Origin of the sequence: Nocardia uniformis NBRC 13702 (assembly GCF_001613345.1) — a bacterium.
In the GTDB taxonomy this organism is placed as follows: Bacteria; Actinomycetota; Actinomycetes; order Mycobacteriales; family Mycobacteriaceae; genus Nocardia; species Nocardia uniformis.
Genome location: NZ_BDCE01000039.1, coordinates 56,052 through 112,824, shown reverse-complemented (window position 1 = coordinate 112,824; position 56,773 = coordinate 56,052). Strand labels below are relative to the sequence as shown.

The following is a 56,773-nucleotide window of genomic DNA, read 5'->3' as shown; positions in this document are numbered from 1 at the left end:
AGCACGATGCCCGCGCCACCGTGATAGAGGGTCGGATCGCTGTCCGTATCGTCGGCAGCTGATTTCCAGATCAGGCCGTGCTCGCTGGGTCGATCGCTCAGCACCATGCCGCCTGTGGGCGACAGACGGCCCAGCCCGCACCGTCAGGGGAGGTGGTTCGGGTCCAGGTGGCGGTGCCCCCGCTCGTGGATGTACCCGGATGCGCCGCTGGTTCCGATGGTGTGTGATAGTCGCGCAACGCGTCCCGATGTTGGTTCTGCAGTAGGGGATTCGAGTCGCGGTGCTGGTAGCCGAAGGGGTCGATGGCATGTATGCCGGTGGTATCGCCTCGGTAGGAACCGGGCCGCGACGGGGACCTGTCGTCCCGTGTCACTGATTCCGCCATAGCGGGTCCTGCGGCGATCGCCGCGAGGGCGGTTACTCCCAGAACTTGGCCGACCACGGTGACCATTCCGTGAATTGCATTGGTAGAGCGATGTTTCCGCATGTGGCGCCATTGCCTCTCTGCTCATCTTGGGACCTACTGAGTTGCATAGTAGGTCATCTACTGGGCTACATAGTAGATGACCTACTGGGAAGGTCCGTAGATGAAGCCGAGGGCGGTCCGAGATCGCGTCGGCCGCTACCGCCAGCGCGTCCCGCCGTCGTCGCTCCGGCATAAACCTGTGTGAACTCCTAGGAATCTCACAGGCTATGGCCAGAACCGCCCGGCACTCTCGGGGAGAGCGACGGTGAGAGTGAGGGCGAGATGGTTGACTTCGAGGTCGTAGGGACGACGGTGACGGCGCATGTGACCGGGGCGCATCGGGTGCTGGCGCTGCGCGAGAAGGTGACGTTCGATCTTTCCCAGGTCCGGCGGATAGCGCCCGCCGAGGTGGACCTGCGTCCGCCGTGGGTGCGAGCACCGGGGGCGTTCTTCCCCGGGGTCATCGCCGCAGGAACCTTCCGGGGTAAGGGGCGCAAGGAATTCTGGGACACCCTCTTCGATGGGCGCGCCGTGCGAATCGAATTGGAGGGGGCCGATTTCACTCGACTGGTTGTCGATGTGGAAGACCCGGACGTGGTGATCGCGATGTTGGCGCGGGCCGCGGCGGCGTGAAACCCGCTCGCCGGAAGGTTATTCGGTAGTGATCTAGGCGACGGATCGCGCTGAATGGACTTCCAGGGTGTGGACTTAGGGCTAGCTAACGTGCAATATGCTTAGGCTAACCTATCCTCAAGGAGTTACCTCTCATGATTCGCTCGTTCTTCGCCGCCTCGATGGCGACAGCCGCTCTCCTCATGCCGGTTACCGCCGCCGTGGTCGTCGCCGCCCCCGTCGCGATCGCCGCTCCCGCCGCGCCGTCGCCGGGCGAACTCCAGGGCAAGCTGCAGGCCGCGCTCAATGGATCGTCCGCGGAGCTCGAGTCGGGCGATGGCAGCAGCATTGTGGTCGTCGGTCAGCGCATCAGCCAGATCCCGGGCTACAGCTGGGATGTGTCGGGCCCGGTCACCGTGGAGGGCGATGTCCTCTCCGCGACCCTGAACAGCCGCCTCGGTGACTACTCCTTCCCGATCCCGCTGACCTGGAAGAACATCGGCGGCACCTGGAAGCTGTCGCAGGAAAGTCAGGACACCCTGGTCAGTTACGCCACTATGGCGTGGTAGTCGGCGCTCGGGCCCGGCGGACCGCCGGGCCCGATGCCTTCGGGTCAGTGCATGCCTTCGGGTCAGTGTGCGCCCCAACGCTGTTCCATCAGAACGCCCTTGGCGGCCAGCCAGGCCACCGGATCGATTTTGCTACCGTCCGGGTTCCAGATCTCGAGGTGGAGATGCGGACCGGTGGACTGGCCGCGATTACCGACCGTGGCGATCACATCACCAGCATTCACCCGCTGTCCGGCCTGGACGTACATGTCATTGACGTGGCCGTAGACGGCGGTGGTGCCGTCGTCCTGGAGGACACGCACCCACAGCCCGAATCCGGACGCCGGACCGGCCTCGATCACGGTGCCGCCCATGGCGGAGTGGATCGGGGTACCCAGTGTGTCGGCGATATCGACGCCGTAGTGGAACGCGCCCCAGCGGGAGCCGAAACCCGAACTGATCGCACCGGCCACCGGTAGTACGGCGGGTGCCGCGGTGATCCGCGGTGCCTGTGCGGGCGGGGCGACCCGCTGTTGCAGATCCTTGATGGCCTGTTCGGCCTGGGCGAGCGGCCCGGAGATCTCCGGTGGCAGACCCGCCAACCCGAAGGGCGTGGCAGCCGGTGCCACGGCGGCCGGTGCTGCGGCCGCTGGTGCCGGTGCCGCCGGGGCGACTGCGGGTGGGGCAAACTGCTGTTGCAACTCCTTGATGGCCTGTTCGGCTTGCGCGAGCGGCCCGGAGATCTCGACCGGGAGACCCACGAGACCGAACGGTGTGGCGACCGGCGCCGCCGCCGGTGCGACTTCCGCTGTGTCACCCGGAATTTCGGAGGGCACCGCGTAAACGGCTTGCTCCTCCACATCCGCCGCCGGCACGGGCTCGGCGGCCGGCTCGAGCATGCGGTCGGCCTCGTGGTCGGCGGGCGGCAGCGGCGCGGCGGTGGCGACCGCCGATGTCAGCTGTGCGGAGGTGGTGGCGATCAACGCTCCCGCTGCCACCGCCGCTCCCGCCGCGGCTCTGATGCGTCCGGTCAAACCGGTATCGACGCGATGTCTGGTGTTGGGTCCGGGTTCCATCGGACCGAGCAGGTCTTGGACGGATAGGGAACCGGAGGTCACTCTGTGATGCGGCACGGCTCGTCCTCGATAGATTCAGCGATGTCGTCCGGAAACGCCCGCGAACGCGAAGCCGACGATCCGGTAAAGCGACGTTTCAAAAACTGTACCCACGCGTGATCATTCCGTAGCCGTTTCGAGCGCTTTTAGGGAAATGTCCCAGTTGCGACGACACCGTCCGGACCAGCTGGTCGCCGGTCCGGACGGTGTGCGCGATGAGGGTGGGAGCGTCAGGCTTTCCCTTGCGCGGATGTCCGCGCCGGATTCGCCTGCTGTCCCGCCTTCGGATCCTTCTCGTTCTGTTGGGCCTGTACGCCCGCCTCGATCCGGTCGCCCAGATCCTTGTCGACATTGCGCCAGTACTCGAAAGCGCGCAACAGCACCGGTTCGGTGACGCCGTTGAGCAGATGCCCGACAATATTCGTGACCAGCCGCTCCCGGGCCGCGTCGTCGAGCACATCGCGCACCATGGTTCCGGCCTGGCCCCAATCGTCGTCGTCGCGCCGACTGGCATAGGCGCTGCGAACCATCCCGCCATCGGTATGCCAGACCGCCTGCGGTCCGGCCACGAGCGGATCGGAGTGCGGACCACCCTTCGAATTAGGCACGTATACCGGGTCACCCGGATTGTGGTGCCGTAGCTGGCCGTCCTTGCTGTAGGAGCGGACCGTGGTCGCATGCGCCGAATTGACCGGCAGTTCCTTGTAGTTCGCGCCGATCCGGTGCCGGTGCGCGTCCGGATAGGAGAACCAGCGGCCCAGCAGCATCTTGTCCGGACTCGGACCGGTGCCCGGGACGGCATTGCTCGGTTCGAAGGCGGCCTGCTCGATTTCGGTGTGATAGTCGGCCGGATTCCGGTTCAGGGTCATCCGACCCACCGGAATGAGCGGGTAGTCCCCGTGTGGCCAGACCTTCGTCAGGTCGAAGGGGTTGAACCGATAGGTTTTGGCCTCCTCGAACGGCATGATCTGCATGTGTAGCGTCCAGCTCGGGAATTCACCGGCATCGATGTGCTCCCACAGGTCACGTGTGTGATAGTCGGTATCCATCGAGGCCATCTGATCGCCCTCGTCCTGAGTGAAGAACTCGACGCCCTGATCGGTCTTGAAGTGGTATTTCACCCAGAACTTATCGCCGTCACGATTGACCCACATATAGGTATGGCTCGAATAACCGTTCATATGCCGCCACGACCGCGGGATGCCGCGGTCACCCATCAGCCACGTCACCTGATGAGCCGATTCCGGTGACAGCGTCCAGAAATCCCACTGCATGTCGTGATCGCGCAAATTGTTGTCGGCGCGGCGTTTCTGCGACCGGATGAAGTCCTGGAACTTCATCGGATCACGGACGAAGAAGATCGGCGTGTTGTTGCCGACCATATCGAAGTTGCCCTGCTCGGTGTAGAACTTCAACGCGAATCCGCGCGGGTCACGCCAGGTATCGGGGCTGCCGCGTTCACCGGCGACGGTGGAGAAGCGGGCCAGCGTCTCGGTCTTGCGTCCCGGCTGGAAGACATCGGCGTAGGTGTAGGCGCTGACATCCTCGGTGACCTCGAAGACGCCGAACGCCCCACCTCCCTTGGCGTGCGGCTGGCGTTCGGGCACGCGCTCACGATTGAACGCGGCCATTTTCTCGATCAGATAAGCGTCATGGAGCAGGATGGGGCCGTCCGCCCCGACGGTGAGCGAATGCTCATCGCTGGGAACTGGGATGCCGGCGTCGTCGGTGGTGTAGTTGTCGGACATCGTTCTCCTTTCCTACCGATATCTCCCGGCCTACCCGGCTCTCGCGACCGCAAGCGGTTTCGGAAGGGGTGGTGCGGATATCTCTCGATCAAGGAGGTGCGTAATGCCGAAGGAATGGACAGATAAACAAGAACGACAATACGAGCACATCAAGGACTCCGCCAACGATCGCGGTGCGAGCGGCAAGCGCGCCGAGGAGATCGCGGCGCGGACCGTGAACAAGGAGCGCGCCCAGCGAGGGCAGACCAAGGGTTCGAAGGGCTCCACGAGCTCGTAGGGCTCCAAGAGTGGCGGCCCGCAATCCGGACAGCGTGGCTCCTCGGGCCCGCCGCGCGAGCAGCTGTACAACGAGGCCAAGAAGCGCAGTATCTCGGGCCGCTCGACGATGACCAAAGCCCAACTCGCCAAGGCGCTCGGCCGCAGCTGAGGACGACCGCCCGGCACCCTCGCACGGCCGCGACGCGGTCGGGGTGCGCGCGCCGACACCCGCGCCACTCCTCGAAATCCAGTGCCCGTTCGGGGAAATTAGCGACTCTTGTCGCACCGGGTGCGGCAGCATCGACCGATACCTGGAATAGTTGGGGCGAGCACGCATAAGACCGAGGCGAAAGCGGGGATGTTGGTGACTTCGACTGAAGGTGTGAGCGGGGTAAGCACGGTGAAAGAGACGGACTCACCGGCACCGAACACCCTCGAGCGCGATGTCCAGACCCTGGAAAAGGCGATCTACGAAGTCAAACGGGTGATCGTCGGACAGGACCGACTGGTCGAGCGTTTGCTCGTAGGCGTGTTGGCGCGTGGACACGTACTGCTCGAAGGCGTTCCGGGTATCGCCAAGACGCTCGCGGTGGAGACCTTCGCGAAAGTGGTCGGCGGCAGCTTCTCCCGCGTGCAGTTCACGCCCGACCTGGTGCCCACCGATCTGATCGGTACGCGCATCTATCGCCAGGGTAAGGAAGAGTTCGACACCGAATTGGGTCCGGTCGTCGCGAATTTCGTCCTCGCCGACGAAATCAACCGCGCGCCCGCCAAGGTGCAGTCGGCTCTGCTCGAGGTAATGGCCGAACGGCATGTCTCCATCGGCGGCAAGACCTACCCGATGCCGAATCCGTTCCTGGTGATGGCGACCCAGAACCCCATCGAGAGCGAAGGCGTGTACCCGCTGCCCGAGGCGCAGCGCGACCGTTTCCTCTTCAAGGTGGTCGTGGACTACCCGTCGGTGGAGGAAGAGCGCGAGATCATCTACCGGATGGGTATCACCCCGCCGGAGGCCAAGGCGATTCTCGACCCCGCCGAGGTGGTGCGGCTGCAGCAGTTGGCGGCCAATACCTTCGTGCACCACGCCCTGGTCGACTATGTGGTCCGCGTGATCGCCGCGACCCGTAAGCCCGCCGAGTTCGGCATGAACGATGTGGCCGGCTGGATCGCCTACGGCGCTTCGCCGCGTGCCAGCCTCGGCATCATCGCCGCCGCCCGCGCGGTGGCCCTCATTCGCGGCCGCGATTACGTGGTGCCGCAGGATGTGGTCGAGGTGATTCCGGATGTGTTGCGCCACCGCCTGGTGCTGTCCTACGACGCGCTCGCCGATGAGATCAGTCCCGACGATGTGATCCGTCGCGTCCTGCAGACCGTGGGTCTGCCGCAGGTGGCCCCGCAGGCCGTCGCACCCGGCAGCCCGCAGACGCCGATGCCCGCGCCCGCCGCGCCGCCCGCCATGGGTCCGCACGGGTCCGCGCCGCAGGGTGTGCCGCAGCAGAGCATTCCGCAGCCTCCCAACGGCCAGTCCGCGGTGCCCGGGCAGTCGCAGCACAAGTGAGGCGAGGCCCGGATTCGGTTGCGCCCGTGACGATGTCAAACCCCAATGGGTCCACCCACGCCCCGCCCTCCTTCCGGTCGGGGGAGCTGTCCGACCCGAAATTGTCGGCGGCGCTGAAAACTCTCGAATTGACCGTGCGACGTCGTCTCGACGGCGTACTGCACGGAGACCACCAGGGCCTGATTCCCGGCCCGGGCTCCGATCCCGGTGATGCGCGGATGTATCAGCCGGGTGACGATGTGCGGCAGATGGATTGGTCGGTGACCGCCCGCACCACCCATCCGCATGTGCGGCAGACGATCGCCGACCGCGAGTTGGAGACCTGGCTCGTGGTCGACCTGTCGGCCAGCCTCGACTTCGGTACCGCCGCCTGCCAGAAACGCGATCTGGTGGTGGCGGCCGCCGCGGCGGTCACCCATCTGACCAGTGGCGGTGGCAATCGGATCGGCGCGGTCGTCGCCAATGGTGAGCAGTTGTTCCGAATCCCGGCGCGCTCCGGGCGAATTCACGCGCAGACCATGCTGCGGCGGATCGCCACCACACCGCACGCTCGTGACGGAGTGCGCGGTGATCTGGCCGGGGCCATCGAGTCGCTGCGCCGACCGCAGCGCAAACGCGGTCTGGCCGTAGTGATTTCGGACTTCCTCGGTGATATCGACTGGGAGCGGTCACTGCGCGCCATCTCCGGCCGCCACGATCTGCTCGGCGTGGAAGTGCTCGATCCCCGGGATCTGGCGCTGCCCGATATGGGTGATGTGGTGTTGCATGATCCGGAGACCGGACGCACCCGCGAATTCAGCGTGACACCCACGCTGCGCGCCGACTACGCGCGTGCCGCGCAACGCCATCGCGAACAGGTCGAGGCCGCGCTGCGCGGGTGCGGCGCGCCGGTGATGGAATTGCGTACCGATCGGGACTGGATCGCTGATGTGGTCCGGTTCGTGTCCACCCGGCGCCATACCTTCGGCGCCCCGAATTCCGGGCGGGTGCCGCGGCAGTGAGCATTTCGAACTTCGAACATATCGGCTGGCTGGGATTCCTGGCCGTGATCATGATGGTGGCGCTGGGCTATCTGCTCGCACAGCAGCGCCGGCAGCGGCATCTGATCAATTTCTCCAATATGGAGCAGCTGGAGAAGGTCGCGCCCAAGCGGCCGGGTCCGGTCCGGCATGTGCCGATCGCACTGATGCTGGTCGGCCTGATCTTCCTGACCATCGCGGCGGCCGGTCCGACCTCGGCCCAGAAGGTGCCGCGCAACCGTGCCACCGTGGTGCTGGTCATGGACGTATCGCTGTCCATGGAGGCCACCGACGTGCCGCCGAGCCGCCTGGAGGTGGCACAGCAGGCGGCCAAGAATTTCGCCGACGGCCTCACGCCCGGAGTCAATCTGGGGCTGGTGACCTTCGCCGGTACCGCATCGGTGCAGATGCAGCCGACCACCAAGCGGGAAGCGGTGAAAGCGGCCATCGACAACATCAAGTTGGCCGAGCGCACCGCCACCGGCGAAGGCATCCTCACCGGCCTGCAATCCATCGAGACACTGGCCGCGGTGCTGGGTGGTGCGGAGACGCCGCCGCCGGCGCGCATCGTGCTCATGACCGACGGCAAGCAGACCGTGCCCGATGACAAGGACGTCGACAATCCCCGCCACGCGTTCACCGCGGCGCGTCTGGCCAAGGAGAAAGACATTCCGGTGTCGACGATTTCGTTCGGCACCACCTGGGGCACGGTCGAGATTCCGGATCAGGACGGTAAGGGCGCGCAGCGCGTGCGGGTACCCGTCGACGACGATTCGCTGCAGGAGATCGCGAAACTGTCGGGTGGCGAGTTCTATTCGGCCTCCAGCCTCGAAGAGCTCTCCGAGGTGTACAACACCCTGGAACAGCAGATCGGTTACGAGATGACCATGGGCGATGCCAGTCGTCCGTGGTTGATCCTCGGCATGCTGGTGACCGCCGCCGGTGTGGTGACAGCGTTGGTCTATCGTCAGCGCCTGCCGTAAATCGCGCCGTAGGGGCGTGTGTCGATCGGTTGATCGGTACCGCGCGCCGAGCCATGACTACGAACAGATAGGTTGAGCCTTATGTCGAACATCACATCCCGGTCGGTACTGGTGACCGGCGGCAACCGCGGCATCGGTCTCGCGGTAGCCCAGCGTCTGCTCGCCGACGGACACAAGGTCGCCGTCACCCATCGCGGGTCGGGGGTGCCGGAGGGTCTCTTCGGTGTGAAATGCGATGTGACGGATAGTGAGTCGGTTGATCAGGCGTTCACCGAGGTCGAGGCCCATCAGGGACCGGTCGAGGTCGTTGTCGCCAATGCGGGCATTGTCGACAACACGCTGCTGATGCGGATGAGCGAGGAAACGTTCACCCGCGTCATCGACGCCAACCTGACCGGCGCGTGGCGCGTCGCTCAGCGTGCCAATCGCGCAATGTTGAAGGGCCGCTTCGGTCGCATCATCTTCCTCGGCTCGGTCGTCGGGCAGATCGGTGCGCCCGGTCAGGTCAACTACGCGGCGGCCAAGGCTGGTCTGGTCGGTATGGCGCGCGCCATCACCCGTGAGGTCGGCAAGCGCAATATCACCGCCAATGTGGTGGCGCCAGGCCTGATCGACACCGATATGACCCGCGAGGACATGACCGAGGAAATGCGCAAGACGGCACTCGAGTTCATCCCCGCCGGGCGGATCGGCGAGGCCGAGGATGTCGCCGCCGCGATCAGCTTCCTGGCCTCCGATGACGCCTCCTACATCTCGGGCGCTGTCATCCCCGTCGACGGCGGCATGGGCATGGGCCACTAAGCACTTTCGCGCGCGGCACAAGTGAACGGCAGCCGTGTCCGCACCGGGCACGACCGAAGACCGACCAGGTCGGCGCGGGCGCTGCATCCCTAGGCACCGTCGAGTTCGGACCCGCTGTTCGGGGGTTCGGGGGCGAAGCCCCTGAGAGCCCCCGAGAGTTGGGTAAACCCAATACTTTCAACGAGGAGAACCAGCCAACCCATGAGTGGATTGCTCGCAGGCAAAACCGTACTCATTACCGGAATCATTACCGATTCCTCCATCGCCTTCCACGCGGCCGCGGTCGCGCAGGAGCAGGGCGCGAAGGTGATCATCACCGGTATTCCCGAGCGACTGCGGCTGATCGACCGGATCGCCAAGCGCCTGCCGCAGGAGGTGCCCCCGGCCATCGGCCTCGACATCACCAATGAGGACAACCTCGGTGAGCTCGCGGACAAGGTGCGCGAGCTCGCGCCCGAGGGCGTCGACGGTGTGCTGCACTCCATCGCGTTCGCGCCGCGCACCCTGATGGGTCCGGATGCCAAGCCGTTCCTCGACGGCCCGGGCCCGGACGCCGCCAAGGCGTTCGAGATCTCCGCGTGGAGCTACGCCTCCCTCGCGCGCGCCGTACTCCCCGTCATGAACGAGGGCGGCTCCCTCGTGGGTATGGATTTCGATCCGCGCACCGCCATGCCGTACTACAACTGGATGGGCGTCGCCAAGGCCGCGCTCGAGTCGGTGAACCGCTACGTCGCGCGAGAGGTGGGCGAGGCCAAGCGGATTCGCTCCAACCTGATCGCCGCCGGTCCGATCAAGACCCTGGCCGCCAAGGCCATCGCGGGATCGGCCACCGATGACGCCAAGCAGCTGAATATGCTCAATACCTATTGGGACGGCGCGTCGCCGATCGGCTGGGATGTCGACGACCCGACCGTGGTCGCCAAGTCCATTGTGACGCTGCTGTCGGATTGGCTGCCCGCCACCACCGGTTCCATCATCTATGTCGACGGCGGAGCCAGCCACAACACCTGGTTGCCCACGGACGGCTTCGGACAGAACTGAGCTGAGGGAGACGCCGTGGCTGCCGACGCACTGCTACTGCTGTCCTTCGGTGGCCCGGAACGCCCCGAGGACGTGATGCCGTTCCTGGAGAACGTCACTCGGGGCCGTGGGGTCCCGCCGGAACGTCTCGCCGAGGTCGCGGAGCACTATCTGCACTTCGGCGGGGTGTCGCCGATCAACGCCCTCAACCGCGACATCATCAAGGCCATCGAGGCCGAATTCGCTGCGCGCGGTATCGATCTACCTGTCTACTTCGGCAATCGGAACTGGTATCCGATGGTCGAGGAGACTGTGGAGCGGATGCGCGCGGACGGAATCCGGTCCGCCCTGGTCTTTCCCACCTCCGCGTGGGGTGGCTACTCCGGCTGCCGCCAGTATCACGAGGATATCGAGCGGGCCCGTGCGACGGTGGGATCGGAAGCGCCGCAATTGGAGAAGCTGCGGCAGTACTTCGACCACCCGCTGCTGATCGAATCGTTCGCCGACGCCATTCATGTTGCGGTGGACGAACTTCCGGCAGATCGACGCGGCGCCGCACGGTTGGTGTTCACCGCGCACTCGATTCCACTGCGCGCCGATGCCACCGACGGCCCACCGGCCGAAGGCGGCGGTCTCTACCGGCGACAGGTTCTCGACGCGGCCCGCTTGTGTGCCGCCGCGACGGGTTTCGATGACTACGACGTAGTCTGGCAGTCCCGGTCCGGACCACCTCGGGTGCCGTGGCTGGAGCCCGATATTGTCGATCACCTGGATGCTCTCGCCGCGGCGGGGGAGCGGGCCGTGGTCGTCTGCCCCATCGGCTTCGTCTCCGACCACCTCGAAGTGATCTGGGACCTCGACAACGAGGCGAAAACCCGTGCGGCCGAACTCGATATGGCCTTCGCGCGGGTGGCCACCCCCGGCACCGATCCGCGCTTCGCCCGTATGGTCGCCGACCTCGTGGACGAACACCGCATAGCCGCCCCGCCCCGGCGCTCGGGCGCGGTGTCCGGATTCGGCTGTACCCGCAACGGCCTACCCTGTGTACCCGGCTGCTGCGGCGCGCCCGTTTCCGATGGGCACTGACGGTACATCTCGAGGGCGGACATCGGTCTGTCCCGTGCTGATCCCCGAACCACGGTCCACTTGTTGGTCTTGATAGGTTCGAAACGTACTGAGTAAGAGGAGTTTTGGACTCCATCCTCATTGGGTAGTCGATGGAAACGACCGGTTGGTCGTTAGCGGTGGTTGGGATCATGACACCAAGCGGCTGAAGGGTTGAACGCGATGGAAAAACGAGCTCTCGGAACGCCGGACCTGTTCGTATGGCTTCCGGTACTGGGATTGTTGGAGGGCGCGTTCGTCTGCACAACCATCCTGCAATCGACACCCGTCGCCCTGGGGCTGATCGGCGTGGCGGTGCTACTGGTGCTCGCCGACTCCTGGCTCAACCGCTGACCGACGGCTAACGGGCCCCTTCTCGCCAACTGGTTGCTCGCTTGCGGCGGCTATGATTTCGCGACGATCAACCAGAGGGGGAGTCCTATGTCAGTGCCCGACAAGGAAACACGGAATCCGCAACCACCGCCGCAGACCTGGCAGCCGGACCCACCGCGGCCAGCGGTGCAGTGGCCGCAGCCCACTCCACCTTCGCAGCCGACGCCGCGCAGGCCCCTCGCGGTCATCGTGACAGCGGTCGTCTGTGCGGTGCTCGCCGCAGCGGGCGCGGCAACGTCGATTACTCTCTTCGTGCAGTACACCAACGAACGCAGCGCCGCGGAAATCCAGCGCGAGACAATCCGCGGTCTGGATCAGAAGCTGTCGGACGTCGGGATGGCCTCCGCCCGCGAGCAGGGCGCTTTGCGAGCCGCATGCGACTTCCTTGTCACTGTCAGCACCTACGACTTCAACGACCTCGACAGCTACTTCGACAAGGTGCTCGCCGCGTCGTCGGGCGAGTGGCATCAGAACTTCTCGAGCAGCGCCGATAGCCTGAAAATGGCGATGCTCAGTGTGCAGAGTCGCAGTCACCCCGAGGAAACTCACTGCGGCCTGTCATCGGTCGATGGCACGACCGCCAAAGCCGTAGGCATCGTCAAGCAGTCGAGGTCGAACAACTCCGCCCCCACGGATTCACTCACCAATTCAATGGTGATGACCCTCGAGGAACAATCCGACGGCCGGTGGTTGATCAGCCAGATGGACTCTCCAGCGCTCTAACCCGCTGGCCATACCCGTACCGGACGATAACGCACCCACAGCAATCCGCCCTCGAGGTCTTCGGCGGCAACGAGGCTCAGAGCGCTGCTGACCGCGATGTCGTCGAACCACGTAGGGGCCGACGAGCCGGCGAGGCACGGGTGGATGAGCAAACTGATCTCGTCGACCAGTTGCGTGCGGAGTAGCAGACCATTGAGCACACTCCCGCTGTCGACCCGTACCGTGCGCGCGCCTTCTGCCGCGAGGGCCGCCAGCGCGGCCGCGAGGTCGACCTGGTCGGTACCGGTGACGATTTCCCTGGGTCCGTCGGACGGCCGCGGTGGCGTGCTGTGGCTATAGAGCGCCAGCACATCCGACCAATGTCCGGCCGCGCGCAACTCCCGCCACCGGCTGATCCGGCGGCCACCGTCGACGACGGCGAGTAGCGGCCCGTCCCGGAGCGGTCCCGGAAGCGACTCAGCGGCAGCCAAGGCTGGTTCCTGCGCGGCGATTGTTCGCGACCCGGCCAGGGTGACATCTTCGTGCCATGTCGCCGCCAGCTCATAGAACCGCGCCACATCGGCGGTGAAGCCGCTCGATTTCCCGTCCGCCGAAACCGCGACATGGATGAGTACATGCGGTTTGTCCATGTAGAGGGCTTACCCCGCGCCATGCGGCGAACTACCGTTGGTGGAATGACCTATTGGAAGGAATTCGATACTGCCGCGCCGCGGATCTCGACCATCTTCCGCCGCCGTCACGCCGCCGCCGGCAATTTGTGCATGCTCGCCACCCTGCGTTCGGACGGGTTTCCACGCATCAGTCCCATGGAGCCGCGGTTCTTCGAGGATCGGCTGTGGCTGGTGGGTATGCCGAACACTACGAAATTCGCCGACCTCGCTCGCGATCCACGGTTGTGTCTGCACACCGCGACCGTGGATACGCAGGTGAGTGATGGTGACGCGAAGTTGTGGGGAACCGTGCACGACGTGCAGGACGAGGGGCTGCAGCAGCGGTTCGCGGAGAATCTGTACGAGGAGACCGGCTTCGACCTGCGTGGTAAGAAATTCGAGCCGTTCTACGCGCTGGAGATCACGGGGGCGTCGGCGGTGGAGGTCGGGGAGGGGGACATGGTGGTGCTGATCTGGAAGCCTGGGCAGCCGGAGCACGAGGTCCACAAGCGGCCCGATTGATGGAAAGGCATGTCCCGCATAAGTGCAGCGAATGCAATCCGGCAGGGCGCGCGGGAATGCGCTGCGCGCCAGAACAACTGGGTCCCGGCGCGCGGGCATCGCCGCGAATATCACTCTGCCGCAGGTCAGATGGCGGGTGCCGGGGCGGGAGGCTGCAGTAGTCCACCGTGCCGCACCCCGGCGAGGGTTCGGGCGGCAACAACCGCCCAGGCGCTCACCAGCAGGATGTAGAGCCCCACGGCGGTCACGGCGAACAGGTCCGCGCCGGTGTGGGTGAACAGCACACTGCTGCCGGTGACGCAGGTGCCGACGGGGAAGGTGAACCCCCACCAGGTCAGGTTGAAGGGCATGGCCTTGCGGTTGCGCACGGTGATGGCCACCGACAGGCCCAGCCACAGCATCATGAATCCCCAAGCGGCTACCCCGAAGACGACCGAGAACACCATCAGCCCCTTGGCGTAGATCTCGGGCAGCGCGCTGGGCGCGGCATTGGCGAGCAGTCCGGCGGCGGTGACCGATTGGCCGAGCGGGCCGAGCACGATCCACACGGTGGCGACGGCTTCCTTGGCGGGCGGGCCGAAATGCAGCAGTCGCGACCAGATGATGGTGATGGTGATGAGTGCGGCGATCAGGCTCAGTCCGAACATGGCCAGGCAGCCGAGCATCATGGTCAGCCGAGCCTGTCCGGCGGGCAGGTGCGGGACGAGCAACGCGCCGGTGGCGGCGGAGACCATGGGGGATACCACGGGCATGACCCAGCCGCCGAAAGCGGCCTCGGGCCTGGCGGATTCCCCGGTCATCATGCGGTAGGGGATGGCCAAGGCGATGAGCAGGCCGAGCGCGGTACCCGCCGACCACAGCACCCAATCGATGGCGAGCGCGGCGCGCAGGCCGATCACATCGGAGCCCAGCAGCAGAGCGCCCGCACCGACGGTCATCAGAGCCATCGGGGGAGCACCGTAGAAATGCGACATGACCGGATGACGGCCGTGCGCCCGCGCGGCGTGGGGATGGCGCAGCCAGTGCGCGGCGAATGCGCCGGTGATCACGACCAATAGCAGTGCGGCCAATGCCCACACGACGGTCGCGGCCGCACGCAGCCCGAGCGGCTGCGCGGGCAGGGTCGCGACGGCGGTGGCGACAATGCCGGTGCCCATGACGACGGCGAACCAATTGGGGCCGATATGCCGGAAGGCGTCGGTGGGCTCCAGTCGCGGCGCGCGCACCGACCGGGTCACGGTTCGGGGCGAGCGCGCTGCGGGGCGATGGAGGATTGCGGTCATGGCTTCAGCCTGCGCCCGCCACACCGCGCCCGGTAGCACCCGCATATCGATGCATCCATAGAATCGTTCTATGTCCCTGTCGCCGCGCGTGCCCGATCTCGCCGCTCTCGATCTGCTGCTGTCGGTAATCGAACTCGGCAGTCTGGGACGCGCGGCGCGGGCGCACGGTATCAGTCAGCCGTCGGCGAGTTCGCGCATGCACTACCTCGAGCAGCTGGTGGGAGTGCCCGTCCTGGAACGCACCTCGCTCGGGTCGAAGCCGACGGCGGCGGGCGCGCTCATCGCCGAATGGGCGCGCGATGTCGTCGATGCCGCCGCGCGCCTGGACGCGGGCATCGACACCCTGCGCACCCAACGTGATTCGCGGCTACAGGTCGCGGCCAGCCAGACTGTCGCGGAGTACCTGTTCCCCAAATGGCTGATGGCCTTGCGCTCGCGTACCCCGGATACCAGCATCGCCCTGGAATCGGGCAATTCCGCCGACGTCACCCGCCTGGTGCTGGAGGGTCGCGCCGATATCGGCTTCGTGGAGAGCCCGTCTGTGCCACCGGACCTGGAAAGCCATGTGGTGGCCCGTGATCGCCTGATCGTGGTGATCCCGCCCGGTCACCGCTGGGCCCGCCGCACCGCGCTCACCGTGGACGATCTGGTCGATACGCCCCTCATCTACCGGGAGTCCGGTTCCGGTACCCGTATCTCCTTCGAGCGCGCCATGCGCCGCGTCATCCCCGACTGGGAGCCGAAGGTCATGCTGGAACTGTCGTCCACCACCGCCATCAAAACCGCGGTCGCCGGGGGGCTCGCCCCCGCGGTACTCAGTTCGCTGGCCGTGGCGAGCGAACTGGCCGACGGAGTCCTGTTGTCGCTCACCGTGACCGGCCTCGACCTGGACCGTCCGCTGCGCGCCATCTGGCCCCGCGGCCAGCGCCCGACCGGTCCGGCTCGTGACCTGTACGCCATCGCGCGCGGCTGATCGGCCTCAGCGGGCGAGATGCTCGTCGAAGAATCCGAAGATCCGCTCCCACGCGTCCTCGCACGCCGCCGGATTGTGCCGCAGCCCTGCCACCCGGAACAACCTGCCGGTCATTCCGCCATTGTCCTGGAAGAACGAGTGCGTGGTCTCGGGATACACCGTGATGTCGTGCGGCACGTCGAGTTCGGTGAGCCGCTTCTCCAGTGCCTGTACCTGGTGCTCGGGAATGGAGAAATCGGCATCCCCGTAGCTGCCCACCAGGGGAGCGCACCCCTGCCGTACGAAATCGTCGACCTCGAGCCACGGCGGGGGCATGCCGTAATTCGGTGCGACGGCATCGAATCCGTATCCCGTCGACACCATGATGGCGAACATGCCGCCCATACAGAATCCGATGACGGCGGTCTTGCCGGTGCAATCCGGCCGGGCGATCAGGTGCTCGCGGGCGGCGGTGATATGGGCGAGCGCGGGCCCCTTCCCGCGCGCCATGGTCCGCACCGTCGCGGCGATACACCCGACCTTGTTGCCGCCCGAGTAGAGATCGGGCGCGAGCACCAGATAGCCCCGTGCGGCCATGTGGTCGGCCTGCCTGCGCAGGTCGGCATTGAGTCCGAGCCCGTCGTGGATCATGACGATCCCGGGCCACGGCCCGTCACCCTCGGGGACCGCGAGGTACGCCGACAGTGCCTGCGTGCCCGAGGGAAAAATGGTGTTGGGCATGGTGACTCCCTCCCATGTCGGGGGCGGCATTGCCCCCGCAGCCATTCTGGGCCAAGCGCGGGCGACAGCGGGAGGACATCAGTCGCCAACCATCGACAAACGTGTAACCCATCGGTTACGGTTCTCGCGTGGACGAGGTGGCAGCAGCGATATCGGACCCGGTACGCCGGGAGATTCTGACGATGCTGCGCACGGACCGACTCACCGCCGGTGATATCGCGGGGCGATTCCCTATCAGTCGCCCCGCGATCAGTCGTCACCTGCGGGTGCTGCGCGAAAGTGGTCTGGTGTGCGACGAACTGGTCGGCCGCCAGCGCTTCTACAGCCTCGATTCCGCGCCGCTGCGCGAGATCGCGGACTGGATCGCGCGCTTGGAGCGGTCCGAGCAGTGGGAAACGCGCCTCGACGCACTGGAAACCGAGGTCTACCGGACCAGGCGCGAACGGCGCGCACGCCCGGCCGACCGCGTCGACACAAGGGAGAACACGGCATGACCCCAACACCCGCCGGACGCCTGCTTCGCACCGAAGCCGGCCGCGATCTGGTCCTGACCCGGCACTTCCGCGCCCCCACCGCCGACGTGTGGGCGAGCGTCACCGAATCCGACCGCACCGCCCGCTGGTTCGGCCCCTGGGAGGGTGAGGCGGGCCCGGGGCGAACCATCAAGGTGCAGATGAGTTTCGAAGAGGAAAAGCCCTGGTTCGAAATGCGCGTCGACGCCTGCGAACCGCCTCGTCGCCTCGCGGTATCGACCATCGATGAGGCGGGAAGTTGGTTCCTGGACGTGGTGCTCACCGAACGGTCCGATGGTACCGAACTCGTCTTCACTCAGCATCTCGACCCCGAAGCCGATGTCAGTGGCGTCGGCCCCGGCTGGGAGTACTACCTCGACAACCTGGTCGCGGCCGAACTCGGCGCGCCACTGCCGAGCTTCGACGACTACTACCCGTCCATGAAGTCCTACTACGAGGAGCTCGCCGAAAACCTCTGACCCGGGTCCGTGGTCACGGTGTGGCGTGCACCGCGGCGAGCCGGGCGGAGCGGATGGCGTTCCACAGCGGACGCAGCAGCGTTTCCTGCGCGGCCGCCGCACTGGCCGAGGTCGGGGCGGCGGCCGGTTCGCGTTCCGCGACCGTGAGTATGGCGGCCACCTGGTCGGCGGTATCGAGAATGCGACGAGCGCGCAGCGGTAGGTAATCCGGGTAGGTGTGCTTGGAATGGCTGGCGAGTTCGGCCTCGATGAGTTCGCGCGGCCCGGCGGGGCCACCCTCCATGCGGGTGGTCTGGAGCAGCTGCAAAGCATCCGCGGCATCTCGAACCGCCTGGCGCATGGTGTATTCGGCCTCGCCGAGCGGCATATCGGGTTCGGCGACCGGTATCGGTGTGGAGAACACTGTCCATTGCAGGGTGTCGTCATCGGGCCACAGCGGCACCAGCCCGGTGCCGATGGTCCCGGGTGTACCCAATAGCAGTCCCTCGCCGGTTTCCATTGCGGCGGCGGCGAATTCGGTGCCGCCGGGCAGACCGCGCACATCGCCCGGCACCGGCAGTACCAGTCGCAACCGAGCGCCCGGCGCACTGACCGACTCGCGAATCAGTTTGAGCAGCGCCATGATTCCGGCGCCCCGTGCGGCGTCGACACCATCGTCGGCGGCCCACGGCAGCCCCGTGTGACCGCCGGTGACGGGATCCCCGGCGGCCACGGTCTGCCGGGGTGCCCAGGCGCGCAGCGCGTCCAGTACATCGTCGGGGGCGCTGCCACCGGCCAGCCAGGAGCCGGCCCACACGGTCAGCGTGGCGCTCGGGGTACTCATGTCTACGAGGATAACTGCAGGGCTACTGCGGTTCGGTCACGAAGTCGATCAATCGTTCGACGGCCCCGATCAGCGGACTTTCCAAATCCCGGAAACTGGACACCGAGTTGTAGACCCGCCGCCAGCCGTCTTGCGGTGTGCCCCAACCGAGTCGGTCGCAGATGCCGGTTTTCCAGTCCTCGCCGCGCGGAACCTTCGGCCATTCTCGAATGCCGACGGCGGCGGGCCGCACCGCCTCCCACACGTCGATATACGGATGCCCGGTGACGAGCACGTGCGGACCCAGTCCGGTGGTGAGGCCGGTCTCCTTGGATCCGGTCACCAGATGGTCCACCAGCACCCCGACGCGCTGTCCGGGGCCGGGCCCGAATTCGGTGAGCCGCTGCGCCAGATTGTCGAGCCCCTCGAGGTGTTCGACCACCACGCCCTCGACCCGCAGATCGTGCCCCCACACCCGTTCCACGAGCGCGGCATCGTGCACGCCCTCCACCCAGATCCGACTGGCCTGCGCCACCCGGGCTCGCAATCCCGCCACCCGCGTCGAACCCGAGGCCGACCTCGTCGGCTGCTTCGGCGCGGTCGCGGTGGGCCGCACCAGCGTCACCGGATGTCCATCGATGAGGAACGCGGCCTCACGCATGGCGAACAACCGCACCCGGCCCTTGCCATCCTCGAGTTTCACGAACTCGCCGTCATAGCTGCGGTCGAAACCGACTACGGCACCGCAGAATCCGGTGGCGGCGTCCTCGGCCACCAGATCGCGTTCGGCGACCACCCTCGGTATCTCGCGCTTCCGTGTCCTGGAATGTCCGGAATAGATGTCACCGCCATAGATGTCACGCCCGCTCACCCGAACGACCGTACCGGGACCGTCCGCGATCGCGGGTGCGCGGCGCGGCGGGTCACCGAAATCGCGGCTGCGCGCCGCCGTGCCCGAATACGGGTGACGGCAGTGACGGTTACCCGGCCCCGACGCACCGAAACGACTACTGTGGAGTTCGTGGCCGCAATCATTTGGCTGATCGCGGGGATTGTGCTCGCGGCGGCAGAGATGCTCATTGGTGATTTCACGCTGCTCATGTTGGGCAGCGCGGCGCTCGCCACCGCGGGCGTGAGCGCGTTCACCGGCTCCTCGCTCATTATCGATGCGGTGGTTTTCGCGATCAGCTCCATCGCGCTCATGTTGGTGGTCCGGCCTATTCTGTTGCGGCGCTACGCGATTGTGCCCCACACCCCGATGGGTATGGAGGCGCTCCAGGGTAAGTCGGCCACGGTATTGCGGGCGGTCGACGAGAACGGCGGGCTGGTGAAATTGGACGGGCAGGAGTGGACCGCGCGTCCGCTGGACGCCACCGAGAGCTATCCGGCGGGCGCGACCGTCTATGTCATGGAGATCGACGGCGCGACCGCCGTCGTATGGAAGGGGCCGTAGTCATGCTGTTGGGCATTGTCGCGGGGGTTTTGATCCTGCTGGCCGTGGTCGCCGTCTTCAAGTCGGTGGCATTGGTGCCACAGGCGGAGGCGGCGGTTATCGAACGGCTGGGCCGCTATTCGCGCACGGTTTCCGGGCAGTTGACCTTCCTGGTGCCGTTCGCCGACCGCATTCGCGCCAAGGTGGATCTGCGCGAGCGGGTGGTGTCGTTCCCACCTCAGCCGGTGATCACGCAGGACAACCTGACCGTGCAGATCGACTCGGTGGTCTACTTCCAGGTCACCACGCCGCAGGCCGCGGTGTACGAGATCTCGAACTACATTGCCGCGGTCGAGCAGTTGACCGTCACCACCCTGCGCAATGTGGTGGGCGGTATGACATTGGAGGAGACGCTCACCTCCCGCGACTTCATCAATAGCCAATTGCGTGGGGTGCTCGACGAGGCCACCGGCCGCTGGGGTCTGCGGGTCTCGCGCGTGGAGCTCAAGGCCATCGATCCGCCGCCGTCGATTCAGGAATCGATGGAGAAGCAGATGAAGGCCGACCGGGAGAAGCGCGCCATCATCCTCACCGCCGAAGGTCAGCGTGAGGCGGCCATCAAAACCGCCGAGGGGCAGAAGCAGGCGCAGATCCTCTCCGCCGAGGGCGCGAAGCAGTCCACGATCCTCTCCGCCGAGGGTGAGCGCCAGGGCCGCATCCTGCGTGCCCAGGGTGAGCGCGCTGCCGCCTATCTGCAGGCCCAAGGCGAGGCGAAGGCTATCGAGAAGGTGTTCGCCGCCATCAAATCCGGCAAACCGACTCCCGAACTGCTGGCCTACCAGTACATGCAAACCCTGCCCCAGGTGGCGAAGGGTGACGCCAACAAGGTGTGGCTGGTGCCCAGCGATTTCGGCAAGGCCCTGGAGGGTTTCGCGCGCAACTTCGCCGAGAAGGGCGAAGACGGCACCTTCCGCTACGAGCCCGCGCCGGACGGAGATTCCGCCGAACGTCCCCAGGACGATTCCGACGAGGTCGCCGACTGGTTCGATACCGCGACCGACCCGGCCACCGAACGCGCCGTCCGCGCCGCCGAAGCCGACGCCCGCACCCCGGTCGACACCCCACTCGATATGGGCAACCGACTGCCGGAACCGCCCCGTCAGCTGTCGGTGGACCAAAGCAGGCAGACCCACCGGCTCCGCGACCCGCAGGCGGGCGGGCACCGACCGGACCAACCGGGCGGCCAGTACTGACACGCCGTTCGACCACCCGGATCGTCCGCGCCCAGCGGCTCGGCCGGGTGGTGGCGCGGGCTCGATGACGCGGGCAACCGACCCGGTACCGGCGGTATCGCATATTATGACGATATGTCGGCTGCCGATAAGAAGGTCTCCCGCGCCGCGAAGCGGAACTCGGGAGCCGGATCTCGGCCCGATGCCCGCACCGAACGGTGGCGTGCGCATCGCGAGCAGGTTCGGGCGGATTTCGTCGATGCCGCTCTCCGCGCGCTGGCCGAGCACGGTCCCGATGTGAGCATGGACGATATCGCCCGCGCCGCCGGCTGTGCGAAACCCAAGCTGTACCGGCACTTCGACGATAAGACGGACCTGTACCTCGCCATCCTCGAACGCGTACAGACCAGGCTGTTCGATCGCGTGCTGGATCGGGTGAATCTCCTGGATGACTCGGTCGCCGACCTGCTGTGCGTGGGTATTGCCGAATACGTGGCCGAGGTCGAGGAGCGCCCCGAGGTCTTCCGTTTCCTGGTGCACGGTCGCATGGCGCAGCAGACCGACCAACCCGAACGCGCCCTCGAGGTGTCACAGCGATCCGCGCTGCTGGTGGCGCGCATTGTCGAGGAGCAGCTCGAGGGGCAACTGGTCGACACCGGCAGCCTGGAGTTGACGACGTATGCGATCTTCGGCGCGGTCGGATCCGCCACCGAGTGGTACCTGGGCGCGAACCGCTCCCGCGACGAGCACATGACCGCCGAACGCTTCGCCGAACATGTCACGACCATCGCGACCGCGGTGCTGGATTCCGTCGCCCAGCTCAACAAGGTGGCCGTGGATGTGCGCAAGCCCGCACACCTGGCTTTTGCCATGGTGTGAGAGCTCCACCACCGCACCGCTATTGTTCGAAGGTGATCCGCACGTCGTCGGACTCCGGCAGAGTCTGGCAGGCAAGTGTCAGCCCTTGCTCGAGTTCGGCATCGATGAGCGCCTCATTGCGAACCATTCGGGTGCGCCCGCGCTTCACCGCACAGACGCAGGTACCGCACGCCGATTCCCGGCATACGTACGGTGCGTTGATCCCGTTGTTCAGCAGGACATCCAGCAGCCGTTCGGTGCGCGGCCACCGGAAGTGATGTGTCCGCCCGTCGATGTCGACTTCGAGGGCCGCGCTGCGGCCGGGAGCGGCGGTGGTCAGCGGTGCGCGCGTGGCGGATTCCCGTGGGGGAGTGGGTTCTTCGAAGGGATTACTCGCCAGCGAGCGAAACTCCTCCAGGTGGATCTGATGGGTGGGCACTCGCAGCGACGCGGCCGCCGAGCGCAGCACCGTCGTGAATCCCAGTGGCCCACAGATATACCACTCGCGTTTGCGGTGCCGTCGCAGCGCTTCGGCGACCCGGCGCGACGTGGGCAGACCCCGGTCGGATTCCCACCAGTGCAGTACACGTAGACGTTTCGGGTGGCGACGCTCCAGCTCCGCCAGCTCCCGCCCGAAGATCACCGACCGCCGATCGCGGTTCGCGTACAGCAGCACCACGCTCCCGCGCCCCACGACCAAGACCGATTTGATAATCGACATGATCGGCGTGATCCCGCTACCGCCCGCCGCCAGCAGCAGATCACCGTCGAGACCGCGTGGACCGAAGGTCCCCAGCGGCTCCAATACCGTCACCGGATCACCGGCAATGGTGATATCGCACAGCAGATTCGACGCGTACCCGCCCGCGGTGCGCTTCACCGTCACCGCCAGCCGGTCATCACAGTGCGGACTGCTGCACAGCGAATAGCACCGCGCCACCGACCCGGTGCGCTCACTGGGCACCCGCAGCGTCAGGAACTGTCCGGGCCGATACGAGAACCGCGCGGTCAGGTCGTCCGGTATATCGAAGACGAGGGTGCGCGCGTCGGCGGTCTCACGCACCACCTCCGCGATTTTGATGGTATGGGCGCGTGCGGTCATCGCCGCACCGCCGCGGGTGTCGGTGCTCTGTCGGCCGGAGCCGCCTGCCCCTCGAGCTGCTGTAGTGCCCACCCGGCCAGCTGCGTCAGCCGTTCGGTCGAGAACGGTTGGGTAAGACGGCGATTGAGGCCCGGCGCGATCCGCATCAGGGCATACCCCAACCAGGCTTCGGGCCGCACCGGCACAACGGCCAGGTCGTAGCGCACCGCGCGGACGACGGCGCGCGCCACCAGATCCGGGCTCATCGGTGCGAACGGCAGCCGCTCCGCCACCTCCTGGAGCTTGTGCGCGAACTCCTTACCCCGCAAGATCATGGCCTCGTCGACACCGACCGTGACGGCGTGCTCACCGATACCGGTATTGATGAAGCCGGGGCAGATCGCGCTCACCCCGATCCCCTTGGGCCCCAGCTCGAGCCGCAGGCATTCGGTGAGCATCTTCACCCCGGCCTTGGATACCGAGTACGCCGACATGACCGGCGTCGGTGTGAAGGCCGCAGCCGACGCGATATTCACGATATGCCCGCGCTGCCCGTTGTCGACCATCTGCCGCCCGAATGCGCGGCAGCCGTGCACCACCCCGAGCAGGTTCACCCCGAGTTGGCGATCCCAGTCGGCGGGCCGCATATCCAAAAACGACCCGCCGACCACGATTCCGGCATTGTTGACGAGCACATCCGCGACGCCGTGGTCGGCGAGGACACTGCGGGCGAACAGTTCCCACGCCTGCGGATCGGTGACGTCCAGACGTGCCGCCGAAGCCCGACCACCCCGTGCGTGGATCATCGCCTCGGTAGCGAGTGCGGCATCGAGATCGATATCGGAGACCACCACATGCGTTTCGCCGCGCGCGAACCGGAGCGCGACCGAACGTCCGATTCCGCTGCCCGCTCCGGTCACCACTACCAGCCGGGGCCGAATGTCATTGAGTTTCATATCGACTCCTCGAGAACGGTGGTGGTGTGCGGCGCGCGCGCCGGCGTGCCGTACCGGTAGTCGTCGAGGTTGTAGTGACGGTTCTGCCAATACATCTCACCGTGTGTCGACGGCCGGAACGGTGAATCACCGTGACTATTGATGTAGTACGTATTCGATCCATCGCAGGCGGAGGTGAAGAGGAAATTCTTCTCCTGCCGTCGCAGGCATTTCGCGAAATACTCGTCATGTGCGGATCGACTGATCTCGCAGACGGTTTCACCGCGCCGCTTGGTTTCGGCAATAGCGCGACTCAGATGTGCGGCGGTCGCCTCGATCATCCAAATATAGGAGCCGAGTACGAACCCGTAGGGCCCGGTAATGGTGAACATATTCGGGAACCCCGGGACCGACACCCCGTGGTAGGCCTGGAACCGTTGCGTATCCCAGAAATCGGCGAGGCTGGTCCGCTCACGTCCGATCACCGGGAAAGGCGGAATCGAGTCCTTTTCCCACAGTTTGAATCCCGTCGCGCAGATGAGGACATCGACATCGTGCCGCACCCCGTCGACCGTGATCACCCCGCGCTGATCCACCCGCACGATCGAGTCGGTGACGAGATCGACGTCGTCGCGATTGAAGGTGGACAGGTACTCGTTCGACATGGACGGCCGCTTACAGCCGAGGCCGTAGCGGGGAATCAGCTTCTCGCGCAGCACCGGATCGTGCACCTGCGACCGCATCCACCGCCGCGCCGGAATCTCCGCCAGTCGTCGTCCGGTATCGGTGAGCCAGCCCGGCCCCACCACCATCCCGCCCATACCGATCTCGGTCGCGACCGTGCCGACCAGGCGGATACCGGATCGCAGCCACGGCGTTTCGAGTACCGTCCGGCCCCAACCTCGCACCGCCGCATCGCGTTTCGGGAAGACCCAGATCGGTGTGCGTTGGAAGACGGTCAAATGCTCGACCTCGTCGACAATGGCGGGCACCAATTGCAGCGCGGTCGCACCGGTCCCGATCACCGCCACCCGCTTACCCGTCAGCGCCACGTCGTGATTCCACAGCGCGGTATGGATCAGCGACCCACCGAAGTCCTGCAATCCGGGAATCTCAGGCATTTTCGGCCGTTCCAGCCCGCCGATCGCCATCACCACGAACCGGGCGGTCAGCGTTCGTCCGCTATCGGTACGCAGCCGCCACAGCCCGCCGTCCTCGTCGTACTCGGCTCCGGTAATCGTGGTGTTGAGCACCAACTTCCGCCGCAACCCGTACTTGTCGACCATGCTGTCGGCGTAGTCGCGCAATTCGTCGCCGGGCGCGAAGACCCGCGACCAGTCGCCGCGCTGTTCATAGGAGAAGCTGTAGATGAACGACGGAATATCCACGGCCACACCGGGATAGGTGTTGGCATGCCAGGTGCCGCCGACCCGGTCCCATTTGTCCACGATCACGAAGTCGTGGATGCCCTTGCGCTGTAGGGCGATACCGGCGCCGATACCGCCGAATCCGGCGCCGACCACCACGACCTCGTGATCGGCGCGCTGCTGCTGGGTAGTCATGGTGGCTCCAGTCAGCGGACGCGGTCGAGGAGTTCGCCGTCGGACCCGAACAGCTCGCGCTGCCAGTGCCGAACCAGCGCTTCGGTGTCGAGATCGTCGGGATGGAAGCCCGGCCGCAGGTACTCGCGCACCTCGGCCTGCAAGCCTTTGACGAGCGGTCCCCGCAGGACATCGATGGCCTGCCTGGCCACTGTGATCGGCCGCCAGGCGCGGGGATCGGTGAGAATCGACAGCGCGACCGCGCCCGCGACGAACGGGATGACCCCGACGTACGGGATGGTCATGACGCCGATGCGCACGGCCTCCCCACCGCCGCTGGCACGGTAGACATCGAAGGCCACCGACTTGTGCTCGAGCTCTTCGAGAGCGTGCCAGTTCAGCAGATTGCGTACCTCGGGATTGGCGGAGGCGATCTGCTGTAGTTCGGGGCTGGTCAGCACGCGTCGTGCCAGGACGCTCGTGAAGTGCTCCGCCGCCGCGGTCGCCGCCAGATGTACCCGCGCCGGAATCAGATTCTCCGCGCGAATGAACGCCTTCTCACGCCGACTGCCCGGTGCGAAGTGCGGCACCCGCACCAGCAGATAACCCATCTTGACCAGCTCATCGTTGAGCACCCGGTGCTGCTGCCCGTGCATGGCCTCCTGGCCGATGAATCCGGCCGCGCGCTTCTTCAGGACCGGATCGTCGATCTGCCCCGATACCCGGCGGACCGAGCGGACGAACGAGTCCTCACCGGGCGGGAACGCCGCCGACAGTAAGGCGGAGAGATGGCTCAGGACAATGTCGCCGTCGGCGAAGTGGCGTGTCATCGGTTCGGGTTCGCCGAACCGGAAGCGCATGCGCCGCACCTGCGGATAGCCATTGGTCCGATTGATGGTCGCGTTCTTGCTCATGCTGAATCTCCATTGATTCGTGGCGGCTGTGCCGTCCGCCGCGGCTTACTGCAGGTGGTCGGTGAGAACGCCGTCCTCGCCGAAAAGCTCGACGCGCCATTGGTCCAGCAGCGCGGCGGTGTCGATATCGTCGGGGTGGAATCCGGGACGCAGATACTGCGCCAGCTCCCTGCCCAGGCCCTTGAACAGCGGACCGCGGAACAGCGTGTACGCCTCGCGCGCCAATCGCAGCGGATGCCGGCGGGCGTAGGGATCGCGGCGCAGCGACAGCGTCAAGACCCACCATGGTGAGCGGGAGCGTGAGGCCGAGCAGCACCGCCATGATGGCGATGCGCACCTCCTCGCTGCCGCCGGCGGTGCGGTAGACGTCGAAGGCGACCGACTTGTGCTCGATCTCCTCGAAGGCGTGCCAGTTCAACAGGTTTCGCACTTCGGGATCGCCCGCGAGGGCCTGTACCTCCGGCCGGGTGAGCACCCGGGTGGCCAGGACGGTCGTATAGTGCTCGGCCGCGGCGGTACCGGCCAGATGCACCAGGGAGGGTAGGCGCTCCTCGAGTCCGCGCATCCGTTCGACCGCGGCGGGGGAGTCGTACCACTCGACGGGATAACCCATCTCGGCCAGTTGGTCGTTGAGTCGCCGGTGTTCCTGGCCGTGCATCGCCTCCTGACCGATGAAGCCGGCGACCCGCTTCTTCAGCTGCGGATCGGTGATGTGGTCGGCGAACTTGCGGACCGACCGGATGAAGGACTCCTCACCGGGCGGGAACCCGGCGGACAGTCCCGCGATGAAGTGACTGAAGACGATGTCGCCGCCCGCGTAGTACTTCGACATCGGTTCGGGATCGCCGAAGCGGAACCTGATCCGCCTGGCCTTGGGATATGTGGTGGTCATAGCGCACCTCGTTGAGCTGGTACCAGCAGTATGCGGTACTGCAAGTACGATACCGTCTCAGACGGCTAGAGGGAAGGTGTCGTAGGTGAATCGAGACGGTCTCTTCGTTGGTTCGCCGCTCCCGTGGGCATGAACGCGAGTGGCCCGTGTGGTTTATGTGGCGACTCGAATCACCCCATTACAGTGACCTCGCGCACATTTCCGTTTAATAACAACGCGAATGTCATTCACGGCGACTCGCCTAATGGTCAGCGAAAACGGCGACCCGATTACTATTCAATGCTCGTCAAATCGGACGTTACCCGTCCGTGATTCGACGTGATTGTTCCGTTATGGTCGTTCACGGCTCGGAGACATCCGATCTCGCCTCGAACCGCCGAACACCGGTAAACCCCGTCCCACGGTTCGAGGACTACCCGACACACCTGGGGACGGGAACCCGGCTCGAGTAATCGCCGGGTGGGCTGGGCGCAGGCAGGGAATTCATATGCACTTCAACCGTAAGTTCAGCACCCGTACCCTCGCGACCTTCGCCGCTGTCGGCGCGCTGGCCGCCGTTCCGTTCGTGGCCTCCACCGCGACCGCCTCGGCCGCCGGTAACTGGGACGCAGTCGCACAGTGCGAGAGCGGCGGTGACTGGTCCATCAATACCGGTAACGGCTACTACGGCGGCCTGCAGTTCTCGCCGAGCACCTGGGCGGCCAATGGCGGTACCGGTATGGCCCACAACGCCAGCCGCGAGGAGCAGATCCGCGTGGCCGAGAACGTGCTCGCCACCCAGGGCCCCGGCGCGTGGCCGACCTGCGGCGCCTACCTCTGACGATCGCCGCTGCGAGGTAGTACACGCTCTGCCGTAAGACTGGAAGGCCCCGTCGCCCAATGGTGCGCGACGGGGCCTTCGTCGTTGCCTGACGTCGCGGCTGGATCGGCGCCGCGGCAGGCGCCGCGATCAGGCCGCCATCGGCGAACACATCGTGCTCATCGCGGTGGGTGCCGCCTGGGCGCAACAGCGCCGAGCGTGCTCATCCGAGCAGTACGTGCCGTCGTATCGCGATGGGATACGCGGCTCCCGCGAGCAGCGGTAGTGGGTCGAGACGGCCGGGACCGGGTGGGACCCACACCGAGCGATGCCATTCCAGATGCAGATGTGGATCGACATTGCCATTGGTGGCGCGGTTCGGGTTGACGGTGGCGATGCGCTCACCCGCCTCGACGCGGCGGCCGACCGGAACTTCCGGGCTGACGTGTCCGTAGACCGTGGTGCCCGCACCGTCGGCGGCGGGGTGGTCGACCACAACCCAGAGGCCGAATCCCGTTGCGGGGCCGGAGTGTGTGACGTAACCGCCCTGGGTGGCGAAGACAGGTCGGTTTGCCGAGCCACCCGGCCAGCCGAAGTCCGTACCCCAGTGGAAGCCTCCGGAGCGGGGACCGAAGGGAGAGGTGACGACATGGCCCCGTTCGAGCGGCCAGACCCTGGGTGGCATAGGGGTGTCCTCCTCGCTGTAGTTCCATTCTGTCCGGAATATGCTGTCGGGCAAGCGGAATAGCCCAAGGCGGTGATGATCGGCGACCTAAGATCGGGTGTTATGCGCCGATACGCCTTCTTCATCGACTGCTCAGCCGACGGTGACTTCGACGAGGGCGTCCGATTCTGGTCGGCCGCACTGGAATCGGATACCGAAGCACCCGACGATCCCACCGACCCATACGTCAGCCTGCCCGCCGCCCGCGGCACCGCGCAGCTGGAAATGCAACGCATCGGCGGCCCCAGCCGCTACCACCTGGATCTCTATGCCGCCGACGTGAATGCCGAGGCCGACCGCCTCGAAGCTCTCGGAGCCGAGCGAATCGAGTTCGTCGACCGCTGGTGGGTGATGCGCGCACCCACCGGCCATATCTTCTGCGTGGTTCCGGACTGAGCAGCCAGCCGGTGATCACACGCAGAGCGGTACTACGGGTGGGGCTGACCGTGCCGCTGCTGGGTGCCTGTGCGCCGGATGCGCTGCTGGGAGATCGGGACAAGGTTCGGATCGCGGTGCCGTGGAGTGGATTCGAGCGGCAGGCCTTCGACACGGTCGTGGCGGGGGTCCGGTCCGGCCGCCCGGAACTGCGGGCCGTCGAGGTGATCCCGCTCGGCGACGATATCGATACGGCGTTCGCGGCGCGGGGGCCGTCGGCTCCGGAGATCGTGATGCTCCCGCAGGTCGGGCGGATTCGCGAACTACTCGACGACGGGTACCGGCTGCAACAGATCGACGCGACGCTCTGGACGGACCACGACGGACCGCGCTATTCGCCGCAGTGGCAGGACCTGCTGGTGCGGGGGAACGCCGTCTACGGGCTGCCGTTCAAGTACAGCTTGAAATCGCTGGTCTGGTATGACCGGAATACTTTCGCCGAGCGGGGACTCGGTGATCCACACTCGTGGACGGTGTCGGCGTGGATCGGTCAGATGGAAACCCTGGCCGCCACTCCGGTGCGACTACTGGCGCTCGGGGCCGCGGACGGTTGGGTGGTCACCGACTTCTTCGAGAATCTATTGGCCGCGCAATCCGCTCGCGCCTACGCGGATCTGGAAAGTGCGACCGGCGTTCGGCGATGGGACCGCCCGGAAACACAGGCGGCACTGTTCCGGCTCGGTGAGTTGTGGGGACATCCCACAGCTTTCTCAGGAGGCGCGCCGGTAGCACTGACACGACAGTTCACGGATGCGATCCGCGAGGTATTCGAACATCGGCGCGCGGCCATGGTGGTGGCACCGGATTTCGCGGAACCGATTGTGCGCCGGAGCCTGTCGAGCGCCCGGCGCAGCACGGACGTGGTCGGTATCGCCCCGTTCCCCGCGGCCACGACGGGCGGTCTACGCCCGAAGATCGGTGCCGGTGATGTCATGGTGCTGACCGAGCGGGCCGGGGACGCGGCCCGCGACTGGCTCGCCGCGCTGGCCGCCCCGGATGTTTCCCAGCCGTGGATCACCCGATACGGGGGTTTCCTCTCGCCGAACCTGCGTACCGCGAACCGATATCCGCCGCTGCTGGCATCGATTGCCCCGGAATTGGATTCGTGGTCGCGCTTCGATCTGTCCGATCGCATCAGCTGGGGCATCGGCCGCCTGGGACTGCAGCGCACCCTCACCGACTTCCTGGTCGATGTGGCCGAAGGCGCCGACCGGGTCGGCGCCGCGGTGGGCCGAGCACTCGACCGGCTCACCACGCTCGAGGAAAGGCGGCCCGGGTGACCGGATTCGAACCGCACACCCTCGAAACCAATGGTCTGCGAATCCAATTGACCACGCGCCGTCTGGCCGGACCGCTGGTGCCCGGCCGTCCGCCACAGCGCTGGTTCTGGTTCGCCATGCGAATTCCCGCCCTGGTGCTCATCGGCGTCGTATTGATCGCGCCCACCGCATGGACGCTCGGTCGAGCCGCTGCGGCGCAACCGCGGATGGTGGTCGGCTGTACCCTCGCCGCCGTTTCGGTGGTTGTCGGCACACTGCTCGTGCGCCATCGCGCATCCACGACCGGACCATGGGGGACCCGGTACCGCCGATGGACGCCGGTGTCGACTACGGCGGCATTGCTGATCGCCCTGTCTCTGATCGGCGTGGAACTCGGCTGGGACGGTGCGTGGGCATACCTGCGCACGGTGGGCTGGATAGCGTTCGGTGAGGCGCTGGTCGGTGTCGCCCTGGGAATCGCGTGGTGGGGCAAGAACTCTCGATGGCTGTGGGGGCCGCTCATCATCCCGTTCGGTATCTCGGCATTCGTCTCCGGTATCGCCTTCCGTCTGATTTTCGAATGGCTCGCGGACCGTTTCGCGCTGGACAGCGTTCTCCAGTACCGGATCTGGTTCGGGGTCATGCTGCTGTCGGCGTTCCTGTGGACCTGGCTGGGCGTTCTGATCTGTCTGTGTCGTGCCGCCATTCTCGGCCTCGATGCTGATCCGGTCCGTAGCGCCGGGCTGTACAGCGGCGAGGACCGGGAACCGAACTTCTCGTTCGCGACACTGAGGACACTGGTCCGCCTGCTGCGCCCGCCGCTGTTGTTGTTCGGGCTCGTGGTGGGTATCGCGGCCGCTCGTGTCTTCGATGTGGTCCTCATCGCGGTACCCGGCACCATGCAGGTCGCGGTGGACAGTGCCACCGTGCACTGGTGGAATCTCGCTGCCACCAGCGGGTTCGACAGTGGTGAGGCATCGGCGTACGCCCTCCCGCTGGCCGTGCTCATCGGTCTGGTGGCGTGGGCGCTGCAACCGGATATGCGCCGCTACCGCCGCCATTGGGTGGAAGAACGACCATCGCGAATGGCATCGGGGCGCAATCGAATCGGACCGCGGATGTTGCTCGCGATGGTCACGCTGCTCACTGTCGTTCCCATAGCCGTGCTGGCGTTCGGGGCGGTCCGGCAGGGCAGCGGCTTCGGCTGGGACGCCTGGCGATGGGCGAGCGGTGACGACGCGCTCTGGCGCTCGCTGGAGACGACGGCGTGGGTGGCGGTCCTGGCCACCGTCGTGGTCGCGGGTGCGGCGGTGCCGATCGCTTACCGGCTGGCCGCCTTGGCCACCGACGGCCTGAAAACCGGTGTCGTGGTTCCAATTCTGGTGGTGCTGACGGTCATGCCCGCACAGCTCTACGCCGGTCCGATCCGCACCCTGATGGATAGCGCCGGACTCTCCGGAACCCGCATTCCGCTGATCCTCGTCCATGCGTCGGCGGGTTTGCCGATGGCGATCCTGATCCTGCGTGGGGCACTGCTCGCCCCGCCCGACAGTCCCGCCGCCGACGCCCTGCACGGATTGACCAGTCCCGAAACGGCATTGCGCCGATTCGGGACTGTCGCGGGTCCGGCCTTGGGTGCGGTGGTGGTGCTCGAGTTCATCCAGGTGTGGAACGATTTCTTCATCGGGCTACTGGTCAGCGGTGCGGGCGGTAGCCCGTGGTCGTTGCTGCTCTGGGGTGAGGCGCGGCAATTCCATGAGAACGCCGCCCATCTCGCCGTGGGCGCGCTGATATCGGCCGTCGTGCCGGTGCTGCTGTTGCTGGCGACCTGGCGGCGGTGGCTGGTGCCCGGCCTCACCGGCGGGTTCCCGCGATGACCGAACCTCGACACGAGGACACCTCGCTCATCTCCACCCCCAAATCGTCGTCGTGGCGTGCGTTCCTGGTGGGCATGTCGGCGGTGGCCACCGCGCTGATCTACGAGCTGGCCAGGAATCTGGTGGTGGATTCAGTCGGGGACAACCCCGGGGTGAAAGCGATTGTCGAAACGGTGCTGTGGTTGCCGGTGATTATCGCGGTGTCCGCCGGAGCCGTGTATGTGCTGTACCGGCTCAGACGTGAATTTCGGGAACGGCATGCCGCGGCAAGGGAATCCGACCTCATCGCGGATCTGGTGGTGCCGGGGCGCGTGGTAGGCACCGGGTTACGCCTCGATATGGAGCACCCGACGGGGCAGCACGGTGCCGCCGAGACGACCGTGGTCCAGGCGTCCATCGTGATCGACGCTCTCCCGATCGACAAGTACCGCACCGCCGCGCTGCTGTCCATGTTGGCTGCCATGCTCGACGCCCCGGCCCGGCGGCCGGATGTCCTGGAACTCCCGGGGGACAAGGCCATTCAGCTGCTGAATGCGCTGTTGCAGACTCGGCTGGAGCTGACCGACGCACAGCACTGCCGCCGCCGACCGCGGTCGCCGCAGGATCCGGCACCGAGACTCGTTCCCACCGACCCGATGTGGCGGGCGGCGCTGCCCACGCTACTGCGCTACCACGCCGACCTGGCCCATCGGTGGTCCATAGCGCTAGACCGCACTGCGACGGCCGCCGGTGCCCGCCGCTGGTTCGTCGCCGAGGCTCCGTATCTGCACGAACTCGTGATCGTTTGTGCGACCAGTCGTCTCACACCGGGGGTGCGGGAGCTGCGACTTGCCATCATGGCGGATTTGATTCGTATTGCCGACGCGCTCGACAGCTGGTACGCCGTGTGTGGGTACGGCGAAAACGTGCGGATGGCCGGTGAGAGGATCGGTATCGCCACAGCGATGCGCATGGTGACCCAGGACGATATGAATCGGACCGATCCGCTGGATCCCACACCCGCACCGAACGCTCGATCGGGATTTCGCCTGTTTTGGGAACTCGCCCGTATCCGCGCCGGCGAAGTCGATGAACCCGATGACCCGGGCGACAATTCGGGTCGCTGGCGATGGTTCCGGATTCGTGGGCTGCGCGATCGATATCACCGGCTGCGTGACTGGTGTCGCCTGCACGGCACCGGCTATCGGCCACGGCAGACCGTCACCAGCCTGGGCGCTCGCGCCAAGCACGCCGCGGCACTGCGACGATTGGCCCAACTGTCGGCGCACCCCGAATCCGCCACGTCCGATCGGTATCCCGCGGTCGAATTGCTGAAGATCGAACGGGATCTGGAGCGGGCCTGGCGGCGGCTACCGCGCGCCGATATCGCGGGCGAGGTGGCTGCCCTGGTGAATCTCGCGGTGGTGCACCAGCATCAGGGGCGGCTCGAAGCCGCCACGGACCGGCTGGAATTGGCCGAATCGCTGACCCGGGACGGACGTAACCCGCACGGCAGCGCGCATATCCGCGAAACCATGGGCGGGGTCTGGTGGGCGCGCGGCGAACCGGACCGCGCCCTTCGGTGCTGGCAGTCGGCGCTGCGCGACTACCTGACTCTCGCCGACGAACTCGGCATCGCCCGCAACCTCCAGCATCTGGGCTCGGCCGCGATCGTGGCCCCCGAACACGGCGGCCTACTCCTCGGTGACGACGGGGAGCTGACCACCACCGAGGTGCTTCGTCAGGCGACGCTCTGGCTCAACGAGGCCATTCGCCGCGGTGGCGACATCACCGCGCGCAATCACGGCGGCGAACTCGCGCCTGTCGTCCGCCACGCCGAGTATTACCGGGGGCGGGCCGTAACCGCGTTGAACGGCGCGGGGATTCGCGTCGATCCCTCGGCGGAGATCGACCGCTGGCCGCTCGCGGTGAATGGGGGCTGAGCGGGTGCGCGTGGTCAGGGCGCGACCGGCTCCGGCTCCGGTGCGGGCGCTGCCGCACGGGCTCCACCGGGCGTGGCGAGCCGGGTATCGATGACCAGGCCGAGGATGCCGACCGCGATACACGCGCCCGAGACCAGAATCTGAGTGGGGGAGGCACTGGTGGTGAGGGCGTCGGCGAGCAGGACGGTGCCGATTGTTCCGGGGAGGATGCCCAGCACGGTGGCCACGACGTACGGGGTTGTGCGGACCGATGACAGCCCGGCGCAGTAGTTCACCACCGCGAAGGGTGCGAAGGCGATCAGGCGCAGTGAGCCGACCGCGAGCCAGCCGCGGCGGGCGAGGCGCTCATCGATCGACCGGACGGTCGGATGGGTCAGGCGGGCGCGCATTCGGTCCTTGTCGAGAGCACGGACGAGCAGCAGAGCCAATACCGCGCTAACCGTGCTCGCGGAGATCGTGAGGCTCAGGCCGAGGACGGGTCCGAAGAGCATTCCGGCGCTGAGGGTGAATACGGTGCGTGGAAAAGGCGTGACACAGACCAGCGCGTGCAGGGTGAAGAACACCAGCGGCAGGAGCGGCCCGCAGGAGTCGGCCCAGGTCCGGACCTGCGTGGCGGTCGGTAGCGGTACGAGTGCGGCAATGCCGAAGAGTGCGGCGACAGCGAAGATCAGCGCGAGGGTGCGGTATCCGCCGAGTCGGCTGAATCGGCTGCGCGGCGTTGTTGGCACCGCGCCAGGTTACCGGCTGGTAGTGAACACCCGGCGACGGGAATCACAACCCTGCCACTAGCATCAGAGTAAAGACGAGGAATGCTCGTTAACCGAAGTGCCGTCTGAGCAGGGCGAACAAGACGTTCGGCGCTACAGGGGCGGTCTCCTTCGGGGGTTCGAGTGGGAGAAGGAAACAGCAGCTATGCCGATTGCTTCAGACTCGAGCACCGAGCCGGTGCCCGAGTATGCCGCCTGGCGCAAGGGTGTCGCCGGGGTGCTGGCCAAGGCCCGCAGGGTGGACATCGCGGAATTGCCGGATGAGCCGGAAAAGCTGCTCGCGGTCTCGACGTACGACGGTCTGACCGTCAATCCGCTCTACACACGCCGCGATGAGCTGCCCGAGCAGCCACTGCCGGGTGCCTTCCCGTTCGTGCGCGGCAGCGATGCCACCCGCGATGTGCACCGCGGCTGGTTCGTCAGCGTGCGTTTCGAGGGCTCGGACGCCGAGAAGGTGAATCAGGACATTCTGTTCGCGCTGGAGAACGGCGTCAGCTCGGTATGGCTGGGTGTCGGCGACCGCGGCGTCCCGGTGACCGAGATTCCGGCCGCGCTCAATGGTCTGCTGTTCGAGCTCGCCCCGCTGACCATCGACGCGGGCAGTGCATCCGCCGAAGCCGCCGCCGAGGTCTTCCGGGTGCTCGACGGCTACACCGTGGACAATCGTGCAGAGGTACTGGTGCAGCTTGGTGCGACGCCGCTCACCAGCCTGTTCTCCGGTACCTCCGCAATCGACATGGACGGCGCCGTCGAGCTGGCCCAGCGGGCCATTGCCCGCCCGGAGACCGTTCGCGCGATCACCGTGTGCGGCAACGCGTTCCATAACGCCGGTGCCTCCGACGCCCAGGAGCTCGGCGCGGCCGTGGCCGCGGGCCTGGAGTACCTGCGGGCCCTCACCGCGGCCGGTATCGATATCGCCGAGGCGCTGGGCCAGCTGGAATTCCGCTTCGCGGCCACCGACGACCAGTTCGAGGCCATTGCCAAATTCCGTGCCGCCCGCCGCCTGTGGGCTCGCGTGGCGCAGGTCTGCGGCGCACCGGACCACGGCAATGCGCCACAGCACGCTGTCACCTCGGCCGCCATGATGGCCCAGCGTGATCCGTGGGTGAATATGCTGCGCACCACCCTCGCCGCCTTCGGTGCGGGTGTCGGCGGCGCCGATACCGTCACGGTGCTGCCGTTCGACTCGGCGCTGCCCGCCGGGGAACTCGAGGTGTCCCAGGCGTTCTCGGAGCGGATGGCCCGCAATACCCAGCTGCTGCTCCTCGAGGAGTCGCACCTGGGCTTCGTGCGGGATCCGGGTGCGGGCTCCTGGTTCGTCGAATCGCTGACCGACGAACTCGCCGCCAAGGCATGGGAATTCATGCAGCAGCTGGAGGCGGCGGGCGGCTACCTGGCCGCGTTGCAATCCGGACTGCTCGCCGAATCCATAGCCGCCACCAAGGTGAAGCGCGATTCCGATGTGGCGCACCGCAAGACCGCGGTCACCGGCGTCAACGAATTCCCGAACCTGAGCGAGCCGCCGCTGTCGGAGGCGGCGCGTGCGGAGAGCCCGATCGCCCGCTACGGCGCGGCCTTCGAGACCCTGCGTAACCGCTCCGACGCCTACCTGGTCGCCAACGGTGTCCGCCCCAAGGCGCTGCTGGTACCGCTCGGCCCGGTGGCGGAGCACAATGTACGTGTCACCTTCGCCGCCAACCTGCTGGCCTCCGGCGGTATCGAGACGGTCAACCCCGGCGCCCTCGACCTCGCCGGAATCGGTAGGGCGGTCGAGGAGTCCGGAGCCGGCGTCGCGGTGCTCTGTGGTTCCGACAACCGCTACGGCGCGGAAGCCGGAGCCACCGTCGAGGCATTGCGCGCGGCCGGTATTACCACCGTGCTGCTCGCCGGATCGGAGAAGGCGGTCGCCGACACCACCGGCGTACAGCGTCCGGACGGATTCGTCGCGGCACGGATCGACGCGGTTGCCGCACTGTCCGGCCTGCTCGACAAGCTGGGAGCGCCGGCATGAGCGGATCAGGCCCGGAGGCGGCAGCTTGCGTAACCACGCAGGGCCTCCGCACATGCCGAAAGGACGCAGTATGAGTGAGATCAAGCATCTGATCGGCAATTTCGCCGAGGTCCCCCTCGAGGGCACCGCCGACGCCGCCGTCACCGGCGAGCAGGTCGCGGAGTTCGTGAAGGAGGCTGCCACCGCCAATCACTATGTCCCCGAACAGCTGAACTGGGCGACACCCGAAGGTATCGACGTAGGCCCGGTTTTCACCAAGGAACACCGCGACGCCATTGTCGCCGAGGGCTATCCGCTCGACAGCGTGCCCGGTGTGGCCCCGTTCGTGCGCGGCCCGTACCCGACCATGTACGTCAACCAGCCGTGGACCATCCGCCAGTACGCGGGCTTCTCGACCGCCGCGGACTCCAATGCCTTCTACCGCCGCAATCTGCAGGCGGGTCAAAAGGGCTTGTCGGTCGCCTTCGACCTCGCCACGCACCGTGGCTACGACTCCGATCACCCGCGCGTCTCCGGCGACGTCGGCATGGCCGGGGTCGCCATCGACTCCATCCTGGATATGCGGGAACTGTTCGATCAGATTCCCCTCGACCAGGTTTCGGTCTCGATGACCATGAACGGCGCGGTGCTGCCCATTCTCGCACTGTACGTCGTCGCCGCGGAGGAGCAGGGCGTCAAGCCCGAACAGCTGGCCGGAACCATTCAGAACGACATTCTGAAAGAGTTCATGGTCCGCAATACCTACATCTATCCGCCCAAGCCCTCCATGCGGATCATCTCCGATATCTTCGCCTACACCTCCGCGAAGATGCCGAAGTTCAACTCCATCTCCATCTCCGGCTACCACATCCAAGAGGCCGGGGCCACCGCCGATCTGGAATTGGCGTACACCCTCGCCGACGGTGTCGAGTATCTGCGCGCCGGGCTGGACGCCGGTATGGAGATCGACCAGTTCGCGCCGCGGCTGTCGTTCTTCTGGGCCATCGGCATGAACTTCTTCATGGAGGTCGCCAAGCTGCGCGCGGGCCGACTGCTGTGGAGTGAGCTCGTCGCGAAATTCGAGCCCAAGAGCGCGAAATCCCTCGCCCTGCGCACACATTCGCAAACCTCCGGATGGTCGCTCACCGCGCAGGACGTGTTCAACAATGTCCCGCGCACCTGTGTGGAGGCCATGGCCGCCACCCAGGGCCACACCCAGTCGCTGCACACCAACGCCCTCGACGAGGCCCTCGCCCTGCCGACGGACTTCTCCGCCCGCATTGCCCGCAATACCCAGCTGCTGATTCAGCAGGAGTCCAATACGACGCGGCCCGCCGACCCGTGGGGCGGCTCCTACTACGTCGAATGGCTCACCCACCAGCTCGCCGAGCGGGCCCGCGCCCATATCGCCGAGGTGGAGGCGCACGGCGGTATGGCGCAGGCGATTTCGGAGGGTATTCCGAAGCTGCGGATCGAAGAGGCCGCCGCCCGCACCCAGGCGCGCATCGACACCGGCCAGCAGGCGGTGATCGGCGTCAATAAGTATGTGGTCGAGCAGGATCAGGAGATCGAGGTCCTCAAGGTCGAGAACTCCCGGGTGCGCGCCGAGCAGAACGAGAAACTCGTTCGCCTGCGCGCCGAACGCGATTCGACCGAGGTGGAGCGCGCGCTCGCCGAATTGACCCGTGCCGCGGCCTCTTCGGAGGGCGGGATGGCCAACAACCTGTTCGCGCTGGCCATCAATGCCGCCCGCGCCAAGGCCACCGTCGGTGAGATCTCCGACGCCCTGGAGAAGGTCTACGGCCGCCATCAGGCCGAAATCCGCACCCTGTCGGGCGTCTACCGGGAAGAGGCGGGCAAGGTGACCAATATCAGTCAGGCCATCGAACTGGTCGAGGAATTCGCCGAGCACGAGGGCCGTCGCCCCCGCATCCTGGTCTGCAAGATGGGCCAGGACGGCCACGACCGCGGCCAGAAGGTGATTGCCACCGCCTTCGCCGACCTCGGTATGGATGTCGATGTGGGCCCGCTGTTCCAGACCCCCGAAGAGGTGGCGCAGCAGGCGGCCGATAACGACGTGCACGTCGTCGGCGTCTCCTCCCTCGCCGCGGGCCACCTCACGCTGGTGCCCGCCCTGCGGCAGGCCCTCGCGGATGTCGGTCGTCCCGACATCATGGTCGTCGTCGGCGGTGTGATCCCGCCCGGCGACTTCGACGAGCTGTACCAGGCTGGTGCCGCGGCGATCTTCGCGCCCGGCACCGTCATCGCCGATGCCGCCATCGACCTGATCAAGAAGCTGGGGTCCGAACTCGGACACGAGATCGGCACCGGCGCGAGCGAGGCCGAAAGCACCGAATGACCAAGCGCGTCATCGATGTCGACGCTCTCGCGACGGCGGTCCGGGGTGGTGAGCGGGCCGCCCTCGCGCGTGCGATCACCCTCGTCGAATCCACCCGCGCCGACCATCGGGAACTGGCACAGCAACTGCTGCTGCGGGTTACCCCCGGCGCGGATGCGGTGGTGTCCAATCGCGTAGGTATCACCGGTGTTCCGGGCGTCGGCAAGTCGACCTTCATCGACTCGCTCGGTATGCGGCTCATCGCGGACGGCCACAAGGTCGCGGTGCTGGCGGTCGACCCGTCCTCGACGCGCACCGGCGGCTCCATCCTCGGCGATAAGACCCGGATGGCACGACTGTCGGTGGAACGCGACGCCTTCATTCGCCCATCGCCCACCGCGGGCACCCTCGGCGGCGTCGCCAAGGCGACCCGCGAAACCATTGTCCTGCTGGAAGCGGCGGGCTACGACGTCATCCTGGTGGAGACGGTCGGCGTCGGCCAATCCGAGGTCACCGTCGCCAATATGGTCGACGTGTTCACCTTCCTGACGCTGGCTCGCACCGGCGACCAATTGCAGGGCATCAAGAAGGGCGTTCTCGAACTCGCCGACCTGGTGGCGGTCAATAAGGCCGACGGCAAACACGAGATGGAGGCCACGGCGGCGGCGCGCGAGCTGAGCGGGGCCATGCGACTGATCCATCCGCGCGAATCGCTGTGGCACCCACCGGTAATCACCATGAGCGGCCTCGAGGGCGTCGGTCTGGACAAGTTCTGGGATACCGTCCTCGAACACCGCCGCGTACTCACCGAAGCGGGGGAGTTCGCCGAGAAGCGCCGCCGTCAGCAGGTCGACTGGACCTGGAATATGGTGCACGACCAGCTTTTACGCCGCCTCACCGACAATCCGAATGTGAAATCCCTGCGCACACAGGTGGAGAAGCAGGTGCGCGACGGCTCGCTCACCCCGGCGCTGGCGGCCGAGGAAATCCTGAACGCGTTCGACGGGAACCCGAGCTGACCGCCGGATCGCAATGTAGTGCGAATTCGGTGCGCCCGAAATCAATTGTCGTCGGCGGGAACATATTCCACGCCGGTAATGAAATCGGGGCGGATCCGCACTATTCGGTGCCGGGGTCCGGGCAGGGTGGTGGGGAGCAGTCGGCGATAGTGCGCGAGTTCGCTCGGGTCGGTCACCTCCTCCGCGGTTCCGGTGACGATAACGCACCATCCATGCTGCGTATCGTGGTCGATGGTGTCGGCCTCGTAGGCCACCACCTGCCGGTCCGACGACAGGGTGATGCCCGGATTGGCGTGGATGACGATCAGCCCGCCCTCCACCAGATGGTTCACCGGCCGGATGGTGGGTAGGGCGTACCGCGAGAATGCCACTCGCCCGAACCGCACACTGCCCAGCAGTCGCAGCGAATCCGATGTCGACAGTTCCCGCGGCTGAAGTTCCTCATGCACGGCAACACCCCACAAACTCTCTCCACCATCGGTATGCGACCGCATTCCCGCTGGGACACGAAGTATTCCATGTTTTCCGGACTCGTGACGGACCCGTTCTCGAAAAAGTGCGGACGCATGATTTGTGGTGCGGGGGAGCGAAATTGCGCCCGGCGGAGTCCATCTGTCCCGGACGGTTGGAGCGTACGATATGCGTGACACATTCCCGGGTCCCGACGTGCGGCTCAGGAGCGCAGCGTGCCTGGAGGAGGCGAGCTTGACCGATGCCTCGCCGCCGATCCCGCCACCCCGGTCCGGAGACTTCGACCCGACGCGACTGGCGGACAGCCAGGCGGCCTATATGGATTCGAACGACCGTCTCATCCGGCGACTGTTCGACATCGGCCTCCGGTTGCATACCCTGCGGGCCGAGATCGACCATCCCGATCCCGCGCCGGAGCGGATGCGAGCGGCCGGTACCGCGGTCGGCGAAATCCTGGACGGGCTCGATATCGTGATCAGGGATGCCGGGTTGGCCATGCTCTCGCTGGCCCGCGAGCACACCGCGCCCGGCAACGGGGACGGCGGCACAGTCCGGTAGGTGTGCGGTGCTCCCGGGCGGCGGGCGCGTCGCGCGGTACTGTCTGGATCTGATGATCACTGGTCCGGCGCGTTTTCTTCCGGGACTCGAACAGTTCCGGGGCTATCAGCGGGCGTGGCTGCGGCCCGATGTGCTGGCCGGGGTCACAGTCGCCGCGTATTTGGTCCCACAGGTCATGGCGTATGCGGCCGTGGCGGGACTCCCGCCGGTGACGGGACTGTGGGCCGCACTGGGCCCGCTGGCCGTGTACGTATTCCTCGGGTCGTCGCGGCGGCTGTCCGTCGGCCCGGAGTCGACGACGGCGCTGCTCACCGCGGTCACCCTGGCCCCGCTCGCGGCGGGCGATCCGAGCCGATACGCCGCACTGGCGGCAATGCTCGCGCTGCTGGTGGGAGCGATCTGTGTCGTCGGATCCATCGCGCGCCTCGGTGTCCTCGCCGAACTCCTCTCCAAACCGGTGCTGGTGGGGTACTTGGCGGGGACCGCGGGTGTCATGATCGCCAGTCAGTTGGGCACGGTGACCGGGGTGCGCGTGGACGGTGGCACGATTCCGCGTCAGGTGCGCTCATTCCTGTCGAATATCAACCAAGTGCACTGGCCCACAACGATACTGGCTCTTGTTGTGCTGGCCGGACTGCTGGCGCTGAGGCGGTGGGTGCCGCGTGCGCCCGGGCCATTGCTCTCGGTGCTGGGTGCTTCGCTGGTGGTCGGGGTCTTCTCGCTGAGCGAGCGCGGTATTCGCGTGGTGGGGGCGGTCCCGGCCGGTATACCGGTGCCGGGAGTCGCGGGAGTCGCCGTCTCCGATCTCTCCCTGTTGTTCTTGCCCGCCATCGGGATTGCGCTGGTCGGGTTCTCCGATAACGCACTCACCGCCCGCGCTTTCGCGGCTCGTCACGGTGAACGCACCAATGCCAACGTGGAACTCGGCGCACTCGGCGCGACCAACCTGGCATCCGGTGTGCTGCACGGCTTTCCGGTCAGTTGCAGCGCCAGCCGCACCACCATCGCCGATGCCGCCGGTGCTCGCACACAAGCCTATTCGGTGGTGGCGCTCGGCACGGTCCTCATCGTTCTGTTCGGCGCGCGCGGTATTCTCGCCGAATTCCCGACGGCGGCGCTGGGTGCGCTGGTGGTGTACGCGGCCCTGCGCCTGATCGACCTTCCCGAGTTCCGCCGCATCGCGCACTTCCGCCGCAGTGAACTCGTGCTCGCCCTGAGCACCACCCTGGCCGTGCTGGTGTTCGGCGTCCTCTACGGGGTGGGCATCGCCGTCGCCCTGTCCATCCTGGATCTGCTCCGCCGGGTGGCCCGCGGTCATGACGCTATCCAGGCGTTCGTTCCGGGGATGGCGGGTATGCACGATATCGACGACTACCCGGAGGCGAAACCCGTTCCCGGCCTGGTGGTCTACCGCTATGACACGCCGCTGTGCTTCGCCAATGCCGAGGACTTCCGGCACCGTGCGTTGGCGGCGGTGACCCTGTCCGAACAGTTGCTACCGCGCGACCTCCGGGTTCCGGTCCGCTGGTTCGTGCTCAATGCCGAGGCCAATGTGGAAGTAGACCTCACCGCACTCGACGCACTCGAACAACTACGGGCCGAATTGGCGTCCCGGGACATCGTTTTCGCGATGGCCCGGGTCAAACAGGACCTGCGTGTCGCTCTCGAGGCGGCGGGCCTGGTGGACCGTATCGGGGCGGAGCATCTCTATCCGACCCTGCCGACGGCCGTCGCGGCTTTCCGGCGCGCGACCGGGGCATAGCGTCACCGCGATCTGGACCGTAATCTCGAAGCCAGTACCGCCGCCTGCGTCCGCCGCTCCATCCCGAGCTTGTTCAACAATCGCGACACATAGTTCTTGACGGTCTTCTCCGCCAGGAACATTCGCTCGGCGATCTGTCGATTGGTCAGCCCGTCCCCGAGCAGATCCAGCAGCTTGCGCTCCTGCTCGGTGAGTCCCATCCACGGCCCGTCCGGCGGATGTGTACTGCGACGCATTCGCTCCATCAATGCCGCCGCCGCCCGGTTGTCGAGCAGGGACCGCCCGGCACCGACCTCCTTGATGGCCTTGGCCAATTCCATCCCCTTGATGTCCTTGACCACATATCCACTGGCCCCGGCCAGAATGGCATCCATCATGGCCTGCTCATCGGTGTATGAGGTGAGGATCAGACAGCGCAGGTCATCCAGCCGGGACAATAACTCTCGGCAGAGCTCGATTCCGTTCCCATCGGGCAGGCGTACATCCAATACCGCCACATCGGGCCGCAGTGCCGGGATTCGAGCCAATGCCTGCGCCACATCCCCGGCCTCCCCGACGACCGTGAGATCGGGGTCCTCCTCGAGCAGGTCGATCAACCCGCGCCGAACGATCTCGTGATCGTCGACTAGAAACACCCTGATCATGACCGCGTCCGATCTGTCGGTAGCGAGACGACCAACCTATCCTGACCGCGTGGTCCAGCGGCATGGTCCAAAGACTCTATTTCCCCGCGGAATCAGCGTGGAGAATTGCTGTTCGCCCCTTCCGCTGAGATCGGGCCCAATCATGAAGAATGGCTTCCCATGGCACTGAGTTGGAAGCTGATCATCGACAGCGGAAACGCCCCCACCCTCGCCGATTTCTGGGCCGCCGCCCTCGAATACGAGGTCGAGGACCCCACGGCGCTGATCGAACAGCTACTCGCCGCCGGGCATCTGCCCGAGCGGGCGGTAGCCGAGCACAACGGCCGCAAGATCTTCCGCGGCTACGCCGGAATCCGCCACCCCGACGACCCGTTCGACCAGACCAGTGGCGTCGGCCAGGGCCGTCGCCTGCTCTTCCAGGATGTCCCCGAGAAGAAGACCGTCAAGAACCGCCTGCATATCGATATCCACAGCGGGCCCGTCGATCTCGCCACCCTGGTAGACCGATTGGAGGCCCTGGGAGCGACCCGTGTCCGCGAGGTCGACCAGGGCCCCGCCGGTCACTGGTGGGTTATGCGAGACCCGGAGGGCAATGAATTCTGCGCCGCATAGCCGCCGTCCATGCCATTCGGGAGGCTCTGTCCGGCGAATAGCTGTCGCGCGCGTCCAGCACCCACTTCAGTTGTTCTAGTGGGGGATTGATGGGAGGGCTTCGGACACCGGCGGGCCGCGCTGTCGGGATCAGTGAATGGGGGAGTGCTGCTGATCAACGTGGCTACTGCGGTGAGTGCCGGATCCGTTCTCCTGCCCCTTCCAACATATAGCGCACCAGGGGGATTGCGGCAAGGCCCGGGGGATGCCGCAGAATCGCTGGGCTGGATCAGAACCTGCGGAAATGGGAGTACCTGAATGCGTGTTGGTGTCGACGACCGGAACGAGCGGGGACGCGTCGAGGGACTCGGAGGGGAGCAGGATGTGCTGGATACCGATGTGATCATTGTGGGGGCGGGCCCGGCGGGCCTGATGCTGGCTGGTGAGTTGAGTCTGGCGGGTGTGCGGTCGCTGGTATTGGAGCGGCATGCGCAGCCGCCTACCGGTACCGCGCTCAATGTCGGCATGCTCGATTCGGTCAATCTCGCGTGGAAGTTGGGTGCGGATATCCACGGTTGGGCGCCGACCGGGCTGGTGGAGACCTACCACGACGAACGCCACTACGCGGGCACCCGCGCACAGCTGCAGTCCCGTGCCCAGGCGGCCCTGCGGCGTGGACACGACGCGGCCGACGACGCGTTGCGGCAGGTCTTCCAGGAACTGTTGGCCGATGAGCCCGCACTGCGACGGATGGGAGACCTGGTCGGCCACAACGATATCCGCTATCCGATGCCGGGCTCCGACCACGTCTTGGTGGGCACCTTCGCACCCGACCTCACGCTGCACACCGATCAGGGCGTCATCAGTGTCGCCGAACTCATGCACTCCGCACGGCCGGTCCTGCTAGTCCTCGCCGACCGTCCGGACCTGCGGGAGGTCGCGGCAGGCTGGCAGGATCGCGTCGATATCCGGACGGCCAAGACCGATGACCGGCCGGCCGACGCCCTACTGATCCGCCCGGACGCCCACATCGCCTGGGCCGCAACCATCGACGAAGCGGTCGATACCGCCGAGCCCGCGCTGCGCGAAGCCCTCACCAGCTGGTTCGGCACGCCGTCGGACCAGGCGGAGCCGGACGGTGATCAGCCCGCCTGATCTCCCCGAACGTCGGATGACGCGGGCACCGAGCTGTTCCGGTGGGATACGTCCTGCGGCACTGCCGGCCAGGACGGCTACCAGGGAAATGGCGGCGAGGACCAGATACGCGCGAGCGTAACTGCCGGTCGCCGCCGACAGCGCGGTGCCCGCCCAGGGGCCGAGCGCCATCACGACCACCACGGGCGCCCACAGCAGACCGTTGAGCCGCCCGTAATGCGTCGCGCCCCAGCGATCGGTGACCGCGGTGGCCTTGACCAGGGTGAAAATTCCGCGGACCAGTCCCGCGCCGACCGATACCGCGATCAATGCCAGCACGCCGGTGGCGAGGCCGAGCAGCGCGGTGGCCGCCACGGTCGCGACGAGGACGGCGACCGTGCGGAAGGTGACGGTGCTGCGCGCGGAGAGCGGGAGGTAGCCGATGCGGCCCAGTACCTGTCCGGTACCGCCCAGTCCGAGCGCGACCGCCGCCAGGGTGGGGGAGAAGCCCCGTTCCTGCAACAGCGGAACGAGATTGAACACTCCGGCCGCCGTGGTGAACGCGCCCAGGCACAGCGCGATAGCCAGCACGATGAAGGCGGGGCTGCGCGCGATGGCGGCGTGGTCGTCGAAGCCGTCATGGAGCGGGGCCGGCGGGTGCGGCCACGGGCCACCCAAACCGAACCAGTGCCCGGGGATCGTCACGATCGCGAGAACCGCGGCGAGTACCAAATAGACGGTGCGCCAATCGGTGCGCTCGTCGAGCACAGCGGTCAGCGGCGCGAACACCGTACTGGCCAACCCACCGGCGAGGGTGAGGACCATCAGGGCTTTCACCCGATCCTCACCCCACCAGCGCGTCAGCGCCGCGAACGCGGGCGGATACAGCACCGCGCCCATGGACACCCCCGCGGCGAACCAACCCGCGTAGAACACACCGAGATTCGGTGCCAGCGCTATCACCAGCAGTGCGGCGACGGCGAGCACCGAACCGGAGGTCATCACGGCACGAGGTCCGATGCGGTCCAGCGTGCGGCCGACCGGTATCCCCGTGAACGCGGCGGCGAGCTGGCCGAGCGAGAACGCCGCAGTGATCATCGGCATGGACCAGCCGGTATCGCGGGTGATCGACACCGCCAGCACGGGGAACGCGTAGAAGAGAATGCCCCAGCTGGTGATCTCGGTCAGGCACAGCACCGCCAATACCCGCCGCAGACCGGCACGGGGGAGAGTGCCGGTCCGCGAATCGATGTCGAGGTCGGACATCGAAGGATCAGTTGTCCCGCGCCGCACCGACCGTGATCAGTGCCGGGGCGGCGCAACACCCGCCATCGCCCGCCGCGGCCTCGGGATCATCGAAGTTCCCGGCACCACCGCACACCCCGGTCTCGGGCAAGGTCAGCTCGACCCGGGCCGCGGACTCATGATCACCGGCCAATTCGGCCGCGATACTGCGCACCTGCTCATACCCGGTCAGCGCCAGAAATGTCGGCGCGCGGCCGTAACTCTTCATTCCGGCGAGATAGAACCCCGGCTCCGGATGCGTAAGCTCTTTCACCCCATGCGGATACACCGTCCCACAGGAGTGCACATTCGGATCGATCAAAGGTGCCAACCCGATCGGGGCCTGCAGGACCGGATCGAGGCCGAGCCGGATCTCCGACAGCCACGCCAATTCCGGACGGAATCCGGTCAGCGCCACCACGTGATCGACTCCCGCCAGCCGCTCACCTGCCTCGGAAACCAGCACCACCTGTCCATTGTCGCCGGGTTCGACCGCGGCGGTGCGGAATCCGGTGACCACCGTGAGCAATCCGGCATCGACGGCCTGCTTGGCGCGCAGCCCCAGGGCGCCACGTGCGGGCAGTTCGTCGGAGGCGCCGCCACCGAAGGTATTACCGACCTCGCCGCGGCGCAGTACCCAGGAAATGCGGGTGCCGGGGGCCTGCTCGGCCAGCTCGGCCAGCACGATGAGCGCGGTCAACGCCGAGTGCCCGCTGCCCGCGATGACCGTGTGCGCACCGGCATAGCGGGCCCGCACCCGCTCGTCCTCGAGATCCGGCACGCGGTATGAGATCACCTGGGCCGCGGGAATTTCCCCGAGTGCGGGCAGCCCTTCGCCGCCGAGCGGGTTCGGGCCGCCCCAGGTCCCGGAAGCATCGACCACGGCGCGCGCCAGGACGCGTTCCTCGCGACCGTCGGTGTGCCGCAGGTGGACCGACAGCGGCTCGCTGTCGCGTCCGGCGTCGACGACTCGATCGCGGCCCCGTCGCGCTATCCCGACGACCTCGACACCGACGCGAACGACGTCCTCGCCGAGGGACTTCGCCAGCGGTACCAGATACTCGTCGGCCCACTCGCGTCCGGTCGGATACGAATCCGCGGGCGGCGCGGACCATCCGGTGCCGTCCAGCAGGCGACGGGCGGCCGGTGCGACCAGCTCACCCCATCGGGAGAACAACCGCACATGATTCCATTCGGCCACCGCCGCACCGGCGGTCTGGCCGCGTTCGAATACCAACGGTGCCAACCCGCGCTCACGCAGTTCGGCTGCCGCCGCCAGTCCGATCGGCCCGGCACCCACCACGACCACAGGCAGTTCGTTCATCAGAGAATCCTTTCATCGATGCTCATCGATTAATTGCCATGAACTGTATCGACGAGCGTCGATGAACGCAACCATCGATGTGAATCGATATAGTGGGGTCATGACATCGCTGGACATGCCGGTCGTACGCACCGACCCCCGCGTCGACGCGCTGCCCGTCGCCGATGCCACCACCTACGCGGGCTGGTTCGCCTGCCTGGCCGACCCGACCCGGGTCCGCCTGCTGCACCACGTCGCCACCCGCCCCACCGGTATCACCGTCGGCGAACTCGCCGAAGCACTCGGTATCGGACAGCCCACGGTCTCCCATCACGTTCGTAAACTGGCCGAGGTCGGTTTCGTCAATGTCCACAAGGACCGCACCAGCACCGTTGTCGCGGTCAATCCCGCCTGTTGCACCGGCCTGCCGCATGCCGCGGACGCGGTGATGGGTGTGCTGCCGCCACAGCCGTGCTGCCCCGACGACGTTCCGGCCGACGTATCCGTCCGCGCTCCGACCGCTGCGGACTGGGAGGCGGTCCGCCGCATCTACGGCGAGGGAATCGCCACGCGCAACGCCACTTTCGCCACCGAGGTCCCCACCCGCGAGGAACTCGATGCCCAGTGGCTACCCGACCATCGGTGGGTCGCCGAAATCGATGGCGAAGTCGTCGGTTGGGCAGCCCTCTCCGCGGCCTCGACCCGTGACTGCTATCGCGGTGTCGCCGAAACCTCGGTCTATGTCGCCGACGGGATGCGCGGCCGCGGCGTCGGCAAAGCCCTGCTCCGCACCACGGTCATCGCGGCCGATCAGGCCGGGCTGTGGACCCTGCAAACCTCGATCTTCCCGGAGAACCGCGTCAGTATCGCCCTGCACCACCAGGCCGGATTCCGCACCCTGGGGGTCCGCGAACGCATCGCCCAGCTCGACGGCGTCTGGCGTGACACGGTCATCCTCGAACGCCGCAGCGCGGTCGCCGACTAGCTCAGATCGAACAATCGGGCCGCGTTGTCGTGGCACACCTTGCGCAGCCAATCGTCACCGAGTTCGAGACGCTCCAGCGCGGACAGCGCGTGACTGTAGGTGTACGGGATATTCGGGAAGTCGCTGCCGAACATGATCCGGTCGGAGAAGTCCCGCAACCGCGCGCGTTCACCGGGTGGGAAGGGGTCCGCGGCTTCGAAGAAGTCGGTGAAGTTCATGGTGGTGTCGAAGTGGACACTCTCGAATCGCTGGGCGATATCGAGGAATTCGGTGTATTCCGGAGCGCCCATGTGGGCGATGATCAGCCGCAGGCGTGGAAACCGGCGCAGCAGATCGACAATCGGCTCGGGACCGGTGTACTCACCGGCGGCGGGACCGGATCCGCAGTGGATGAGGATCGGAATCCCGGTTTCCTGCAACAGATCCCAGACGCCGTTCAGCAGGGGATCGCCGGGATCGAAATGGCCGACCTGCACGTGCACCTTGAAGATGCGCGCCCCGGCCTCGATGGCCGCCTCGACGTAACCGGCGGCATGGCGCTCGGGGTAGAAGGTCGCCGTGTGCAGGCAGTCGGGCGTGCGGGAGGCGAAGTCCGCGGTCCACTCGTTGAGCCAGGCCGCCATCTCCGGCTTGTGCGGATAGACGAGCGAGGTGAAGGCACGAACGCCGAACCCGCGCAATGTCTTCAGGCGCACCTGTTCCTCGTCGCGGTAGGTGATGGGCCAGGTGCGGCCCGCGGTGAGCGGCCCGGCCGAGTCGAAGTACGCCCACACCTTGCGCATGACCTGCTCGGGCATGAAATGAGTATGGATATCGATAATGGCGGGCAGCCCGAGCCGAGCCCGGAACTCGGCGATGTAGTCGTTCTCGGTTCCGCCGGTCACCGGGGCTCCTTATTCGTGCTGAGGCGGGTAGACCGCGCGGGCATAGTCGCCGACTCGCGTAATGAGGCGATCGAAGAACTGGTCCGGATCCGTGCCGATCACAATGTCGGCGTTGGGATCGCGGCCCCACATTCCGGTCCAGTCGGCGACGGTGGTTGCCCGAGTGATGCTACCGACCAGTTCAACATCGACTGTGGCGGGTCGGGTGACGGCCAGTCGCGGATCCAGAGCGACCGCCGCGGCGAACGGATCGTGCATATGCGCCAGATACCCCTGGTCGTACAGGCGGTGGAAGTCGAAGTAGAACCGCACCGCATCGGTGAAGTAGCGAATGATCGGATTGCTCGCCGCCGATCGCGCCTGCGGCGGATCGCTCTCGGTCACGGTCTCCACCGGCGTACTGCCTGCCCGCTCGCCCAGCAGTACCAGGTGTTTCGGCCGCATCTCGATCGTCTCGGTAATGTCCAACGCGCAGACGATGGGCCGCCGCCGCGGGGGTGCGGCGGAAAAGGCGTCGAACACCTCCTTGGCGGCCTCCGGATCGACGTGCACGTTCCACTCATTGGTGGGTGTCGTATTCCCCGGGTGATTGAACGCCCCGCCCATGATCACCAGCCGCTGGAGCAGTTGTGGCAGCGCGGGTTCCAGTCGCAGCGCCAGCGCCAGATTGGTGAGCGGCCCGGTGCACAGACCGATTATCTCGCCGGGATGGGCCCGTGCCAGATCAACCCACAGCTGTGCTGCTGACCGCGAGGAAACGGATCGCTCCGACAAGGGCAGTTCCGCGTACCCCACACCCTGCGGCCCATGGGTGTCCTCGGTGGTGCGCAGCGGAATCGCCAAGGGTTCCGCCGCACCCAGTGCCACTTCGATATCCCCGACCCGGCACACATCCAGCCAGGCCAGGGTGTTGGCCGCCACCTGTGCCGCGGGCACATTGCCCGCGGTGGCGGCGATGCCGATGATCTCGGCCTCGGGGGAGGCGAGGAGATAGAGCAGGGCCAGCGAGTCATCGATACCGGTATCGACGTCCATGATGATCTTCTGCCGCACGGTCCGAGCCTAGTCCGGCTCAGTAGGACGGCACCTCGTAGTCATCGGTCTTACTCACCATCTTCATCACGACCGGGCGGAAGAGCCGCGTTGTCATGAGCTTGCCCACGGTCTGGGCCGCCCGCAGGCCGAACTCGCTCTTCGGCAGCATCATCGAGAGTCCGCCGCCCGGCAGCTCCTTGGCCGAATCGAGGAACGGCGTCACCGCCGCCTCGTATCGCGCCAGCGCTCCGGCGAGATCGCCGGGGGTGGCGGCGATTTCACCGGCGAGGATATACGCGCCGACAATCGCCATGGCGGTACCCATACCGGTCATCGGCGATCCGCAGAAACCGGCGTCGCCCAGCAGCGTGACCCGACCGGCCGACAGGCTCGGCATATCCACGCGATCGAGCTCGTCGAAGTAGAAGTCGGTCGAATCGGGCATGGCCGCCAGCACGGTCGGAGCCAGCCAGCCCGCATCGGCCAGCATGGCGCGAATGAGCCGCTGCTGCGCCGCCACATCGCGACGCAGTGCCGGGTTCACCTCGGTCCGCAGCGTAATGATGGCCTTGCAGGTGGACGGGTCGGCGTCCGGACGAATGCCGACCGAGGCATTCGGGATGGCATGCGTGGTCATCCAGTTCGGTTCCACTCCCGCCGGTGTCGGCAGGGTGAAGAAGGACATGTACCCGCCCAGATAGGTGGTGAATTCCTCCTCCGGGCCGAAGGCGAGCCTGCGGGTGGCCGAGTGCACGCCGTCCGCACCGACCACCAGGTCGAAACGTTCGGTCACACCGGAGGCGAAGGTGACCTCGACCCCGCTGTCGTCCTGCGTGAGCGCCGATACCCACTCGCCGTAGCGGTAGTCGAGTTCGCCTCCGACATTGGCGATCTCGGTCAGCAGCACCTGGTTCAGATCACCGCGCGATATCTCGATCTCGGCCACGGGGCCCTTACCGTCGAACATATCGGCGGGCATCCGGTAGAGGGTGTCACCCTTGCGGTTGACGAGAGCCATACCTTCCTCATGCAGCTGGTATTTGCGGATGCCGGCCATCAGTCCCATGCGCTCGGCGATTTCGCGGCTGGGTCCGCGCAGGTCCACCGCCTGTCCGCCGGGGCGCGGTGCGGGGGAGCGCTCCACCACGGTGGTGCTGACTCCGGCGCGAAGCAGTTGCAGGGCAACGGCATTACCGGCGATGCCGCCGCCGCTGATCAGGATCCGGAGATTCGGCGTCGTGGTGCTCATCAGGTGACTCCCTCGGTGAAGAACGTTTGTCTAAGACATATGTCTAACAGACTTTGATACGTATGTCTAGAACAAATGTCTAAGACGCTGGTAGATTGGCGGTATGGGAAACCGAGAAGATCTGATGGCAGGTGCGCGGAAGGCGATTCTGGAGCGCGGATTGGCCAAGGTCACCGCCCGCGATATCGCCTCGGCCGCGGGGGTGAGCCTCGCGGCCATCGGCTATCACTTCGGCTCCAAGGACCGCCTGATCACCGAGGCGCTCACCGAAACCATGGGCACCAGCGTCGGTGACGCCTTCGAAGCCGCGATCAGGACCGCGGGGGAGGGGCGGTCGCTCGCGGAATCGGCACCTTTCAGCTGGGACGGCATGGTCGATGCCGTGCTGCGGCACCGCGACGAAATACTGCTGAGCTTCGAAAACGCCGTGCGCATCGCGCGTTCGGAGGAATCGCAACAGTTCATGGCCGAGACCGTGGACCGGGCGCACGTCGATCTCGCCACCACCGTGAGTGAGGTGTATCCGGAGCTGTCGGAGGCCGAGGCGAAGGCGGTGGCGAAATTGTATTTCGGGGTGTTCCAAGGGATCGCGGTGCTGTCGCTGATCGCCCCCACCGGTGACCTGATGGACGGTAACGATTTCGCGCTTGCCGTGAAAGCGCTCGCCGGGAGGTAATCGCTAGCCGGGCGGAATATTCCGCAGCCGCGAAACCGCGAGCACGGCCAGCACCAGCGCGGCCCCCGCGGCAATGGCGGCCGTGACATGCATGCCGGTCAGGAAGGCGTGTTTGGCGGCATGGGCGACCGCCGTTCCCAGATCTCCGGGTAGCCCGTGGGCGACATCGATTGCCGCACCGAGGGTGTCGCGGGCGGTATCGGCATCGGCGTCACGCAGCCCGTAGGGCAGTTTGTCGGCCAGCTGGGTCCGGTAGATGGCGATACTGATACTGCCCAGTATCGAGATACCGAGCGCCCCACCGAATTCGGCCCCGGTCTCCGACAGTCCGGATGCGGCCCCGGCCTGCTCCGGCGGCGCCGACCCGACAATGAGTTCGGTGGTAATGCCGAAAACCGGTGCCAGGCCGAATGACACCAGCAGTGATGCCGCGATGGTGAGGGGCACACCGTCGGTAATGTCGAGCTGGGTCAGCAGGAGCAACCCCACCGCCGCCATCGCCATCCCGCCGCCGATGATGTACGCCGGGCGCACATGGCGCCCGATCCGCGGTCCCAGCTGGGAGCCGATCATGAACCCCAACCCGGCGGGGATGGTCGCCAGCCCGGCCCGCAGCGGCGACATATCCAGCACCAGTTGGAAATACTGCGCCACGAACAGGAAGTAGCCGAACGCCACGAAGATAGCGAGCATATTGATGGCCAGTGCGGTCCGGAAGGTGCCGAACCGGAATAGTCGCAGATTCAGCATGGGGTCGGGCGAGGACAATTGCCGCCGTACGAAGACCATGCCGACCAACAGACCGGCCAGCAGGGCCGGTACTGCGGACCCGCCCACCCCGTCCTGGGCGGCTGTTTTCATTCCCAGGACGACCAAAAGCATGGCGCCCGTGCACAGTACGGCGCTGAGTGGGTCCAGGCGATGCGCGTCCGGATCCCGGTACTCCGGCAGCACCCGGGGCGCCAGCACGATGAGCAGCACCATAACCGGCACCGCCAATAGGAAAACCGAACCCCACCAGAAGTGTTCGAGCATGAGTCCACCGGCCAGGGGGCCGATGGCCCCGCCGACCGAGTAGGACCCCACCCAGACGCCGATGGCCACCTGTCGTTGCACGGCATCGGGAAACATGGTGAAGATCAACGACAGTGTCGAGGGCGCGAGCGTCGCCCCCGCGACGCCGAGTAGCGCGCGGCAGCCGATCAGCACCGGAGCCGAGGTCGCGAACGCGGCGATAATCGACACCACGGCGAAGGCCGCCGCCCCCACCATGAGTAGTCGTCGGCGTCCGATCCGATCGCCGACCCCGCCCATGGTGAGCAGCAAACCCGCCACCAGGAACCCATAGACGTCGATGATCCAGAGCAATTGCGAACTGGTGGGCCGCAATTGGGCGCTGATCTGTGGTACAGCGAGATGGAGAACCGTGAGGTCCATGGAGTACACGAGGCACGCCAGGGCCAGCACCGCCAATCCTGCCCATTCCCGCTTCCCCACCTTGGCAGTGCCGCCATCCGTGGCGGTGAGCAAGGGCCCAGGCGTGTCCACGATGACGTCCTCCATCTGCCGCGCCGGCAAGGCTGTCGGTACTGACGATGTCGGTTTCAGGATCCCATCTATTAACGCTACAAACGCCTGGTGGACACTGGAAATTCAGGAATCTCGAGATGTATGAACAGGTGCACGTTCACGATCTTGATCACCCTGTGATCCGGTTGCGGTCCGGCGTTGGCACCCGGGTGACGGCCCGGTTGGGAGCCGACGTCCAGTCTGGTCAACGGGGTCTCGCGGTCGCATGGCCCGCCCTCGGAACATGCGGGCAGGGGTCATGGATCGCAACAACCGATGTGGCGCACGGCCGTCCGAGAATCCCGAGCGTACGCGGCCGCGCAGCGACACGGGACCCGATCGAAGGGAACGCGAAAAAGATACCCGCACAGTAAGATCGGGGCATCCGATAGGTTATCGGCCGGTCGCTACGCCCGGTTCCGGTCGCGGGGCGGCATCGACGACTAGCCGGCCCGCCAGGCGGGCTCGTTCCCGCCGTACGGCGGAGCGGGCCAGGGATAGTCGGGATATTCCGTGAGTGCCGGTACCGCCGTGACGACCGCGTCGTGCGCGGCCGTGAAGTCCACAGTGGGCAGGCGCGCGGGTGCGTGCTCGGAGAGCCGGCCAGGCGCGTCGAGTAACCAGGATGCGGTGCGCGCCAGCGCCACTCGCACATCGCGACCGACCCCATCACGCTCGCGCGCATCCAATGCGTCGACGACACCGGCCGCCAGTAGATATCCGCTGGCATGATCGAGCGCCTGCGCGGGCAGTGCGCCCACCGGCGACCCACCACCCGAATGCTGTTGCGTGCCCTCGATGAGCGAAATCCCCGAGGCGGCCTGCACAATGCTGTCGAAACCACGCCGTGCACCCCACGGCCCCGTCTCACCCCAGGCACTGACCCGTGCGTGCACGATCCCGGGCCGCAGTCCGGCGGCATCCAACCCGGCCGCTTCCAGCGCCCCCGGTCGATACCCGGTGACGAGAACATCGGCGGTGCGCAGCAATTCGTCGAAGACCGCGCGATCGGCGCGCAGGTCGAGCAGCGTGGACCGTTTGCCCTGACAGACGTCGAGGTACTGCCACGGAATTTCCGGTAGTCCCGGCGGATCGATCCGCAGCACATCCGCACCCAGCAGCGCGAGCGCCCGGGTGGCCACCGGTCCGGCGATGACCCGTGTCAGGTCGAGCACTCGCACGCCGCGCAACGGCAGCATCTGCGTTGCCGCGCCGACCGTTTCGAATTCGTCCCGATCCCCGCGCCGGTCAACCGCCACCAGCGGCCCGGCCGCGGCGGCCTTCCCCTGCGGGCTGTCGGCCCACTCCTGCTCCGACCGCACCCGCACGGCGATCGCACCGAATTCATCGGCCCGAGCCTCGATATCGGCGGCGGGCAGTCCGGCGATCCGTGCCACGAGGTCCTCGCGCCCACTATCGGCGGGCAGCGCCAACGCTTCCAACAGGCGAGTTCGATGATGCGGGTAGTTGGCGTGCGTGCGTACCCACCCGTCGGCGGCACGGAAGAACCCGGACAGCTCGGCGAATTGATCGATCCCCGCGCCGTCGATGCGCAATAGCTTCTCACTCGAGAACGCGGCCGCCACCCGACCCGGTTCCAGACGCTGCGGCACCTCCGCGAACCCGCTGGCCTGACGGCGGCGATCGGTAGCGGCGGCGAAGGCCGCGACCGCACCGCCCGCGAGGCTCCAGACCGGCAGCGTGGCAGCCAGATTGGTATCCGGATCCGGTGGTGCGGGCATACTCGATGCGGTGACGCCTATCCCGGCCTCGTAGTCGCGGACCAGCGCTGCACACGTATCCACCCGTCCGACAGTACTGCGCGAAGGAGAATCTCGTTGGTGGCGAATCTCACCGGTACCGCTTGGCTACGACAGCTGCGGCCCGATCCGGTCCCGCGGACCGTGCTGGTCTGCTTCCCGCCCGGCGGTGGCGCGGTGACCGCCTATCGCGCGCTGGCGCAGGAATTCGGCTCCGGCACGGCAGTATTCGCCGTGCAGTACCCGGGCCGCCAGGACCGCCTCGGTGACCCGCTCGTCACCAGCCTCTGCACGCTCGCCGAGCAGGCCGCCGCGGACCTACTGCGCTGGCCCAGCGGAATTCGCCTGGCGCTCTTCGGTCACAGCATGGGCGCGACCGTCGCCTACGAAACCGCCCGGCAACTGGAAGCGGCGGGCCGTGACCTGGCCCGACTCTTCGTCTCCGGTCGACCGGTTCCCGCCTACGCCGAACCGGGCCGCCTGCACCAGGGTTCGGATAGCGACCTGATCGCGGATCTGGAGCGCCTCGCCAACGATGCTGCCGCGGTACAGATGCTGCGCGAC

The 56,773-nt window shown here is 66.5% G+C and carries 54 protein-coding genes and 3 pseudogenes (2 of these 57 only partly in view); 33 read left to right on the top strand and 24 right to left on the bottom strand.

From position 1 onward, the window contains the following. Positions 1-107, bottom strand: the beginning of a protein-coding gene (locus NU1_RS11360) for a lanthionine synthetase LanC family protein (RefSeq protein WP_067520096.1). The gene continues 211 nt to the left of window position 1, outside the view; only the first 107 of its 318 coding nucleotides appear in the window; its start codon is at positions 105-107; its stop codon lies beyond the left edge, outside the window. A gap of 641 nt (positions 108-748) precedes the next feature. Here NU1_RS11360 and NU1_RS11350 point away from each other — a divergent pair. Next, the gene (locus NU1_RS11350) at positions 749-1,099 is read left to right on the top strand and encodes a hypothetical protein (RefSeq protein ID WP_067520092.1); all 351 of its coding nucleotides are present in this window, start codon (positions 749-751) and stop codon (positions 1,097-1,099) included. Positions 1,100-1,233: 134 nt separating this feature from the next. Beyond that, a complete protein-coding gene (locus NU1_RS11345) occupies positions 1,234-1,647 on the top strand; it encodes an MTB12 C-terminal domain-containing protein (protein WP_067520090.1) in 414 nt (137 codons plus the stop codon). A gap of 62 nt (positions 1,648-1,709) precedes the next feature. On the opposite strand, the gene NU1_RS11340 is transcribed toward NU1_RS11345, so the two are convergent. Further along, on the bottom strand, positions 1,710-2,759 hold the full coding sequence (locus tag NU1_RS11340; protein WP_307643570.1) for a M23 family metallopeptidase: 1,050 nt from the start codon (positions 2,757-2,759) through the stop codon (positions 1,710-1,712). Between the two features lie 212 nt (positions 2,760-2,971). Further along, the gene (locus NU1_RS11335; protein ID WP_067520088.1) at positions 2,972-4,489 is read right to left on the bottom strand and encodes a catalase; all 1,518 of its coding nucleotides are present in this window, start codon (positions 4,487-4,489) and stop codon (positions 2,972-2,974) included. A gap of 103 nt (positions 4,490-4,592) precedes the next feature. Between NU1_RS11335 and NU1_RS43180 the strand changes: the two genes are divergently transcribed. The 9 genes from NU1_RS43180 (at position 4,593) to NU1_RS11295 (ending at position 12,348) form a co-directional block, all read left to right on the top strand. Continuing rightward, positions 4,593-4,766 (top strand): hypothetical protein, encoded by a 174-nt coding sequence (locus NU1_RS43180; RefSeq protein ID WP_245720060.1) that lies wholly within the window; start codon positions 4,593-4,595, stop codon positions 4,764-4,766. 339 nt (positions 4,767-5,105) lie between these two features. Beyond that, the gene (locus NU1_RS11325; protein WP_067520086.1) at positions 5,106-6,305 is read left to right on the top strand and encodes an AAA family ATPase; all 1,200 of its coding nucleotides are present in this window, start codon (positions 5,106-5,108) and stop codon (positions 6,303-6,305) included. 32 nt (positions 6,306-6,337) lie between these two features. Beyond that, positions 6,338-7,306 (top strand): DUF58 domain-containing protein, encoded by a 969-nt coding sequence (locus tag NU1_RS11320; protein ID WP_067520084.1) that lies wholly within the window; start codon positions 6,338-6,340, stop codon positions 7,304-7,306. Then, a complete protein-coding gene (locus NU1_RS11315; protein WP_067520083.1) occupies positions 7,303-8,307 on the top strand; it encodes a VWA domain-containing protein in 1,005 nt (334 codons plus the stop codon). The genes NU1_RS11320 and NU1_RS11315 overlap by 4 nt, the downstream gene beginning before the upstream one ends. 81 nt (positions 8,308-8,388) lie before the next feature. After that, on the top strand, positions 8,389-9,108 hold the full coding sequence (fabG1, locus tag NU1_RS11310) for a 3-oxoacyl-ACP reductase FabG1 (RefSeq protein ID WP_067520082.1): 720 nt from the start codon (positions 8,389-8,391) through the stop codon (positions 9,106-9,108). Between the two features lie 201 nt (positions 9,109-9,309). After that, entirely contained in the window at positions 9,310-10,149 is an 840-nt protein-coding gene (gene inhA, locus NU1_RS11305) for an NADH-dependent enoyl-ACP reductase InhA (protein WP_067520078.1), read from the top strand. 15 nt (positions 10,150-10,164) lie between these two features. Next, entirely contained in the window at positions 10,165-11,214 is a 1,050-nt protein-coding gene (locus tag NU1_RS11300) for a ferrochelatase (protein ID WP_067520076.1), read from the top strand. A 201-nt stretch (positions 11,215-11,415) separates the two neighbouring features. Continuing rightward, entirely contained in the window at positions 11,416-11,586 is a 171-nt protein-coding gene (locus NU1_RS41300; protein ID WP_157552098.1) for a hypothetical protein, read from the top strand. 228 nt (positions 11,587-11,814) lie between these two features. Then, the gene (locus NU1_RS11295; protein ID WP_067520074.1) at positions 11,815-12,348 is read left to right on the top strand and encodes a hypothetical protein; all 534 of its coding nucleotides are present in this window, start codon (positions 11,815-11,817) and stop codon (positions 12,346-12,348) included. Here NU1_RS11295 and NU1_RS11290 read toward each other — a convergent pair. Further along, complete coding sequence (locus tag NU1_RS11290; RefSeq protein ID WP_067520072.1) at positions 12,345-12,977, bottom strand: dihydrofolate reductase family protein; 633 nt, start codon at positions 12,975-12,977, stop codon at positions 12,345-12,347. The two genes, NU1_RS11295 and NU1_RS11290, sit on opposite strands and share 4 nt — an antisense overlap. 45 nt (positions 12,978-13,022) lie before the next feature. Between NU1_RS11290 and NU1_RS11285 the strand changes: the two genes are divergently transcribed. Beyond that, positions 13,023-13,520 carry a pyridoxamine 5'-phosphate oxidase family protein gene (locus tag NU1_RS11285; RefSeq protein ID WP_067520070.1) on the top strand — a complete coding sequence of 166 codons (498 nt, stop codon included), beginning with the start codon at positions 13,023-13,025 and terminating at the stop codon, positions 13,518-13,520. Between the two features lie 125 nt (positions 13,521-13,645). On the opposite strand, the gene NU1_RS11280 is transcribed toward NU1_RS11285, so the two are convergent. After that, entirely contained in the window at positions 13,646-14,803 is a 1,158-nt protein-coding gene (locus NU1_RS11280; protein ID WP_067520144.1) for a TDT family transporter, read from the bottom strand. A gap of 70 nt (positions 14,804-14,873) precedes the next feature. On the opposite strand from NU1_RS11280, the gene NU1_RS11275 reads away from it, so the two are divergent. Then, positions 14,874-15,776, top strand: a complete 903-nt coding sequence (locus NU1_RS11275) for a LysR family transcriptional regulator (protein WP_067520068.1) — start codon at positions 14,874-14,876, stop codon at positions 15,774-15,776. A 6-nt stretch (positions 15,777-15,782) separates the two neighbouring features. Here NU1_RS11275 and NU1_RS11270 read toward each other — a convergent pair whose 3' ends face one another. Beyond that, positions 15,783-16,496, bottom strand: a complete 714-nt coding sequence (locus NU1_RS11270; RefSeq protein ID WP_067520066.1) for a dienelactone hydrolase family protein — start codon at positions 16,494-16,496, stop codon at positions 15,783-15,785. Between the two features lie 128 nt (positions 16,497-16,624). Here NU1_RS11270 and NU1_RS11265 point away from each other — a divergent pair, with 128 nt between their 5' ends. Next, a complete protein-coding gene (locus NU1_RS11265) occupies positions 16,625-16,990 on the top strand; it encodes a metalloregulator ArsR/SmtB family transcription factor (RefSeq protein ID WP_067520064.1) in 366 nt (121 codons plus the stop codon). Further along, positions 16,987-17,487 carry an SRPBCC family protein gene (locus NU1_RS11260; RefSeq protein ID WP_067520062.1) on the top strand — a complete coding sequence of 167 codons (501 nt, stop codon included), beginning with the start codon at positions 16,987-16,989 and terminating at the stop codon, positions 17,485-17,487. Before NU1_RS11265 ends, NU1_RS11260 begins: the two co-directional genes overlap by 4 nt. Before the next feature lie 13 nt (positions 17,488-17,500). On the opposite strand, the gene NU1_RS11255 is transcribed toward NU1_RS11260, so the two are convergent. Beyond that, positions 17,501-18,310: an Rv1486c family protein gene (locus tag NU1_RS11255; protein WP_067520057.1), complete on the bottom strand. Its 810-nt coding sequence runs from the start codon at positions 18,308-18,310 to the stop codon at positions 17,501-17,503. Positions 18,311-18,332: 22 nt separating this feature from the next. Further along, entirely contained in the window at positions 18,333-19,160 is an 828-nt protein-coding gene (locus NU1_RS11250) for a DUF3097 domain-containing protein (protein ID WP_084521186.1), read from the bottom strand. 150 nt (positions 19,161-19,310) lie between these two features. Here NU1_RS11250 and NU1_RS42190 point away from each other — a divergent pair, with 150 nt between their 5' ends. The 3 genes from NU1_RS42190 to NU1_RS11235 all read left to right on the top strand — a co-directional run bounded on the left by NU1_RS42190 (position 19,311) and on the right by NU1_RS11235 (position 21,832). Continuing rightward, the gene (locus NU1_RS42190) at positions 19,311-19,742 is read left to right on the top strand and encodes an NfeD family protein (RefSeq protein ID WP_067520140.1); all 432 of its coding nucleotides are present in this window, start codon (positions 19,311-19,313) and stop codon (positions 19,740-19,742) included. A 2-nt stretch (positions 19,743-19,744) separates the two neighbouring features. Further along, positions 19,745-20,974, top strand: coding sequence for an SPFH domain-containing protein (locus NU1_RS11240; protein ID WP_084521193.1), 1,230 nt, complete (start codon positions 19,745-19,747; stop codon positions 20,972-20,974). Between the two features lie 114 nt (positions 20,975-21,088). Beyond that, on the top strand, positions 21,089-21,832 hold the full coding sequence (locus NU1_RS11235; RefSeq protein ID WP_067520056.1) for a TetR/AcrR family transcriptional regulator: 744 nt from the start codon (positions 21,089-21,091) through the stop codon (positions 21,830-21,832). Between the two features lie 19 nt (positions 21,833-21,851). Here NU1_RS11235 and NU1_RS11230 read toward each other — a convergent pair whose 3' ends face one another. The 5 genes and pseudogenes from NU1_RS11230 to NU1_RS11210 all read right to left on the bottom strand — a co-directional run bounded on the left by NU1_RS11230 (position 21,852) and on the right by NU1_RS11210 (position 27,174). After that, positions 21,852-22,913, bottom strand: coding sequence for a ferredoxin--NADP reductase (locus NU1_RS11230; RefSeq protein WP_067520055.1), 1,062 nt, complete (start codon positions 22,911-22,913; stop codon positions 21,852-21,854). Beyond that, on the bottom strand, positions 22,910-23,848 hold the full coding sequence (locus tag NU1_RS11225; protein WP_067520054.1) for an SDR family NAD(P)-dependent oxidoreductase: 939 nt from the start codon (positions 23,846-23,848) through the stop codon (positions 22,910-22,912). Before NU1_RS11225 ends, NU1_RS11230 begins: the two co-directional genes overlap by 4 nt. Beyond that, positions 23,845-25,389 (bottom strand): flavin-containing monooxygenase, encoded by a 1,545-nt coding sequence (locus tag NU1_RS11220; protein WP_067520052.1) that lies wholly within the window; start codon positions 25,387-25,389, stop codon positions 23,845-23,847. The genes NU1_RS11225 and NU1_RS11220 overlap by 4 nt, the downstream gene beginning before the upstream one ends. A gap of 11 nt (positions 25,390-25,400) precedes the next feature. Then, complete coding sequence (locus tag NU1_RS11215; RefSeq protein WP_067520049.1) at positions 25,401-26,282, bottom strand: metal-dependent hydrolase; 882 nt, start codon at positions 26,280-26,282, stop codon at positions 25,401-25,403. A 45-nt stretch (positions 26,283-26,327) separates the two neighbouring features. Beyond that, positions 26,328-27,174: pseudogene (locus NU1_RS11210) on the bottom strand (metal-dependent hydrolase). A gap of 487 nt (positions 27,175-27,661) precedes the next feature. Here NU1_RS11210 and NU1_RS11205 point away from each other — a divergent pair. Beyond that, positions 27,662-27,994 (top strand): transglycosylase family protein, encoded by a 333-nt coding sequence (locus tag NU1_RS11205; protein WP_067520041.1) that lies wholly within the window; start codon positions 27,662-27,664, stop codon positions 27,992-27,994. A 202-nt stretch (positions 27,995-28,196) separates the two neighbouring features. On the opposite strand, the gene NU1_RS11200 is transcribed toward NU1_RS11205, so the two are convergent. Continuing rightward, entirely contained in the window at positions 28,197-28,658 is a 462-nt protein-coding gene (locus NU1_RS11200; protein ID WP_067520040.1) for a M23 family metallopeptidase, read from the bottom strand. A gap of 102 nt (positions 28,659-28,760) precedes the next feature. Between NU1_RS11200 and NU1_RS11195 the strand changes: the two genes are divergently transcribed. From NU1_RS11195 to NU1_RS11180, 4 genes are read left to right on the top strand one after another with little or no spacing between them, the layout of a single operon-like run. Next, on the top strand, positions 28,761-29,093 hold the full coding sequence (locus NU1_RS11195) for a VOC family protein (protein WP_067520039.1): 333 nt from the start codon (positions 28,761-28,763) through the stop codon (positions 29,091-29,093). An 11-nt stretch (positions 29,094-29,104) separates the two neighbouring features. Continuing rightward, positions 29,105-30,412, top strand: coding sequence for an ABC transporter substrate-binding protein (locus NU1_RS11190; protein ID WP_067520038.1), 1,308 nt, complete (start codon positions 29,105-29,107; stop codon positions 30,410-30,412). After that, positions 30,409-32,268 carry an ABC transporter permease family protein gene (locus NU1_RS11185; RefSeq protein ID WP_067520034.1) on the top strand — a complete coding sequence of 620 codons (1,860 nt, stop codon included), beginning with the start codon at positions 30,409-30,411 and terminating at the stop codon, positions 32,266-32,268. The genes NU1_RS11190 and NU1_RS11185 overlap by 4 nt, the downstream gene beginning before the upstream one ends. After that, positions 32,265-34,190 (top strand): tetratricopeptide repeat protein, encoded by a 1,926-nt coding sequence (locus tag NU1_RS11180; protein WP_067520033.1) that lies wholly within the window; start codon positions 32,265-32,267, stop codon positions 34,188-34,190. The genes NU1_RS11185 and NU1_RS11180 overlap by 4 nt, the downstream gene beginning before the upstream one ends. Positions 34,191-34,204: 14 nt before the next feature. Here the strand turns inward: NU1_RS11180 and NU1_RS11175 are convergent, their stop codons facing one another. Continuing rightward, a complete protein-coding gene (locus NU1_RS11175; protein WP_084521184.1) occupies positions 34,205-34,918 on the bottom strand; it encodes a TVP38/TMEM64 family protein in 714 nt (237 codons plus the stop codon). 184 nt (positions 34,919-35,102) lie between these two features. Between NU1_RS11175 and NU1_RS11170 the strand changes: the two genes are divergently transcribed. The 3 genes from NU1_RS11170 to meaB all read left to right on the top strand — a co-directional run bounded on the left by NU1_RS11170 (position 35,103) and on the right by meaB (position 40,304). After that, positions 35,103-36,968 carry a methylmalonyl-CoA mutase family protein gene (locus tag NU1_RS11170; RefSeq protein WP_067520032.1) on the top strand — a complete coding sequence of 622 codons (1,866 nt, stop codon included), beginning with the start codon at positions 35,103-35,105 and terminating at the stop codon, positions 36,966-36,968. Between the two features lie 70 nt (positions 36,969-37,038). Continuing rightward, positions 37,039-39,306: a methylmalonyl-CoA mutase gene (scpA, locus tag NU1_RS11165; protein ID WP_067520031.1), complete on the top strand. Its 2,268-nt coding sequence runs from the start codon at positions 37,039-37,041 to the stop codon at positions 39,304-39,306. Continuing rightward, the gene (gene meaB, locus NU1_RS11160; RefSeq protein WP_067520030.1) at positions 39,303-40,304 is read left to right on the top strand and encodes a methylmalonyl Co-A mutase-associated GTPase MeaB; all 1,002 of its coding nucleotides are present in this window, start codon (positions 39,303-39,305) and stop codon (positions 40,302-40,304) included. The genes scpA and meaB overlap by 4 nt, the downstream gene beginning before the upstream one ends. Before the next feature lie 41 nt (positions 40,305-40,345). Here meaB and NU1_RS11155 read toward each other — a convergent pair whose 3' ends face one another. After that, complete coding sequence (locus NU1_RS11155; RefSeq protein WP_212761187.1) at positions 40,346-40,753, bottom strand: pyridoxamine 5'-phosphate oxidase family protein; 408 nt, start codon at positions 40,751-40,753, stop codon at positions 40,346-40,348. 256 nt (positions 40,754-41,009) lie between these two features. Here NU1_RS11155 and NU1_RS11150 point away from each other — a divergent pair, with 256 nt between their 5' ends. Both NU1_RS11150 and NU1_RS11145 read left to right on the top strand, forming a co-directional pair. Next, positions 41,010-41,333 (top strand): hypothetical protein, encoded by a 324-nt coding sequence (locus NU1_RS11150; RefSeq protein ID WP_157552097.1) that lies wholly within the window; start codon positions 41,010-41,012, stop codon positions 41,331-41,333. Between the two features lie 52 nt (positions 41,334-41,385). Further along, positions 41,386-43,095: a SulP family inorganic anion transporter gene (locus tag NU1_RS11145; protein WP_067520137.1), complete on the top strand. Its 1,710-nt coding sequence runs from the start codon at positions 41,386-41,388 to the stop codon at positions 43,093-43,095. Between the two features lie 2 nt (positions 43,096-43,097). Here the strand turns inward: NU1_RS11145 and NU1_RS11140 are convergent, their stop codons facing one another. After that, entirely contained in the window at positions 43,098-43,739 is a 642-nt protein-coding gene (locus NU1_RS11140; RefSeq protein WP_067520024.1) for a response regulator transcription factor, read from the bottom strand. A 159-nt stretch (positions 43,740-43,898) separates the two neighbouring features. Here NU1_RS11140 and NU1_RS11135 point away from each other — a divergent pair, with 159 nt between their 5' ends. Together NU1_RS11135 and NU1_RS44200 are read left to right on the top strand one after the other, a co-directional pair. Next, a complete protein-coding gene (locus tag NU1_RS11135) occupies positions 43,899-44,351 on the top strand; it encodes a VOC family protein (protein ID WP_067520019.1) in 453 nt (150 codons plus the stop codon). A gap of 297 nt (positions 44,352-44,648) precedes the next feature. Beyond that, positions 44,649-45,386: pseudogene (locus tag NU1_RS44200) on the top strand (aromatic-ring hydroxylase C-terminal domain-containing protein); the annotation flags it as partial. Here NU1_RS44200 and NU1_RS11125 read toward each other — a convergent pair. After that, positions 45,336-46,730 carry an MFS transporter gene (locus NU1_RS11125; protein ID WP_212761188.1) on the bottom strand — a complete coding sequence of 465 codons (1,395 nt, stop codon included), beginning with the start codon at positions 46,728-46,730 and terminating at the stop codon, positions 45,336-45,338. The pseudogene NU1_RS44200 and the gene NU1_RS11125 sit on opposite strands and share 51 nt — an antisense overlap. Before the next feature lie 7 nt (positions 46,731-46,737). Further along, complete coding sequence (locus tag NU1_RS11120) at positions 46,738-48,072, bottom strand: FAD-dependent oxidoreductase (RefSeq protein WP_067520018.1); 1,335 nt, start codon at positions 48,070-48,072, stop codon at positions 46,738-46,740. Positions 48,073-48,172: 100 nt separating this feature from the next. Here NU1_RS11120 and NU1_RS11115 point away from each other — a divergent pair, with 100 nt between their 5' ends. Beyond that, positions 48,173-49,036, top strand: a complete 864-nt coding sequence (locus tag NU1_RS11115; protein WP_067520135.1) for a helix-turn-helix domain-containing GNAT family N-acetyltransferase — start codon at positions 48,173-48,175, stop codon at positions 49,034-49,036. Here NU1_RS11115 and NU1_RS11110 read toward each other — a convergent pair. Genes NU1_RS11110 through NU1_RS11100 form a run of 3 tightly spaced genes read right to left on the bottom strand, consistent with a single transcriptional unit; the run spans position 49,033 to position 52,204 of the window. Beyond that, complete coding sequence (locus NU1_RS11110) at positions 49,033-49,920, bottom strand: amidohydrolase family protein (protein ID WP_067520017.1); 888 nt, start codon at positions 49,918-49,920, stop codon at positions 49,033-49,035. The two genes, NU1_RS11115 and NU1_RS11110, sit on opposite strands and share 4 nt — an antisense overlap. A gap of 9 nt (positions 49,921-49,929) precedes the next feature. Next, on the bottom strand, positions 49,930-50,955 hold the full coding sequence (locus NU1_RS11105) for a nucleoside hydrolase (protein WP_067520133.1): 1,026 nt from the start codon (positions 50,953-50,955) through the stop codon (positions 49,930-49,932). 37 nt (positions 50,956-50,992) lie between these two features. Continuing rightward, positions 50,993-52,204 (bottom strand): FAD-dependent monooxygenase, encoded by a 1,212-nt coding sequence (locus NU1_RS11100; RefSeq protein ID WP_067520016.1) that lies wholly within the window; start codon positions 52,202-52,204, stop codon positions 50,993-50,995. A 103-nt stretch (positions 52,205-52,307) separates the two neighbouring features. Between NU1_RS11100 and NU1_RS11095 the strand changes: the two genes are divergently transcribed. Continuing rightward, positions 52,308-52,880, top strand: coding sequence for a TetR/AcrR family transcriptional regulator (locus tag NU1_RS11095; protein WP_067520012.1), 573 nt, complete (start codon positions 52,308-52,310; stop codon positions 52,878-52,880). A gap of 3 nt (positions 52,881-52,883) precedes the next feature. Here the strand turns inward: NU1_RS11095 and NU1_RS11090 are convergent, their stop codons facing one another. Continuing rightward, entirely contained in the window at positions 52,884-54,410 is a 1,527-nt protein-coding gene (locus NU1_RS11090) for an MFS transporter (RefSeq protein ID WP_067520131.1), read from the bottom strand. 482 nt (positions 54,411-54,892) lie between these two features. Beyond that, complete coding sequence (locus tag NU1_RS11085; RefSeq protein WP_067520010.1) at positions 54,893-56,254, bottom strand: CoA transferase; 1,362 nt, start codon at positions 56,252-56,254, stop codon at positions 54,893-54,895. Between the two features lie 36 nt (positions 56,255-56,290). Here NU1_RS11085 and NU1_RS11080 point away from each other — a divergent pair. Further along, a pseudogene (locus NU1_RS11080) lies at positions 56,291-56,773 on the top strand (thioesterase II family protein); its annotated part runs 201 nt beyond the window's last position; the annotation flags it as partial.

Bases quoted from the DNA above. Each gene is read 5' to 3' on its own strand.
- NU1_RS11225 (WP_067520054.1), bottom strand. From the start codon at position 23,848: ATGAAACTCAATGACATTCGGCCCCGGCTGGTAGTGGTGACCGGAGCG.
- NU1_RS11290 (WP_067520072.1), bottom strand. From the start codon at position 12,977: ATGGACAAACCGCATGTACTCATCCATGTCGCGGTTTCGGCGGACGGG.
- NU1_RS11320 (WP_067520084.1), top strand. From the start codon at position 6,338: ATGTCAAACCCCAATGGGTCCACCCACGCCCCGCCCTCCTTCCGGTCG.
- NU1_RS11325 (WP_067520086.1), top strand. From the start codon at position 5,106: ATGTTGGTGACTTCGACTGAAGGTGTGAGCGGGGTAAGCACGGTGAAA.
- NU1_RS11280 (WP_067520144.1), bottom strand. From the start codon at position 14,803: ATGACCGCAATCCTCCATCGCCCCGCAGCGCGCTCGCCCCGAACCGTG.
- NU1_RS11235 (WP_067520056.1), top strand. From the start codon at position 21,089: ATGTCGGCTGCCGATAAGAAGGTCTCCCGCGCCGCGAAGCGGAACTCG.
- NU1_RS11270 (WP_067520066.1), bottom strand. From the start codon at position 16,496: ATGCCCAACACCATTTTTCCCTCGGGCACGCAGGCACTGTCGGCGTAC.
- NU1_RS11220 (WP_067520052.1), bottom strand. From the start codon at position 25,389: ATGACTACCCAGCAGCAGCGCGCCGATCACGAGGTCGTGGTGGTCGGC.
- NU1_RS11145 (WP_067520137.1), top strand. From the start codon at position 41,386: ATGATCACTGGTCCGGCGCGTTTTCTTCCGGGACTCGAACAGTTCCGG.
- NU1_RS11095 (WP_067520012.1), top strand. From the start codon at position 52,308: ATGGGAAACCGAGAAGATCTGATGGCAGGTGCGCGGAAGGCGATTCTG.
- NU1_RS11115 (WP_067520135.1), top strand. From the start codon at position 48,173: ATGACATCGCTGGACATGCCGGTCGTACGCACCGACCCCCGCGTCGAC.
- NU1_RS11200 (WP_067520040.1), bottom strand. From the start codon at position 28,658: ATGCCACCCAGGGTCTGGCCGCTCGAACGGGGCCATGTCGTCACCTCT.
- NU1_RS11335 (WP_067520088.1), bottom strand. From the start codon at position 4,489: ATGTCCGACAACTACACCACCGACGACGCCGGCATCCCAGTTCCCAGC.
- NU1_RS11125 (WP_212761188.1), bottom strand. From the start codon at position 46,730: ATGTCCGACCTCGACATCGATTCGCGGACCGGCACTCTCCCCCGTGCC.
- NU1_RS11120 (WP_067520018.1), bottom strand. From the start codon at position 48,072: ATGAACGAACTGCCTGTGGTCGTGGTGGGTGCCGGGCCGATCGGACTG.
- NU1_RS11345 (WP_067520090.1), top strand. From the start codon at position 1,234: ATGATTCGCTCGTTCTTCGCCGCCTCGATGGCGACAGCCGCTCTCCTC.
- meaB (WP_067520030.1), top strand. From the start codon at position 39,303: ATGACCAAGCGCGTCATCGATGTCGACGCTCTCGCGACGGCGGTCCGG.
- NU1_RS11215 (WP_067520049.1), bottom strand. From the start codon at position 26,282: ATGAGCAAGAACGCGACCATCAATCGGACCAATGGCTATCCGCAGGTG.
- NU1_RS11180 (WP_067520033.1), top strand. From the start codon at position 32,265: ATGACCGAACCTCGACACGAGGACACCTCGCTCATCTCCACCCCCAAA.
- NU1_RS11205 (WP_067520041.1), top strand. From the start codon at position 27,662: ATGCACTTCAACCGTAAGTTCAGCACCCGTACCCTCGCGACCTTCGCC.
- NU1_RS11275 (WP_067520068.1), top strand. From the start codon at position 14,874: ATGTCCCTGTCGCCGCGCGTGCCCGATCTCGCCGCTCTCGATCTGCTG.
- NU1_RS11240 (WP_084521193.1), top strand. From the start codon at position 19,745: ATGCTGTTGGGCATTGTCGCGGGGGTTTTGATCCTGCTGGCCGTGGTC.
- NU1_RS11260 (WP_067520062.1), top strand. From the start codon at position 16,987: ATGACCCCAACACCCGCCGGACGCCTGCTTCGCACCGAAGCCGGCCGC.
- fabG1 (WP_067520082.1), top strand. From the start codon at position 8,389: ATGTCGAACATCACATCCCGGTCGGTACTGGTGACCGGCGGCAACCGC.
- NU1_RS11350 (WP_067520092.1), top strand. From the start codon at position 749: ATGGTTGACTTCGAGGTCGTAGGGACGACGGTGACGGCGCATGTGACC.
- scpA (WP_067520031.1), top strand. From the start codon at position 37,039: ATGAGTGAGATCAAGCATCTGATCGGCAATTTCGCCGAGGTCCCCCTC.
- NU1_RS11140 (WP_067520024.1), bottom strand. From the start codon at position 43,739: ATGATCAGGGTGTTTCTAGTCGACGATCACGAGATCGTTCGGCGCGGG.
- NU1_RS11255 (WP_067520057.1), bottom strand. From the start codon at position 18,310: ATGAGTACCCCGAGCGCCACGCTGACCGTGTGGGCCGGCTCCTGGCTG.
- NU1_RS11105 (WP_067520133.1), bottom strand. From the start codon at position 50,955: ATGGACGTCGATACCGGTATCGATGACTCGCTGGCCCTGCTCTATCTC.
- NU1_RS11170 (WP_067520032.1), top strand. From the start codon at position 35,103: ATGCCGATTGCTTCAGACTCGAGCACCGAGCCGGTGCCCGAGTATGCC.
- NU1_RS11195 (WP_067520039.1), top strand. From the start codon at position 28,761: ATGCGCCGATACGCCTTCTTCATCGACTGCTCAGCCGACGGTGACTTC.
- NU1_RS41300 (WP_157552098.1), top strand. From the start codon at position 11,416: ATGGAAAAACGAGCTCTCGGAACGCCGGACCTGTTCGTATGGCTTCCG.
- NU1_RS11100 (WP_067520016.1), bottom strand. From the start codon at position 52,204: ATGAGCACCACGACGCCGAATCTCCGGATCCTGATCAGCGGCGGCGGC.
- NU1_RS11285 (WP_067520070.1), top strand. From the start codon at position 13,023: ATGACCTATTGGAAGGAATTCGATACTGCCGCGCCGCGGATCTCGACC.
- inhA (WP_067520078.1), top strand. From the start codon at position 9,310: ATGAGTGGATTGCTCGCAGGCAAAACCGTACTCATTACCGGAATCATT.
- NU1_RS43180 (WP_245720060.1), top strand. From the start codon at position 4,593: ATGCCGAAGGAATGGACAGATAAACAAGAACGACAATACGAGCACATC.
- NU1_RS11230 (WP_067520055.1), bottom strand. From the start codon at position 22,913: ATGACCGCACGCGCCCATACCATCAAAATCGCGGAGGTGGTGCGTGAG.
- NU1_RS11135 (WP_067520019.1), top strand. From the start codon at position 43,899: ATGGCACTGAGTTGGAAGCTGATCATCGACAGCGGAAACGCCCCCACC.